Source organism: Actinomadura geliboluensis (assembly GCF_005889745.1).
GTDB lineage: Bacteria > Actinomycetota > Actinomycetes > Streptosporangiales > Streptosporangiaceae > Spirillospora > Spirillospora geliboluensis.
This window is the reverse complement of sequence record NZ_VCKZ01000022.1, coordinates 1-41,186: the sequence shown is the minus strand read 5'-3', so window position 1 is coordinate 41,186 and position 41,186 is coordinate 1. Positions and strand designations below refer to the sequence as shown.

The 41,186-nt window shown below is 73.1% G+C and carries 25 protein-coding genes; 21 read left to right on the top strand and 4 right to left on the bottom strand.

Features of this window, described 5'->3' with window-relative positions:
• From ETD96_RS47470 to ETD96_RS05650, 6 genes are all read left to right on the top strand, one after another.
• Window positions 1–5,047 (top strand): type I polyketide synthase (locus ETD96_RS47470; RefSeq protein ID WP_138635133.1); only part of this gene is annotated, 5,047 nt, incomplete at its 5' end.
• Window positions 5,047–11,523, top strand: a complete 6,477-nt coding sequence (locus ETD96_RS05670; protein ID WP_205719119.1) for a type I polyketide synthase — start codon at window positions 5,047–5,049, stop codon at window positions 11,521–11,523. The genes ETD96_RS47470 and ETD96_RS05670, both read left to right, overlap by 1 nt.
• A gap of 1 nt (window position 11,524) precedes the next feature.
• Complete coding sequence (locus ETD96_RS05665) at window positions 11,525–14,653, top strand: type I polyketide synthase (RefSeq protein ID WP_138635127.1); 3,129 nt, start codon at window positions 11,525–11,527, stop codon at window positions 14,651–14,653.
• Window positions 14,654–14,791: 138 nt separating this feature from the next.
• Complete coding sequence (locus tag ETD96_RS05660; protein ID WP_138635124.1) at window positions 14,792–17,968, top strand: non-ribosomal peptide synthetase; 3,177 nt, start codon at window positions 14,792–14,794, stop codon at window positions 17,966–17,968.
• 43 nt (window positions 17,969–18,011) lie between these two features.
• Window positions 18,012–19,352 (top strand): lysine N(6)-hydroxylase/L-ornithine N(5)-oxygenase family protein, encoded by a 1,341-nt coding sequence (locus tag ETD96_RS05655; protein ID WP_138635121.1) that lies wholly within the window; start codon window positions 18,012–18,014, stop codon window positions 19,350–19,352.
• Window positions 19,306–20,067: a thioesterase II family protein gene (locus ETD96_RS05650; protein WP_138635118.1), complete on the top strand. Its 762-nt coding sequence runs from the start codon at window positions 19,306–19,308 to the stop codon at window positions 20,065–20,067. The genes ETD96_RS05655 and ETD96_RS05650 overlap by 47 nt, the downstream gene beginning before the upstream one ends.
• Window positions 20,068–20,081: 14 nt before the next feature.
• Here the strand turns inward: ETD96_RS05650 and ETD96_RS05645 are convergent, their stop codons facing one another.
• Complete coding sequence (locus ETD96_RS05645) at window positions 20,082–21,566, bottom strand: FAD-dependent monooxygenase (protein WP_240807273.1); 1,485 nt, start codon at window positions 21,564–21,566, stop codon at window positions 20,082–20,084.
• 410 nt (window positions 21,567–21,976) lie between these two features.
• Here ETD96_RS05645 and ETD96_RS05640 point away from each other — a divergent pair, with 410 nt between their 5' ends.
• From ETD96_RS05640 to ETD96_RS05575, 14 genes are all read left to right on the top strand, one after another.
• The gene (locus ETD96_RS05640; RefSeq protein ID WP_138635115.1) at window positions 21,977–22,333 is read left to right on the top strand and encodes a hypothetical protein; all 357 of its coding nucleotides are present in this window, start codon (window positions 21,977–21,979) and stop codon (window positions 22,331–22,333) included.
• A 794-nt stretch (window positions 22,334–23,127) separates the two neighbouring features.
• Window positions 23,128–24,261, top strand: coding sequence for an Ldh family oxidoreductase (locus ETD96_RS05635; protein ID WP_138635110.1), 1,134 nt, complete (start codon window positions 23,128–23,130; stop codon window positions 24,259–24,261).
• A complete protein-coding gene (locus ETD96_RS05630; protein ID WP_138635107.1) occupies window positions 24,258–24,986 on the top strand; it encodes an SDR family NAD(P)-dependent oxidoreductase in 729 nt (242 codons plus the stop codon). The genes ETD96_RS05635 and ETD96_RS05630 overlap by 4 nt, the downstream gene beginning before the upstream one ends.
• Window positions 24,987–24,993: 7 nt before the next feature.
• Window positions 24,994–26,610, top strand: a complete 1,617-nt coding sequence (locus ETD96_RS05625; RefSeq protein ID WP_138635104.1) for an FAD-dependent monooxygenase — start codon at window positions 24,994–24,996, stop codon at window positions 26,608–26,610.
• 3 nt (window positions 26,611–26,613) lie between these two features.
• Complete coding sequence (locus ETD96_RS05620) at window positions 26,614–26,967, top strand: cupin domain-containing protein (RefSeq protein ID WP_138635101.1); 354 nt, start codon at window positions 26,614–26,616, stop codon at window positions 26,965–26,967.
• Window positions 26,960–27,475, top strand: coding sequence for a cupin domain-containing protein (locus ETD96_RS05615; protein WP_205719118.1), 516 nt, complete (start codon window positions 26,960–26,962; stop codon window positions 27,473–27,475). The genes ETD96_RS05620 and ETD96_RS05615 overlap by 8 nt, the downstream gene beginning before the upstream one ends.
• Window positions 27,476–27,544: 69 nt before the next feature.
• On the top strand, window positions 27,545–27,952 hold the full coding sequence (locus ETD96_RS05610; RefSeq protein WP_138635098.1) for a RidA family protein: 408 nt from the start codon (window positions 27,545–27,547) through the stop codon (window positions 27,950–27,952).
• A 1-nt stretch (window position 27,953) separates the two neighbouring features.
• A complete protein-coding gene (locus tag ETD96_RS05605; RefSeq protein WP_138635095.1) occupies window positions 27,954–28,838 on the top strand; it encodes a fumarylacetoacetate hydrolase family protein in 885 nt (294 codons plus the stop codon).
• 54 nt (window positions 28,839–28,892) lie between these two features.
• A complete protein-coding gene (locus ETD96_RS05600; protein ID WP_138635092.1) occupies window positions 28,893–29,867 on the top strand; it encodes an amidohydrolase family protein in 975 nt (324 codons plus the stop codon).
• Window positions 29,868–29,944: 77 nt separating this feature from the next.
• Complete coding sequence (locus tag ETD96_RS05595; RefSeq protein ID WP_138635089.1) at window positions 29,945–30,949, top strand: ABC transporter substrate-binding protein; 1,005 nt, start codon at window positions 29,945–29,947, stop codon at window positions 30,947–30,949.
• 9 nt (window positions 30,950–30,958) lie between these two features.
• Window positions 30,959–31,735, top strand: a complete 777-nt coding sequence (locus ETD96_RS05590) for an ABC transporter ATP-binding protein (RefSeq protein WP_138635086.1) — start codon at window positions 30,959–30,961, stop codon at window positions 31,733–31,735.
• A complete protein-coding gene (locus ETD96_RS05585; protein ID WP_138635083.1) occupies window positions 31,732–32,547 on the top strand; it encodes an ABC transporter permease in 816 nt (271 codons plus the stop codon). Before ETD96_RS05590 ends, ETD96_RS05585 begins: the two co-directional genes overlap by 4 nt.
• Complete coding sequence (locus ETD96_RS05580) at window positions 32,544–33,242, top strand: GntR family transcriptional regulator (RefSeq protein ID WP_205719117.1); 699 nt, start codon at window positions 32,544–32,546, stop codon at window positions 33,240–33,242. Before ETD96_RS05585 ends, ETD96_RS05580 begins: the two co-directional genes overlap by 4 nt.
• Window positions 33,243–33,476: 234 nt before the next feature.
• Entirely contained in the window at window positions 33,477–34,724 is a 1,248-nt protein-coding gene (locus tag ETD96_RS05575; RefSeq protein WP_138635080.1) for a metal-dependent hydrolase family protein, read from the top strand.
• A gap of 5 nt (window positions 34,725–34,729) precedes the next feature.
• Here the strand turns inward: ETD96_RS05575 and panB are convergent, their stop codons facing one another.
• Both panB and ETD96_RS05565 read right to left on the bottom strand, forming a co-directional pair.
• Window positions 34,730–35,602, bottom strand: coding sequence for a 3-methyl-2-oxobutanoate hydroxymethyltransferase (panB, locus tag ETD96_RS05570; RefSeq protein ID WP_138635077.1), 873 nt, complete (start codon window positions 35,600–35,602; stop codon window positions 34,730–34,732).
• A gap of 107 nt (window positions 35,603–35,709) precedes the next feature.
• Window positions 35,710–36,654: a LysR family transcriptional regulator gene (locus ETD96_RS05565; RefSeq protein WP_138635074.1), complete on the bottom strand. Its 945-nt coding sequence runs from the start codon at window positions 36,652–36,654 to the stop codon at window positions 35,710–35,712.
• A 115-nt stretch (window positions 36,655–36,769) separates the two neighbouring features.
• Here ETD96_RS05565 and dnaE point away from each other — a divergent pair, with 115 nt between their 5' ends.
• The gene (gene dnaE / locus ETD96_RS05560; protein WP_274704590.1) at window positions 36,770–40,318 is read left to right on the top strand and encodes a DNA polymerase III subunit alpha; all 3,549 of its coding nucleotides are present in this window, start codon (window positions 36,770–36,772) and stop codon (window positions 40,316–40,318) included.
• 256 nt (window positions 40,319–40,574) lie between these two features.
• On the opposite strand, the gene ETD96_RS05555 is transcribed toward dnaE, so the two are convergent.
• Window positions 40,575–40,874, bottom strand: coding sequence for a hypothetical protein (locus tag ETD96_RS05555; protein ID WP_138635071.1), 300 nt, complete (start codon window positions 40,872–40,874; stop codon window positions 40,575–40,577).
• Between the last annotated feature and the right edge of the window lie 312 nt (window positions 40,875–41,186).

The following is a 41,186-nucleotide window of genomic DNA, read 5'->3' as shown; positions in this document are numbered from 1 at the left end:
CAGGGCGCCCGCCTCCCCGGCCGCGACGGTCACCGCCGCCGCCGACGAGCCCATCGCCATCGTGGCCATCGGCTGCCGCTACCCGGGCGGCGTGTACTCCGCGGACGACCTGTGGACGCTGGTGGCGAGCGGGACGGACGCCGTCGCGGAGTTTCCGGCCACCCGCGGCTGGGACGTCGAGAAGCTCTACGACCCCGAGCCGGGCAAGCCCGGCAAGTCCTACACGCGCCACGGCGCGTTCCTCTACGACGCCGACGCCTTCGACCCCGCCTTCTTCGGCATCAGCCCCCGCGAAGCCCTCGCCATGGACCCCCAGCAGCGCCTCCTGCTGGAGGTCGCGTGGGAGACGATCGAACGCGCCGGCATCGACCCGGCCGCCCTCCACTCCACCCCCACCGGCGTCTTCGCCGGCGTCATGTACGGCGACTACCGCACCCGCCTCAGCGCCGTCCCCGACGACCTGCAGGGCTACATCGGCAACGGCAGCGCGGGCAGCGTCGCCTCCGGCCGGGTCGCGTACGCCCTCGGGCTGGAGGGCCCGGCGGTGACGGTCGACACCGCCTGCTCCTCCTCGCTGGTGGCCGTCCACCTGGCCGCGCAGTCGCTGCGCTCCGGGGAGTGCACGCTGGCGCTGGCCGGCGGTGTCACCGTCATGGCGACGCCCGACATCTTCACCGAGTTCAGCAAGCAGCGCGGCCTGGCCGCCGACGGGCGGTGCAAGGCGTTCGCGTCCGCCGCCGACGGCACCGGCTGGGGGGAGGGCGTCGGCCTCCTGCTGCTGGAACGCCTCTCCGACGCGCGGAAGAACGGCCACCGGGTGCTGGCGGTCGTGAGCGGTTCGGCGGTCAACCAGGACGGTGCGTCCAACGGCCTGGCCGCCCCGAACGGTCCTTCGCAGGAGCGCGTCATCCGGCAGGCCCTGGCCGGCGCCCGCCTCACCCCCGGCGAGATCGACGCGGTCGAGGCGCACGGCACCGGCACCATGCTCGGCGACCCGATCGAGGCGCAGGCGCTGATCGCCGCCTACGGCCGCGACCGCGCCGGGGACCGGCCCCTGTGGCTCGGCTCGCTGAAGTCGAACATCGGCCACACCCAGGCCGCGGCGGGCGTGGGCGGCATCATCAAGATGGTGATGGCCCTGCGCCACGCGGTCCTGCCGAAGACGCTGCACGTGGACGAGCCGACCCCGCAGGTGGACTGGAGCGCGGGCGCCGTGGAACTGCTGACGGAGGCCCGCCCGTGGCCGGACACGGGACGTCCGCGCCGCGTCGGGATCTCGTCGTTCGGCGCCAGCGGCACCAACGCGCACCTCATCGTCGAACAGGCCCCGGAGGACGAGGACCCTGCGACCCCGGGTCTGCCGGAGCCCGTGGTGGCGACGGACGGGACGCTGCCCTGGCCGGTGTCGGCGAAGTCGCCGGCTGCGCTCGCCGACCAGGCGCGGCGGCTGCTGGACCACCTCGACCGCAGTCCGGAGGCGACGCCCGCCGAGATCGGGCACGCGCTGGCCGCGGGACGTTCGGTGTTCGAGCACCGGGCGGTGGTGATCGGCCGGGGGCCCGCCGACTTCCGGGACGGTCTCGCCGCGCTCGCCGCCGGGACGCCCTCCGCCCGCGTGGTCACCGGCACGGCGCCGCCCCGGCCCGGCAGGACCGCCTTCGTCTTCCCCGGGCAGGGCTCCCAGTGGCTCGGCATGGGCGTGGAGCTGATGCGCACTTCGCCGGTGTTCGCCGAACATCTGACTGCGTGTGCGGAGGCGCTGGAGCCGTTCACCGGCTGGAACCTGATCGACGTGCTCGGCCAGGTGGAGGGTGCCCCGAGCCTGGATCGGGTCGACGTCGTCCAGCCCGCCCTGTGGGCGATGATGATCTCCCTGGCGCGCATGTGGGAGCACCTGGGCGTCACGCCGGACGCCGTGGTGGGCCACTCGCAAGGCGAAATCGCCGCCGCCCACATCGCCGGCGCGCTGTCGCTTGAGGACGCGGCACGGCTCGTCGCTCTCCGCAGCAAGGCTCTGCTCAAGATTCGCGGCGACGGCCGGATGCTGACCGTCCTCGCACCCGCCGACCGGGTGCGGGAGATGCTGGCCGACCTGGACGGCGGCCTCGCGGTCGCGGCCGTGAACGGCCCGGCGACCGTCACCGTGTCGGGCTCCGCGGCGGCGGTGGCCGAGTTCAACACCGCGCTGTCCGCCGCCCGGATGATGCGCTGGGAAGTGCCGGGAGTGGACTTCGCCGCCCACTCCTCGCACGTGGAGGGCCTGCGCGACGAGCTGCTGGAACTGCTCGCGCCCGTCCGGCCGCGCCCGGCCGCCGTCGCGTTCTACTCCACCGTCGCCGGCCGCGCCGGCGGGCCGCTGGCCGACACCACCGCGATGGACGCCGGCTACTGGTACGAGAACCTGGCGGCCACCGTCGACTTCCAGGCGGCTGCCCGCGCCCTGCTCGACGACGGGCACACCGTCTTCGTCGAGGTCAGCCCCCACCCCGTGCTCACCAGCGCCTTGCAGGAGACCTCCGAGGACCACGAGGGCAGCGGCGAGGTCGCCATCACCGGCACCCTGCGCAGGGAGGACGGCACGTGGCAGCGCCTGCTGACCTCCCTGGCCACGGTCCAGGTCCACGCCGCCGCTCCGCGCTGGGCGGATTTCTATCCGGCCGCCCCGCCTGCCCGCGCCGACCTGCCCACCTACCCCTTCCAGCACCAGAACTACTGGCTGCTGGACCCCGGCAGGCCCGGCACCGACCGCCCGACCGGCGCTTCCGCCGACCCCGCCGAGGCCGAGTTCTGGGAAGCCGTCGAACGCGAGGACGTGGACGCCGTGATCGGCACGCTGGGCCTGGACGACCCGCCCGGCGAACGCGACGCCGCGGACCCCGCCGTGCCCGCGGTGCTGTCGGCCCTGTCGTCCTGGCGGCGCCGTCGGCGGGAGCAGGCGGTCATGGAGAGCTGGCGCTACCGCACGACGTGGAAGCCGCTGCCCGGTATCGGGACCGCCGGGGCGCCGGGCCTGGAGGGAAGCGCCTGGCTCGTGGTCGTCCCCGAGGCGGTGGCTCCAGCCCCGCTCGCGGACACGGTGCTCGACGCGCTGCGGCGCCGCCGGGCCGAGGTGGTCCGCGTGGACGTCGCACCGGCCGACCTGCGGGACCGCGCCGCGCTCGGCGACCGGCTCGCCGCCGCGCTCGCCGAGAGCGGGGTCGCCGGCCGCCTCTCCGGTGCGCTGTCGCTCCTCGCCCTCGCGGATGACGGCCTGGCCGCCGCACATGAGCCGGTCTCCGACGGCCTCATGGGCACGGTCGCCCTGGTGCAGGCGCTGGAGGACGCGGGCGTCGAGGCCCGGCTGTGGTGCCTGACGAGCGAGGCGGTGACCACCGGGAACGCCGACGCGGTCGCGAACCCGCTGCAGGCCCAGATCTGGGGTCTCGGCGGGGTGGCGGCGCTGGAACGCCCGGAGCGGTGGGGCGGTCTCGTGGACGTGCCCGCCCGGCTGGACGGCCGCACCGCCGAACTGCTGGCGGGGGTCCTCGCCGACGTCGGCCGAGCGGAGGGCACCGGCGGCGCGGGCGGAGGCCATGGCGAGGACCAGGTGGCGGTGCGTGCTTCGGGAGCGTTCGGCCGGCGCCTGGCGCGGGCACCGCTGGGCGACGCACCGGCGCGGGACTGGCGTCCACGGGGCACGGTCCTGGTGACCGGCGGCGCGGGCGCGGTCGGATCGCACGTCTGCCGCTGGCTCGCCCGCGCCGGAGCACCGCATCTCCTCCTGGTCGGCAGGCGCGGCACGGACACGCCGGGGATCGCGGAGCTGACGGCGGAACTGGCGGAGCTCGGCACGCGCGTGACCGTGGCCGCGGCCGACGCCGCGGACCGGGACGCGTTGCGGGAGGTGCTGGCCTCGGTTCCGGAGGAGCACCCGCTGACGGCGGTGTTCCACGGCGCCGGAGTGCTGGAGGACGGGCTGGTCGAGTCCGCCACCGCGGACCGGCTGGAGCGGGTCCTGCGGCCCAAGGTGGCCGCCGCCGCGGCGCTGCACGAACTCACCGCCGGGCTGGACCTGGAGGCGTTCGTCCTGTTCTCCTCGGCCGCCGGCGTCCTCGGCAGCGGCGGGCAGGGCGGATACGCCGCCGCGAACGCCTTCCTCGACGCGCTGGCCCAGGGGCGGCGGGCGGCCGGACTGCCCGCGACCGCCGTGGCCTGGGGCTCGTGGGGCGGCGGCGGCCTGGTGACCGGCGAGGTGGAGGAGCGCCTGCGCAGGCGGGGCCTGCCCCCGATGGAGCCCGAGACCGCACTGGCGGCGCTGGCCGCCGCGCTGGACCGGGAGGAGCCGCAGGTGACGGTGGCCCGCGTGGAGTGGGCGGACTTCGCGCCCGCGTTCACCGCGGGACGTCCCAGCAGGCTCATCGCTGACATCCCCGACCTCGCCGCGCCCACGGCCGGGCACGCCGCCGGCGGTGACGCGGACGGCGCGGCGGACGGCGACCTGGTCGCCCGGCTGAAGGAGCTGCCGGACGGGAAGCTGGAGAACGCCCTGCTGGACACCGTCCGCGCGCATGCGGCGGCGGTCCTCGGACTGCACGGCCCGGACGCGATCGGTGCCGAGCGGGCGTTCAACCTCGTCGGATTCGACTCGCTGACCGCCGTGGAGCTGCGGAACCGGCTGCGGCGCGCGACCGGCCTGCGGCTGCCCGTCACGCTGCTGTTCGACTACCCGACGCCGGTCGCCGCGGCGCGGTACCTGCGGGCGGAACTGTTCCCCGAGCGGGCGGCCCGCAACGGCGGCGCCGCACCCGGCGGGACGGGCGCGGACATGGACGACGCCGGGCTGCGGAACCTGATGCTGTCGATCCCGCCCGCGCGGCTCCGCGAGGCCGGGCTGCTGGAGCCGCTGCTGACCCTGGCGGGCCGCCCGGCGCCCGGCGGCGCCGAACCGGGCGGCGCGGATCCCGGGCCGGAGAACGGCGGCGGTCCGTCGCTGGACGAGATGGGCGTGGACGACCTGGTGCGCATGGCGATGAAGAACGACGAACCCGACGAGACGCGGAGGTCATGATGGCCGAACCGAACGATGCCGTCGTCGAGGCGTTGCGCGCGTCTCTGAAGGAGACCGAGCGGCTGCGCCGGCTGACCGCCGAGCTGTCCGCGGCGCAGCGCGAGCCGATCGCGATCATCGGCATGAGCTGCCGCTACCCGGGCGGCGTGCGCTCGCCGGAGGAGCTGTGGGAGCTGGTCGCCGCGGGGCGGGACGCCATCGCGGAGTTCCCGCGGAACCGCGGCTGGGACGTCGACGAGCTGTACTCGCCGGAGCCGGGCGTCCAGGGCAAGTCGTACGTGCGCGAGGGCGGCTTCGTGTACGACGCGGACGAGTTCGACCCGGGCTTCTTCGAGATCAGCCCGCGCGAGGCGATGGCGGTCGACCCGCAGCAGCGGCTCCTGCTGGAGACGTCGTGGGAGGCGATCGAGCGGGCCGGCATCGACCCGACGGCGCTGCGCGGCAGCCGCACGGGCGTCTTCGTGGGGATCGCGCACCAGGACTACGGGCTGCCGATCCACGAGGCGCCGGAAGCGCTCGAAGGCTACCTGGGGACGGGCACCTCGACCGCGGTCGCCTCCGGGCGCATCTCCTACGTGTGGGGGTTCGAAGGGCCGGCCGTCACGGTCGACACGGCGTGCTCGTCGTCGCTGGTGACCCTGCACCTGGCGGTCCGGGCGCTGCGCGGCGGCGAGTGCTCGCTGGCGCTGGCGGGCGGCGTGACGGTCATGGCGCAGCCGGGCGCGTTCATCGAGTTCAGCCGGCAGCGCGGGCTGGCCCCGGACGGCCGCTGCAAACCGTTCGCGTCCGCCGCCGACGGCACGGCCTGGGGCGAGGGCGCGGGCCTGCTGCTCCTGGAACGCCTCTCCGACGCGCGGCGGAACGGCCACCGGGTGCTGGCGGTCGTTCGCGGTTCGGCGGTCAACCAGGACGGCGCGTCCAACGGCCTGACCGCGCCGAACGGCCCCTCCCAGCAGCGCGTCATCCGGCAGGCCCTGGCGGACGCGCGGCTGGCGGGCGACCAGGTGGACGCCGTCGAGGCGCACGGCACGGGCACCGCGCTGGGCGACCCGATCGAGGCGCAGGCGCTGATCGCCGTCTACGGCGGGGACCGGCCCCGGGACCGGCCGCTGTGGGTGGGGGCGGTGAAGTCCAACCTCGGCCACCCGCAGTGCGCGGCGGGTGCGGCCGGTGTCATCAAGATGGTCATGGCCATGCGGCACGGCGTCCTGCCCAAGACGCTGCACATGGACGAGCCGACCCGGCACGTGGACTGGTCGGCGGGCGCGGTGGAGCCGCTCGCGGAGGCGCGGCCGTGGCCGGAGACCGGCGACCGGCCGCGCCGGGCCGGGGTGTCGTCGTTCGGTGTGAGCGGCACCAACGCGCACGTGATCATCGAGCAGGCGCCCGAGGAGGAGGCGGCGGAGGCCGAGCCCGCCGCCGGACCCCTTCCGGGCGGGCTGGTGCCGTGGGCCGTGTCGGCGCGTTCGGAGAAGGCGCTGCGGGCGCAGGCGGAGAGGCTCCGCGATTTCGCCGCCGCCGACCCGGGCCTGGACCTCGCGGACACCGGCTGGTCGCTGGTCTCGGGAAGGGCGCGGCTCGAACATCGCGCGGTGGTGCTGGGACGCGACCGGGACGAGCTGCTCAGCGGGCTGGCTGCGTTGAGCGAAGGCGGCGAGTCCGCCACTGTGCTGCGCGGCATCGCAGGAAAGCCCGGTGACTCCGCGTTCATGTTCCCGGGGCAGGGGGCGCGGTGGGCGGGCGCGGCGGGACGGCTGTACGAGGCGTTCCCCGCCTTCGCGGAGAGCCTCGACGAGACCTGCGGGCACTTCGACGCGCACCTGCCCTTCGCCCTCCGGCCCCTGCTGCTCGCCGATGATCCCGCGGACCGCGAGCGGACCGACGTCGCGCAGCCCGCATTGTTCGCGCTGCAGGTCGCCCTCTACCGGCTCCTGACGCGGTACGTGCCGTGCCCGGACTATCTGATCGGGCACTCCGTGGGCGAGATCGCGGCTGCGCACGTTTCCGGAGTCCTCGACCTGGACTCCGCGACGAGGCTCGCGGCCGCTCGCGGCCGGGTCATGCAGACGGTCGGCGAGCGCGGCGCCATGCTGGCCGTCCGCGCCTCGGAGACCGACGTCCTCTCCGTGCTCGGCGAGTACGAGCGCGTCGGCCTCGCCGCCGTCAACGGTCCGGAGTCGGTCGTCGTCTCGGGCCTCCGCGACGAAGTGCGCGACCTCAAGGAGCGGCTTGCCGCCGGGGGCACGGCGGTGAAGCCGCTCGACGTCGACCACGCGTTCCACTCGCCGCTGATGGACCCGATCCTGGACGAGTTCGCTGGGGCGATCGGCGATTTGCCTGCGGGCGAGATGGCGATCCCAGTCGTCTCGACCCGGCTGGGCCGCGCGGCCGAGCCCCGGGAGCTGGCGTCCGCCGAGCACTGGGTGCGGCACGTCCGCGAACCCGTGCGCTTCCACGACGCGGTGGAGCACGCCCGCGCGGCCGGCGCGCGCGTCTTCCTCGAACTGGGCCCGGGATCGACGCTCGCGAGCATCACCAAGGAGTCCTTTGACACCGCGGGCGTGGACGACGCGCTCGTCCTGTCGGCGTCGCGGCGGGACCGGGGGGCGGTGGAGGCGCTGATCACCGCGCTGGCCCGGCTGCACGCCGGGGGCGGCGCCGTGGACTGGGACGCGCTGTTCGGCGCGCGCCGCCGGGTGGACCTCCCGACGTACGCGTTCGAGAGGGAGCGGTACTGGCTGGACGCCTCGGCGGCCACCGGTCCGGCGGACACGGCGTCCGCCGGTCTCGCGGCCCCGGGGCACCCGCTGCTCGGCGCGATGGTGGACCATCCCGGCACCGGCGAGGTGGTGTTCACGGGCAGGTGGTCGCTGGAGGCCCATGACTGGCTGGCCGACCACGCCGTGTTCGGCGCGGTCGTCGTACCGGCCACGGCCTACCTGGACCTGGCGCTGTCGGTGGGCGACGCCGTGGGATGCCCCGCGATCGAGGAACTCTCCCTGGAGGTCCCCCTGATCGTCCCCGACGAGGGCGACGTGCAGGTACGGGTCGTGGCCGGGGCGGCGGACGAGACGCAGCACCGCACCCTGGAGGTGTACTCCCGCCCCGCTGGCGACAGCCCGACGATGGGCGGCTGGACCCGGCACGCCACGGGCCGCCTGGCACCGACGGCCGCCGCGCCGCCGGACGACGCCCCGCCACCCGCTGCGTGGCCGCCCGCCGGGGCGGTGCGCGTCGACGTCGGCGGTCTCTACGAGAACCTCGCGGACACGGGGTTCGACTACGGCCCCGCGTTCCGCGGGCTGCGCGAAGTGTGGTGGCACGGCGACGACCTCCACGTCCTGGCGACGCTGCCCGAACCGGCGGACGGCGGCCCGCCGAGCAGCGGATACGCGCTGCACCCGGCGCTGATCGACGCGGCGCTGCACGCGGTGGCGGTCAGCGGCGCCGTCGACCCGGACGGCGGCCGGGGCTGGATGCCGTTCTCGTGGGCCGGGGTGGAACCGATCCGGGAGTGCGGCAGCACCGCGCGGGTCAGGATCACCCCGGCGGGCGAGGGCGCCGTGTCCGTGGTGATCGCCGACGAGCAGGGCCGGGAGGCCGCGCGCGTCGCCGCCCTGACGTTCCGGCCGGCGGGCGCCGAGCAGCTGCGCTCGGCACGGGCCGCCCACGAACGATCGCTGTACGAGCTGCGATGGCGGCCGCTCCAGCGTGGCGAGGGGGACACCCGGCACGGGCGGTGGGGGGTTCTCGGAGCGAAGGACGGCCTGGCCGCCCGGCTCGTCGGGGCGAGCGACGAGAACGTCCCGCTCCACGAGTCCATGGACGACGCCCTCGCGGCCGAGCCCGTCCGGCACCTCGTCCTCTGCCTGGACGACCTCCTCACCGCCGGCCCGGACGTGCTCACCGAGGTCGCAGACGCGGACACGCGCGTGCTCGGCTGGATCCGGCGGTTCCTCGCCGAGGAGCGGTTCGGCGGATCCACGCTGGTGTTCCTCACCCGCCTCGCCGTCGGCACCGGGAGCGGGGAGCGCGTCGAGAGCCTCCCCGGCGCGTCCGTGTGGGGCCTGGTCCGGTCCGCCCAGGCCGAGCACCCCGGCAGGTTCCGGCTGGTGGACGTCGACGACGAGGAGGCGTCCTTCGCGCTTCTCCCGGGCGTCCCGGCCATCGGTGAGGACCAGCTGGCCCTGCGCGGCGGCGCGCACCTCGTGCCGCGCATGGCGCCGGCCTCGCTCCCGGACCACCGGCTCGCGGCTCCGGCGGCCGGCGCGCACCGGCTGGGCATCCCGGACAGGGGGACGCTGGAGAACCTGACCTGGGTTCCCTGCCCGGAGGTGGAGGCGCCCCTGGCGAGCGGCCAGGTCCGCGTCGCGGTGCACGCCGCGGGGCTCAACTTCCGGGACGTCACGATCGCCCTCGGACTGGTGGACAGAACGGCCTTCGACGCCGAGATCGGAAGCGAGGGCGCCGGGGTGGTCCTGGACGTCGCGGACGACGTCACCGGGCTGGCACCGGGCGACCGCGTGACGGGCGCGCTCCACGGCGCCTTCGGCCGGGTCGCGGTGGCGGACCACCGTCTGCTCACGCCCTTCCCCGACAACTGGAGCCACGCCGAGGCGGCGTCCGTGCCGACCGCCTTCCTGACCGCCTACTACGCGCTCTTCCACGTGATCAAGCTCCAGAAGGGGCGGCGGATCCTCATCCACGCCGCGGCGAGCGGCGTCGGGATGGCCGCCGTCCAACTGGCGCAGCACGCCGGGGCCGAGGTCTACGCGACCGCGAGCCCGGCCAAGTGGCCCGCCCTGCGCGCCCTGGGACTGGACGACGAGCACCTGGCGTCGTCGCGGGACCTGGCGTTCGCGGACGCGTTCCTGGAGGCCACGGGCGGGCGCGGGGTGGACGTCGTCCTCAACTCCCTCGCGCACGCGTTCGTCGACGCCTCCCTCCGGCTGCTCCCCGAGGGCGGGCACTTCCTCGAAATGGGCAAGACCGACATCCGCGATCCCCGGCGCGTGGCGGCCGACCACCCCGGCGTCGACTACCGCGCCTTCGACGTCTACGGATCGGCGGGCCCCGAGCTGCTCCAGGAGATGACCCGCGCGGTCATGGACCTGTTCGCCGCCGGGAGCCTGCGCCTCAACCCGGTCTCGGTCCGGGACGTCCGCGACGCGCGCAAGGCGTTCCGCGAGATGAGTCAGGGCCGCCACGTCGGCAAGCTGGTCCTCGACGTGGGCGGCGGCTTCGGCGGCGGGACCGTGCTGGTCACGGGCGGGACCGGGGGAGTGGGCTCGCTCGTCGCCCGGCACCTCGCCGCCGAGCACGGCGTGCGGAGCCTGGTGCTCGCGAGCCGCCGGGGGACGGCGGCCGGCGGCGTCCGCGAGCTCGTCGCGGACCTGGAGGCGGCGGGCGCGGCCGTCACGGTCGTGGCCTGCGACGTCGCGGACCGGGCCGCCGTCGCCGATCTGATCGCGGACATGCCGGCGCGGTATCCGCTCACGGCGGTCGTCCACGCGGCGGGCGCGGTCGCGGACGGCACGGTCGAGTCGCTGACCGCCGAGGACGTCGACCACGTGCTGCGCGCCAAGGTCGGCGGCGCGATCAACCTGCACGAGCTGACCAGGGGCCACGCTCTGTCGGCGTTCATCCTGTTCTCCGCCCTCGCGGGCGCGCTCGGGGCGGGCGGCCAGGCGAACTACGCCGCGGCCAACACCTTCCTGGACGGCCTGGCGGCGCGGCGCAGGGCGTCCGGCCTGGCCGGCGCCTCGCTGAGCTGGGGCTGGTGGGAGCGGCGCGGCGGCATGACCGCCGGCTTGGACGAGGCCCGCCTCGCACGCCTGCGGCGGCTGGGCGCCGTCGAGATGCCCGCGTCCGAGGCGCTGGCGCTGTTCGACGCGGCGTGCGACCACGGCGGGCCCCTGCTCATCCCGGCCCGGGTGGACCTCGGCGCGCTGCGCAGCGCGGCCCGCGGCGAGCTGCCTCCCGTCCTGCGCGACCTGGTCCACGGCGGCCGCCCGTCCCGCGGCCGGACGGGCCAGAGCGGCGACGGCCCGCGCGGCCTGACCGCCCGGCTGGCCGCACTGGCGGACGGCGAGGCGGAGGCGGCCCTCCTCGACTGGGTCCGCGAGCAGACCGCCATCGTGCTCGGCCACACCTCCGGCACGAGCGTCGACGCGGACCGGGCGTTCACCCACCTCGGGTTCGACTCGCTGACCTCCGTCGAGCTGTGCAACCGCGTCGCGTCCTCGACCGGGCTGCGCCTCCCGTCCACCCTCGTGTTCAGCTACCCGACGCCCCGCGAGCTGGGCCGGCACATCCTCGGCCTGCTGCGCCCCGCCTCCGCCGCGCCCGGCGCGGGACCGTCCGGCGGCGCGGAGGCCGGCGAGCGGGCACCGGGCCCGGACGCGCGCGCGGGCGGACTCGCGGACCTGGACCTGGAAGGGCTCCTCGATCTGGCGCTGGACGAGAAGGGGAAGTGACATGGACGATGCCGCGGACCGGACGCCGGCGGACGGCGCGGACCGGGTCGAGCGGGCGCTCCGCGCCCTGCTGGAGGAGCGGGACCGCCTCCGGCGGGAGAACGAGGACCTGAAGGCCGGGCGCGGCGAGCCGATCGCCGTGGTGGCGATGGCGTGCCGCTTCCCCGGCGGCGTGTCGACGCCCGAGGGGCTGTGGGAGGCGGTCCGCGGCGGCCGGGACCTGGTGGAGGAGTTCCCCCGGGACCGGGGCTGGCGGGACGTGTTCGACGAGGACCCCGGCGCGCTCGGCACCTCCAGCACCCGGCACGGGGGCTTCCTCGCCGGCGTGGCGGACTTCGACGCCGAGTTCTTCGGCATCAGTCCGCGGGAGGCGCTCGCGATGGACCCGCAGCAGCGCCTGCTGCTGGAGGCGTCGTGGGAGGTCTTCGAACGGGCGGGAATCGTCCCCGCCGACGTGCGCGGCACCGGCGCCGGCGTCTTCTCCGGGGTGAGCTCCCCCGAGTACGGGCTGCGCTTCCTGGAGGTGGACCAGCACGAGCTGGAGGGCCACCTGTCGCTCGGGAGCGCGCTGAGCGTCGCGTCCGGCCGGGTCGCGTACCAGCTCGGGCTGACCGGCCCGGCGATGACCGTGGACACGGCGTGCTCGTCGTCGCTGGTGGCCCTGCACCTGGCGGTGCGGTCGCTGCGGTCCGGGGAGTGCTCGCTCGCGCTGGCGGGCGGGGCGGCGGTGATGACCACCCCCGCCGTGTTCGTGGAGTTCTCCCGGCAGCGCGGCCTGGCGCCCGACGGCCGGTGCAAGGCGTTCGCGGACGCCGCCGACGGGACCGGCTGGTCCGAGGGCGTCGGCGTGCTGCTGCTGGAGCGGCTGTCGGACGCCCAACGCAACGGCCACCCGGTACTGGCCGTCCTGCGCGGTTCGGCGGTGAACCAGGACGGGGCCAGCAACGGGCTGACCGCGCCCAGCGGCCGCGCCCAGGAGGAGGTGATCCGCAAGGCGCTGGCGGACGCGGGGATCGCGGCGTCCGAGGTGGACCTGGTCGAGGCCCACGGCACCGGGACGGTGCTGGGCGACCCCATCGAGGCCCACGCCCTGCTGATGACGTACGGCCAGGGTCGGGCCGAGGACAGGCCGCTCTGGCTGGGGTCCCTGAAGTCGAACCTCGGCCACGCCCAGGCCGCCGCCGGGGTCGCCGGTGTCATCAAGGCCGTGATGGCTCTGCGCCACGGCTACCTGCCGAAGACCCTGCACCTGGACGCGCCTTCGCGGCACGTGGACTGGTCCTGCGGCGCGGTGGAACTGCTGGTGGACGGGCGCGAATGGGAGCGGGGCGACGGTCCGCGCAGAGCCGGGGTGTCGTCGTTCGGGTTCAGTGGCACCAACGCGCACGTGATCCTGGAAGAGGCGCCGCCGACGGGCAAGGCGGCCGAGCCCATCCCGGGCCCGGCCCTCGCCGGTGGACTGGTGCCGTGGGCGGTGTCGGGAAAGAACCCGGCGGCGCTGGCACGGCAGGCGGCCGCGCTCCGCGATTTCGTCACCTCCCCAGCCGGTGCGCAGGCGGACGCCGCGGACATCGGCTGGTCGCTGGTGTCGAGCCGGTCGGCGTTCGCCCACCGCGCGGTCGTGCTGGGCCGCGATCGCGACGAGCTGCTGAGCGGCCTCGCCTCGCTGAGCGAGGGCGCGGAGCCCGCCGGGGTGGTCCGCGGTGTCGCCGGGGAACTCGGGGGAGTCGTCTTCATGTTCCCGGGCCAAGGCTCGCAGTGGGCCGGCATGGGCCGGCGGCTGTACGACGCCTACCCCGTCTTCGCGCGCGCCCTCGACGAGTGCGCGGCCGCGCTCGACGAATGGGTCGGCTGGTCGCTGCTCGCCGTGATCCGGGGCGAGGCCGGGGCGCCGCCCCTGGAACGGGTGGACGTGGTCCAGCCCGCGCTGTTCTCGGTGATGGTGTCCATGGCCGCCCTGTGGCGGTCATGGGGCGTGGAACCGGCCGCGGTGGTGGGGCACAGCCAAGGTGAGATCGCCGCCGCCCACGTCTGCGGCGCGCTGTCGCTGCGGGACGCCGCCAAGGTGGTCGCGCTCCGCAGCAGGGCGCTGGTGGACCTCGCGGGCCACGGCGGGATGGCGTCGGTCGTGGAGTCCGCGGACGCCGTGGCGGAGCAGCTCGCCCCGTGGAGCGGCCGGCTGGGCCTCGCCGCCGTCAACGGGCCCCGCTCGGTGGTGGTGTCCGGAGCGCTGGATGCCCTCGACGAATTCCTTGAGAAGATGAACGCCGAAGGTGTCCGGGCCAGGCGGATATCGGTCGATTACGCCTCCCATTCCCCCGAGGTGGCCCGGGTTCGCGAACAAGTGGTCGGGCCGCTTGCTGATGTGCGGCCTCGAACGTCGGAACTGCCTTTCTATTCGACCCTGTACGGTGAGGTCATCGACACCGTCGAGCTGGACGGCGACTACTGGTACACCAACCTCCGTGAAAAGGTGCTCTTCGAATCGTCCGTCCGCAGGCTGGCCGACGACGGTTACCGCGTCTTCATCGAGATGAGCCCGCACCCCGTCCTGACCGTTCCGGTGCAGGAAATGGTCGACGAGGTGGACAGCGCGGTCGTCCTGTCGTCGTCCCGCCGCGACCGCGGGGAGGTCGAGGCCATGGCCGACTCGCTGGCCCAGCTGTACGTGCGGGGCGGGACCGTGGACTGGGCCGCCCTGTTCGGGACGCGCAGGCGGACCGACCTCCCGACCTACGCGTTCCAACGGCGGCGCTACTGGCTGAACTCCTCGCACACGGCGGTGGCGATGGAGATCCCCGCGGACGCGCCGGCCGAAGAGGACGAGCAGGTCACCCCGCTGCCCGAGAGGGTCGCGGCCCTCCCCGAGGGCGTCGCGGAGGCGCTCGTCCTGGACCACGTCCTGGAGAAGATCGCCACCGTCCTCGGGCATGCCCCCGGCGAGAGCGTCGACCCCGACCGGGAGTTCAAGGACCTCGGCTTCGACTCGCTGCTGGCGATGGACCTGAGCAGGCGCCTGGCCGCCTCGACGGGGGTCAGGCTGAAGCCGACGCTGGTGCTGCGGCACCCGTCACCGCGGCTGATCGCCGGGCACATCGCGGCCGTGATGCTCGACCGCCGTCCCGCCTGACCCCGCGGTGTCCCGCCGGCGGGACACCGCACGCCCGGCGCCGGCATCGTGTTGACCGGCCGATCCACGTCCGTGAAAGTGGATATGAATTGGTGGTTCGCTCCGGTTCGCGGTCCCATTGTTGGGGAGTTGATGTCCATGCGCTCGTTCGATGCGTCGGCTGCGCATAAAGGGTTGTGGCTGGCGCAGAAAATGATGCCCGACACGCTCAACCACGCCCTGTCCATGTGGGAGGTGGACGGCGAACTGGACGTCGCCCTCATGGAATCCGCATTCCTGCGCGTGATGGAGGAAGCGGAGGTGCTGCGCGTCAACTTCGTCGACAACGGCGACGGCGACCTGCGCATCGTGCCGCGCGGCCTGGGGGAGTGGCGGCCGTTCTTCCTGGACGCCGGCGGCGAGGACGAACCCGACCGGGCGGCGCGCGAGGCGCTGTCCGGCATGCTGGCGCAGCCGTTCGACCTGGAGCGGGACCTGCTGTTCCGGCTGGGCGTGGTCAGGCTCGCGCAGGCCCGCTTCCTGGTGGTCCTCGCCTACCACCACCTCATCTCGGACGGCTACGGCGTGGGCGGCCTGCTGTCGCGGCGCCTCGCCGAGGTGTACACGGCGCTGGCGCGCGGCGCGGAGGTGAGCGAACCGCCCCACCCCTGGGACGCCGAGTCGTACGCGGCCGAGGCGTCGGAGTACCTCGCCTCCCAGCGGTTCACCGACGACATGGAGTTCTGGCGCGACTACCTGAAGGACGCGCCCCCGCCCGCACAGGTGCCGCGCCTCGCCGTGCCGGACCCGGACGCGGAACCCGGACCGTGGAGTCCCGCCGACCGCTGGTCGGAGCTGGCCGGCGCCCTCGGCATGGTGAGCCGGACGGTGGCCGTCCCCCGCGCCGAGGCGGACGCGTGGGGCGAGGCCGCCGAGTCCATGGGCGTCTGGACGTCGTCGTTGCTGACCGCCGGCGCGGCGGTGTTCCTCCGGCACCGCTGCGACCACCCGGAGTTCCTCCTCTCGGTGGCGATGGGCAACCGGACCGGGGCCGCGGGCAGGACGCCCGGGCTGGCGGTGAACGTGGTGCCGATCCGCGTGCGGGTCCCGCTCACCGCGACCTTCGCCGAGACCGCCGAGGCGGTGCTCGACGAGACGTACGAGGTCTTCGGCCGGGCCGCCTGCCACTACTCCGACATCCAGCGCGCGAGCGGGACCGTCCTCAGCGGCCGCGGCGGCTTCGGCGCCGTCATGAACGTCGTCGACTTCACGGGCGAACTCGATTTCGGCGGCGGCCCGGCGCGCTACACCGGCGGCACGAACGGGGTCTTCGACGAGCTGTCGATCAGCGTCTGCACCGACGGGACCGACGGAAGCGACCTGTACTTCCGGCTCGACGCCCCCGCCGGCCTGTACACCGCGGCGGAGCTGCGCCTCATCGGCGCCGACCTCGTCGCGTACGTCCGGGCCGCGGCCGCCGACCCGAAGCTGCCCGTCGGCGCGCTGGACGTGGTGAGCGGCGCCGACCGGGACCGGGTGCTGGCCGCGCCGAACGACACGGACGCCCCGCTGCCCGGCCTGACCGTCCCGGAGCTGTTCGCCCGCCAGGCGGCGCGGACCCCCGACGCCGCTGCGGTGGTGTCCGGGGACGGCGCGCTCTCGTACCGCGAGCTGGACGAGCGGTCGAGCCGCCTGGCCGGGGCGCTGCGCCACCGGGGCGTCGGGGCCGAGACGGTCGTGGCGGTGGCGATGCCCCGCTCGGCGGACCTGGTCGTCGCCCTGCTGGGCGTGGCGAAGGCGGGCGGAGCCTACCTGCCCGTCGACCCCGCGTCCCCGGCGGAGCACATCGCGTCGGTTCTCGGCGGGTCGGCGCAGGTGCTCCTCACGAGCGAGGCGCCGCCCGCCGACCTGGACGTCCCGACGATCCTCTTCGGCGACCTCGACTCGGACACCGCCGATGGCGCGCGAGCCGTCCGCCCGGACAACCTCCTGGCCGTCACGCACGGTTCGACCGGCGCGGCGGAGGTCGCCCTGACGCACCGGAACATGGAGCGGTTCGCGATGGACCGCCGGTGGCGGGACGGCGGCGCCGGCACCGTGCTGTGGCACGCGCCGCACACCTTCGACGCGTTCGCCCTCGAAGTCTGGGCGCCGCTCCTCAACGGCGGGCGGGTGGTCGTGGCCCCGCCGGGAGAGCTGGACCTCGACGCGCTCGCCGCCGTGCGGGCCGCGCACGAGATCTCGGTGATGTGGTCGCCCGCGGACCTGCTCGCGTCGATCGCCGCGGAGCGCCCCGACGGCCTCGCCGGGATGCGCGAGGTGTGGACCTGCGGCGACCGCGTGTCCGCCGCCGCGCTGCGGCGGGTGCGGGACGCGTGCCCGGAGCTGGCGATCGTCCACGGCCACGGACCGGGGGAGACGGGCGGCTTCGCCGCGTGCCACCGCCTCCCGGCCGGCGAGCCGTCGCTCGGCATGACGCTGATCGGCCGCCCCATGGACAACACCTCCCTCTACGTCCTGGGGCCGGGCCTTGCACCCGTCCCCGCCGGCGTGGCCGGAGAGCTGTACGCGGCCGGGCCCGGCGTGGCGCGCGGCCTCCACGGCCGGCCGGGGACGACCGCCGAGCGCTTCGTGCCCTGCCCGTTCGGCCCGCCCGGCGCCGTCATGCACCGGACCGGGGACCGGGCGCGGTGGGGCGCCGACGGCCGCCTCGAACACCTGGGCCGGGTCGGCGCCCGCGCGCGGATCCGCGGCGTCCCCGTCGAACCGGCCGAGGTGGAGGCGGTCCTGGCCGACTACCCCGGCCTGGCGAGGGCGGCGGTGGCCGTCCGCGAGGACGGCTCGGGGCAGCGGCGGCTCGTGGCGTACGCGGTCCCGCTGGCGCCGCAGGCCGGCCTCTCCGAGGAGGAGCTGCGCAGGTTCGCCGCGGGACGGCTGCCGGAGTCCCTCATGCCGTCGGCGTTCCTGGTCGTGGACCGCCTCCCGGCGACAGCGGGCGGCTGGGTGGACAGGGCGTCGCTTCCCGAGCCCGCGTCCGGCGAGGGGAAGTACCGCGCACCGCGCAACGCCGTCGAGGAGGCCCTGGCCAGGGCCTTCGCCGAGGCGCTCGAGCTGGAGCGGGTCGGCGTCGACGACGACTTCTTCGACCTCGGCGGCAACTCGCTGCGCGCGATCAGGCTCGCCGCCCTGATCCGGGACGAGCTGAACCAGGAGGTGTCCATCCGCACGCTGTTCGTGGCGCGCACCGTGACCGGGCTGTCCGGCATGTGGCAGGACCTCGCCCGGTCCAGCAGGCCGGCCCTGCGCAGGAGGACGAAGGACGGCGAACTCCTCTGAGCGCCGGAAGGAACGCGGATCCATGGCAGCGGGAGAATTCACCATGAACGGTCGTGACAACGAGATCTACGACGTGGTCGGCATCGGATTCGGTCCGTCCAACCTGTCGCTCGCCATCGCCATGGAGGAGTACCGGGCGGACGGCGCGCGGGACGGGATGAGGGCCCTCTTCCTCGAACGGCAGCCGTCCTTCGGCTGGCACCGCAGCATGCTGCTGCCCTCGGCGACCATGCAGATCTCCTTCCTCAAGGACCTGGTCACCTTCCGCAACCCGACGTCGAGCTTCAGCTTCATCGCGTACCTGCACGCCTCGGGGCGGCTCCCGCGGTTCGTCAACAACCAGGACTTCTTCCCGACGCGCGAGGAGTTCCACCGGTACCTGGAATGGGCGCAGGCGCGGGTCGCCGACCGCATCGCCTACGGCGCGGAGGTGACGTCGGTCGGGCTGCCGCCGGGCGCCGTCCCGGAGACCTCGGACCGGCTGCGCCTCGAAGTCGCGGACGGCCGCGTCGTCGAGGCGCGGAACGTCGTGATCTCCACCGGCCTGGTCCCGAGCATGCCGGACGGTGCCGTCCGCGACGAGCGGGTGTGGCACAGCTCGGAGTTCCTGGAGAAGTACCGCCGGGCGGACCCCGCGCAACTGCGCCGGGTGGCGGTGGTCGGCGCGGGCCAGAGCGCCGCCGAGATCGCCAGGTTCCTGTACGACGAGCTCCCGCACGCCCAGGTCTGGGCCGTCATCCCGTCCTACGGCTACTCGGTCGCGGACGACACCCCGTTCGCCAACCAGGTCTTCGACCCCGGCGCCGTCGACGACTACTACTACGCCACCGAGCAGACGCGCGAGGCGTTCTGGCGGTACCACCGCAACACCAACTACTCGGTCGTCGACGGCGACGTCATCCGGGACCTGTACCGCAGGGCGTACGAGGACGAGGTCCGCGGGGCCCGGCGCCTGGAGTTCCGCAACCTCACCCGGGTCACCGGCGTGAAGCGGTCCGGCGCCGAGACCCGCGTCTCGCTGCAGACGGGCTCCGACGGCGAGGTGCGCGAGATCGACTTCGACGCGCTCGTCTGCGCGACCGGCTACGACGCGATGGAGCCGGCGCACCTCCTCGGCGACCTCGACCGCCACTGCCTGCGCGACGAGTCCGGCCGCTACCGGGTCGAGCGCGACTACCGCATCGCGACCGACCCCGGGATGCGCTGCGGCATCTACCTCCAGGGCGGCACCGAGCACAGCCACGGCCTGAGCTCGTCGCTGCTGTCGAACATCGCCGTACGGAGCGGGGAGATCGCCGACTCGATCGCCGCCCGGCGGGAGGAAGGGGAGTTCCAGGATGAGGAGTCCGGCAGAAGAGCGGTGGGTACGCCCCTTCCGCGATGACGACGGCTGCGCGACGAAGCTCGTCTGCCTCCCGCACGCCGGCGGCTGGGCGAGCGCGTACCGCGCCTGGCCCCGGGGGCTGCCCTCGGACGTCGGCGTCCTCGCCGTCGTGTACCCGGGCCGCGAGGACCGCTGCCGCGAGCCGTTCGCGACCGCGCTGGAGACCCTCGCCGACGACATCGCCGACGCCCTCGGCGGGCTCTCCGGGCACCGGCTGGTGCTCTTCGGCCACAGCATGGGCGCCTCGGTCGCGCACGAGGTGGCGCTGCGCCTGCACAAGCGCGGGCGCCCGCCCGCGGCCCTGTGCGTGTCCGGCAGGCGCCCGCCCCACGCCCTGGACGGCCGGCGGACGTTCTCCGGCACGGACGAGAAGATCATCAGGGATCTCGGGCGCTTCGACGCGAGCAGCGCCGAGGTCTTCGCCGACCCCGACCTCCGGGAGATGCTGCTCCCCGCCATCCGCGCGGACTACCGGCTGGTCGACGCGTACCCGGGCGGCCACCGGCCCCCGCTCGACTGCCCCGTGTACGCCTACACCGGTGCCGACGATCCCGAAGTGGCCCCGGAGCAGATGCGCGCCTGGGCGGACGTGACGCACGGCGCGTTCCGGCTGCGGGTGCTGCCCGGCGGCCACTTCTACCTGAAGACCGAGGAGTCCGCCCTGCTCGCCGACCTGACCTCGGTGATCGAGACGGCGGCCGCCGGGAGGTCGTGACGGCCGCCGCCGAGTCACCCGAACCAGGTGGCCAGCGCGGTCCGGAGGGACGCCGTGTCGGGCGTCCCCTCGGCGGCCCAGGCGACATGGCCGTCCGGCCGGATGAGGACCGCGGACGGAGCGGCGACCTCACCGGCGCCCGGCACGGGCCAGTGGTCGTCCTCGCTCCGCGCCTCCACGACGTCGACGCGATCGGCCCAGTCCTCCGCCACGGCGGTGTTCCCGCGCAGATCGAGCAGCACCGGACGGGCGCCGTGCAGCAACTCGTACACCCGGACTGGGCCGTCGGCCGTCTTCAGGTCGGCGTCCGGGACCCGGCGGCCCGCGAGCGGATGGTCGCACTCGACCGGGTACCGGATGTCCAGCCCGGTGAGCATGCCGCACAGGTACCGGTTGACGTCGTCGAACACGATCAGGGACGCGAAGACGTCGCGCAGCGCGTCGGTCTGCGGACCGGGAAGGGCCAGCGCCGACTGCGCCCGCGTGTTGTGCAGGACGGCCTCTCCGACGGGATGGCGCTCGGTGTGGTAGGTGTCCAGCAGGCTCTCCGGCGCCCGTCCCCGCGCCACGGCGCCGAGCTTCCAGCCCAGGTTGACCGCGTCCTGCATGCCGAGGTTCAGCCCCTGCCCGCCGAGCGGGAAGTGGATGTGCGCGGCGTCGCCCGCCAGCAGCACCCGGCCCCGCCGGTACCGGTCGGCCTGCCGCGCGGCGTCGGTGAACCGTGAGATCCAGCGCGGGTTGCGCATGCCGTAGTCCGTGCCCGCGACCCTGAGCAGCGACTCGCGGAGCCGGTCGAACGTCACCGGCCCGCGATCGGCGACCCGCGCGTAGTCGGACGTGATCAGCCGGTACCACCCGGGCTCGAAGGCGATCACCGAGTAGCCGCCGTCCGGCGTGCGCCGCCCCCAGATGTAGTCCTCGGTCAGCTCGGGGAGCTCGACGTCCCCGATCAGCGCGTTCATCGTCGCCGGCGTCCCCGGGAACCCGAAGCCCGCCAGCTTGCGCACCGCGCTGCGTCCCCCGTCGCAGCCGACGAGGTAGCGGCCGCGGACCGTCTCGTCCCCGGCCTGGACCGTCACGCCCTCCGCGTCCTGCTCGACCCCCGTCACCTCGGACGACCACCGCACCCGGACACCGAGCCTCGCGGCCCAGTCCTCCAGCAGCATCTCGATGGTGGACTGCAGGATCATCAGCGGCAGCGGATGCCTGGACTCGAACTCGTCGAAGTTGAGCCAGAGCCCGGAGAAGTGCCCTACCCCCTGGATCTCCCCGAGCGCGAGGAAGGAGTCCAGGACCCCGCGCTGGTCCAGCACCTCCAGGGTCCGCGAGTGCATCCCGCCGGCCCGGGACTCGCCCGTCCGCTCCGCGAGCCGTTCGAGCAGCACCACGTCGGCGCCCGCCAGCCGCAGCTCGCAGGCGAGCATCAAGCCCGTCGGCCCCGCACCCGCGATCACGACGTCCGCGTCCATCCCGGCGTGTCCCACGTCGTCTCCCGTCACTCGCCGCACAGTCCCTTCACGCTCACCGAAGAGAGATCCGCCGACAAGGCGCCGCACGACCGGGAGGGCGCCCCCGGCCTACCCCTTGTCCCGCCGGCGAGACAAGCCCTCAGACCGCGGGTGGTCCTGCCCGCGTCCGGGCACGGCTACGGCCGGCGCGGTCCGTTCCGGCCCCCTGGGGCTTTGAGGCTTTCGCTGAAATTCCCACTGCCGGGCTGTCGTGCCTTAAGAAGAAATTCTCACGGGCGCCGCTCACTTGATGGTTTTGAAAACTTCGTCAGAGCAGGTTTAAACCCGCTTTGGGGTGGCCGTTGGACGGGGCCTGGGAACGGGCCTCAAAACGGGGCCTTGACAGACGATCATGGCAGGGTGATGATCAACTCACCCCCGATCCCCTGAAGGGAGCCCGAATGCAAAAGGTGGGCAATCGAGTCATGTCCATGGCGGCCGCGGTCATCACGGCGGCTGTGGCGCCTGTCGTGGTCGCCATTCCGAGCGCGTCGGCGAGCGAGACGGATGTCCGGCCCATGGCCTCCTGCTCGGACTGGACGCCGCACATCCGGCGGGTCATCGTCGGCTCGGCGGCCGTGCACACCAGCTATTCGGGGTCGTCCCCGGTGATAGCCAAGTGGAAATCCAAGACGCTTTTCCGCGTCGACAAGCGATGCGTGAACGACGCCGGCAACCTGTGGTGGCACTCGGACTGCTGCACCGGCGTCAAGGGCTGGATCTGGAACGACTACACAGAGTTCGCCCACTACAACTAGCGGAGCTCGCCCGGCGATCCGCAGGGCTTCCCGCCCCCCAGTTCCCAGCCCCCCGCGAGTCGATCACCCTTTCGCGCGAATCCGGCAGACATGGCGTCTGGCCCTTCGCGCGAAAGGGCACTTCGGTCTTTGCGTAAGTCCCTGTGCATGGACGATGTGGTGGGGATCGCTCGTTTTCTCCGAAGTTGATGCCCATTGAATATGGCAAAGTTCCCGGATGTGCGAGTTGCTCTCGAATTCGGTTGCTGGGCTCACTTGTGACTGTGCGACGCTCGGTGCTGGACCGGCCTCGCCGTGGCGTCACTCTCCTGCGTTGATTATTGAGTTCTGCTGACTGCGCGTCTACCAAGCCCCGCTGCATGTATCAAGCGCCACACCCGCCCCCTCGAATTGCTCTTCGAGGGGGACTTTTGGCGTGTCGTCGCCTCATTCCCTGGCACTGATCTCGCCGTCTTCGACATGGCCCCAACTTGCGCGGTGAAGGGCTGTTGCTCTCCGTGGATGCGCAGGTTCCCGTGCGGCCGCTCTGAGCGGCATCGGTGGTGAACCTGGCCCGCCGGCTGCGCGGCCACCTCGCGTGGGCTCGCTGAGACCTCGCCGGAGTCTCCGGTGACCAGGCGCGTCCCAACGCGGCCTTGAAGACGCCGGGCGGCCCCCACCTCGTAGGCCCGGCGCCGGGCGACGGGGGCCAGGACCCCCTGACCTGCACTCCGCTCACACGACCTTCGTTCTGATAGTTGACATTTGATATGAGATATCGGCAAGCTTCGGGTCCGTGAGGGGTGGAGTGATACATGAGTGATTCGAGCCAGCGGGGCCGCGGGGAGCGCGTGCCCGTCGACGGGCTGCGGCGCACGGTCGGCGCGGTCTTCCGCGCCGTCGGGTTCAGCGAGGCCGCGTCGTCGACGGTGGCCGAGGCCCTGGTCGACGCCGACATGCGCGGCGTGGCCTCGCACGGGAGCATGCTCGTCCCGATGTACGTCGACCGGGTGCGGGCCGGTTCCGTCAGCCGCAGGGAGCGGGCGGAGGTCCTCGTGGATCTCGGTGCGATGGCCGTCCTGGACGCGGGGCACGCGCTCGGCCAGCTCACGGGGGACCAGGCGATGGGGATCGCCGTCGCCAAGGCGAAGAGCTTCGGCGTCGGGGTGGTGGCGGTCCGCAACGCCTTCCACTTCGGGGGCGCGTTCCGCTACGTCGAGGCGGCGGCGCGGGAAGGCTGCGTCGGGCTGGCCGCGGCGAACACCCGGCCGCTGATGCCCGCCGTCGGCGGGGCGGCTCCCGTCGTCGGCAACAACCCGCTCGCGGTGGGCGTGCCGATGCCCGACGGGCCTCCCGTCGTGCTGGACATGGCGCTGTCCGAGGCGGCGCTCGGCAAGATCCGCATCGCGGCGGCGGAGGGCCGGGAGATCCCGTCCACCTGGGCCTCGGACGCGGACGGCCGGCCCACCACCGACCCCCGCGCGGCCCTGGGCGGCATGCTGCTGCCCGCCGCCGGGCACAAGGGCTTCGCGCTGGCGCTGGTCGTCGACGTTCTCACCGGCGTGCTGTCCGGCGGAGGGTTCGGCCAGGCCGTGCAGGGGCTCTACAGCGACGTCACCGTCCCCAACAACTGCGCCCACTTCTTCCTGGCCGTGGACGTGGCGGCGTTCGGCGATCCGGCGGACTTCGCGGAGCGGATGAGCCGGCTGGCCGCCGAGGTCACCGGCTCTCCCACCGCGCCCGGCGTGGAGCGGCTGTACCTGCCCGGCCAGATCGAGGCGGAGAACCACCGGGCCGCCCTCGCCGGCGGCGTCCGGGTCGAGGGCAGCGTCCTGGAGGCGCTGCGCCGCACCGCGGACGAGGTCGGCGCCGTCCTGCCCGACTCGCTGGCCCTGGCCGGAGCCGGCGGCGACGTGCCGGCCCGCGCGACGGGAGGCACCACGGCATGAAGGCCAGCTTCGATGCGACCGGGCAGGTCGTCATCGTCACCGGAGGCGCCAACGGGATCGGCGCGGCCCTCGCGCGCGGCGTCGGCGCCGCGGGCGGGACCGCCGTGGTCTTCGACATCGCGCACGCGGCCGACCTGGACGCGGCCCCGGGGGTCGAGCAGGTCGCCGTCGACGTGGCCGACCGCGACGCGGTCTTCGCGGCCGTCGACCAGACCCTCGCCCGGCACGGCCGCGTCGACGGCCTCGTGGCGGGCGCGGCCGTCCAGCCCCGCGCCGCGGTGGCCGGCATGGCGGCCGACGAGTGGCGCCGGGTCCTCGGCGTGAACCTCGACGGCGTCGTCTGGTGCTGCCAGGCGGTGCTGCCCTCGATGGCCGAGCGCCGGTCCGGGTCGATCGTGGTCTTCAGCTCCGGGCTGGCGCACATGGGACGGGCCGAGGCGTCCGCCTACGCGGCCAGCAAGGGCGCGCTGGTCTCCTTCGCCAAGTCGCTGGCCGCCGAGGTGGCCGAGCACCGGATCCGGGTGAACGTCCTCGCCCCCGGCGTCATCGACACCCCGCAGTTCCAGGCCGCCAACCCGGCGGGCGGCGAGCGGGAGCACTGGGCGCGCACCACGGGGATCGGCACCCCCGAGGACGTCGTCGGCCCCCTGCTCTTCCTGCTGTCCGACGCGGCGACCATGACCGGCTCGCAGCTCACCCGCGACCGCGCCTACCCGAAGGAGTGACCTCCCCATGACCGAGACGACGACGCCCGAGGGGGAGATCCTCCCCGTCGCGGTCGTGGGCGCCGGGCCCATCGGCCTGATCACCGCCCTCGGGCTGACGCGCTACGGCGTTCCGGTGGCCGTGTTCGAGGAGGACGACCGGCTCTCGCTGGACACCAAGGCGGGCACCGTCCTCACCCGGACCCTGGAGGTCCTGCACCGGTACGGCGCGCTGCCGGAGGTGCTGCGCGCCTCGCTGCGGATCGACGAGATCGGCGAGATCGACCGGGTCACCAACGAGCCGACGCTGAGCGTCCGCACGGGCGAGCTCACCGAGGACACCCGGTTCCCGTTCGTCATCAACATCCCGCAGCACCACCTCGAACCGGTGCTGCGCGACAGCTTCACCGGACGCGAGCACGGCTCCCTGCACATGGGGCACCGGCTGACCGCGTTCAAGCAGCACGACGACCACGTCGAGCTGACGTTCGACACCGCGCAGGGCGAGCGGCACGTCAAGGCCCGCTACCTGCTGGCCTGCGACGGCGGACGCTCGCAGGTGCGCGAGCAGCTCGGCATCACGGTGGAGGGGCGCACGCTCGACGAGCGCTACATGCTCGTCGACCTCAAGGCGGACCTGGACGTCGCCAACCCGCGCGACTACCCCTACCTCGCCTACTTCTCCGACCCGTCGGAGTGGATGATCCTCGTCCGCCAGCCGCACTGCTGGCGCTTCCTCTACCCGCTGGCCAAGGGGGCGGGGGAGCCGACGCACGAGGAGCTGCGCGACAAGGCGCTGCGGTTCATCGGCGAGGTCGAGGGCATCGAGGTGCTCGGCACGAACGTCTACACGGTCCACCACCGGGTGGCGGAGCAGTGGCGCGACGGCCGCGTGTTCCTGATGGGCGACGCCGCGCACCTGATCACGCCGATGTGGGCGCTCGGCCTCAACACCGGGGTGCTGGACGCCTCCAACCTGCCGTGGCGGCTCGCCTGGGTGCTGCGCGGCTGGGCCGACGACTCGCTGCTCGGCGGGTACGAGGTGGAGCAGGCGCCGGTCGCGGTCAAGGGCTCGGGCCAGATGGCCGAGGCCGCCCGCTCCTACATGAGCCGGCAGGGCCGGGCCGTCGACGCGATGACCGACGGGAACTGGGGCAACGCGTTCACCCGCGGCCTGCTGGGCGTCCGGCTCGACGTCGACGACACCGGCGACTGGTCGATGGTGAGGACGGGCTCGGCGCCGCCGCCGGTGCGCACCGGCGACCGCGCGCCCGACCTGCCGCTGTTCGGCCCGGAGGGCCCCGTCCACCTGCACGACCTGGCCGCCGAGTCCTTCGTGGCGCTGTACTTCACCGACACCAGGCGGCGGCCGCGGATCCCCACCGAGACGGGCCCGGCGCTGCGCCGCTTCGCGGTGTCCCGCTGGGACGCGCCGCACGACTCGGGCCTGCGCGACCTGGCCCTGTTCGACCCCGGCGACCGGGTGCGCCGCCGGTTCGGCGTGGACGGCGACACCGTCGTGCTGATCCGGCCGGACGCCCATGTCGCCGCGATCCTTCCGTTCGACCCCGCCGCGGACGAGGACCCGGCGGCGGCCGTCTACCAGCGCATCTGCGGACGCGCTCCGATCACCGCACAGGAGTAGGGCATGACCGATGGCAAGACCGCGACCGGACCCGACGGGCGCCCCGTGGAGCTCGGCCCCGTCGGCCAGGAGATCGTGTTCGAGAACGAGCAGATCCGGGTCTGGGAGATCGAGCTGGAGCCGGGCGACGCGCAGCCCTGGCACCACCACCAGAACCCGTACGTGGTGATCGCGCTGGAGGCGGCCGACAACCGCATCGACTCGATCAAGGGCGGCGACCCGCGCCTGGTGCACGAGCCGGTCGGCGGCGTCGTCTACCGCGAGCCCGGCGAGATCCACATGCTCACCAACCGGGGCGAGAGCCGCTACCGCTGCCGTCTCGTCGAACTCAAGTGCCTGGGAGAGAACCTTGTCTGAGCAGCCGTGCCCTCCGGGCGTCCCCGAGGAGGAGTGGGAGAACAACCTCTCCGAGCCCGCCGCCTACAGCGGTGAGGCTCCGGACCGCTCCCGCGAGCAGGACGTGACGGGCCCCGAAGGCGAGGCCATGGGCCGGTTCAGGGAGATCCTCCTCAACACCGGCGACCTCGACTGGATCGACAAGACCCTCGCCGGCCTGTCGCAGAAGATGCTGTGGCGCGACGACGAGACGGGGGCGTCGATCGCCCTGGTCCGCTTCAAGAAGGGCGCGGGCATCCCGTCCCGGCACTCGCACGCCTCGAACCAGTTCATGTTCTGCCTGCAAGGCCGCTACACCTACGTGCCGACCGGGCTGACCCTCACGTCCGGGTCCTTCTACTGGAACCCCAAGGGCAGCCTGCACGGGCCCACGCTCGCCGAAGAGGACACCGTCCTGCTCGAGGTCTACGACGGCCCCCACTACCCGACCCAGCCCGACTGGTACGACAGCGCGGCCGACGCCCGCTGACGTCCGAGGCTGATCCGACCCCCGGCGGCGGCACCGACCCGCCGCTCACCCGACACCAGAGGAGGGCCCATGCCCAAGCAAGAGATCAGGACCGCCGAGCTGGCTCCGCCCAACGGCCACTTCGCGCAGGCGACCATGGCCGAGGCCCGCGGCCGCCTGGTCTTCATCTCCGGGATGACCGCCCGCAACAAGGACGGCGGCGTCACCGGCGTGGGCGACGTCTCCGCCCAGACGCACCAGGTGTGCCAGAACCTCAAGGCCGCGGTCGAGGCCGCCGGAGGCACCCTCGACGACATCGCCCGGGTCGACGTCTACGTCCGCAACATGGAGGACTTCGCCGCGATCCACGAGGTCCGCCGGCAGTACTTCACCGGGGTGTCGCCCGCGTCGACGCTGGTCGAGGTGGCGAAGTTCGTCAACAAGGACTACCTCATCGAGATCAACGCGATCGCCGTGGTCGCGGACGGGGACGGCTGACATGCGGCTGGCCGCGATCCGCTTCGAGGGCGGGATCCGCACCGCCGTCGTGGAGGGCGACCACGCCGCGGTGCTGCCCGCCACGGCGCCCACCCCCGACGACGTCGTGCGCGGCGGCGCCGAGGCCCGCGAGGCCGTCTCCGCCGCGGCGCAGGTCGCGCCGCGGACGCCGCTGGACGACCTGGACCTGCTCGCGCCGCTGCGCCGGTTCAACCGCGACGTGCTGTGCACCGGGTGGAACTACTGGGACCACTTCGAGGAGTCCAAGGGCAAGCGGGAGGGGCAGGACCCCAAGGAACGCCCGTCCCACCCGACCTTCTTCACCAAGGGGCCCGACACGGTGATCGGCCCGCGCGACGCCATCGCGTGGGACCCGGACCTGTCCCAGAAGTGGGACTACGAGGCGGAGGTGGCGCTGGTCATCGGCCGCGACGGCAGGTCGATCCCGGAGGAGCGGGCGCTCGACCACGTGGCGGGCTACCTCGTCGCCAACGACGTCTCGCAGCGCGACCTGCAGCGGGCGCACGGCGGCCAGTGGCTGAAGGGCAAGAGCATCGACCGCACGATGCCGCTCGGGCCGTGGCTCACCACCGCCGACGAGGTCCCCGACCCGCATGACCTGGCGATCACCTTCGACCTGAACGGCAGGCGGCTGCAGCAGGCGAGCACGGCGCAGACCGCGTTCTCCTTCGCCCGCATCATCGCCGAGCTCAGCTGGGGGATGACGCTGCGCGCCGGGGACGTCGTGCTGACCGGCACGCCCAGCGGCATCGGCAACGCGCGCGAGCCGCAGATCTTCCTCGCCGAGGGCGACGAGCTGGTCACCCGCGTCGAGGGGCTCGGGGAGCTGCGCAACCGCGTCGCCCGCGTATCCCTCACGTCCTGACCGTCCCGGCACCACCCAGTCCGACGACCACTCCGAAGGAGGCCGGCCTCACCGATGGGCGGCATCGATCTGCACACCCACCTCGCGCCCGTGCTGAGCGAGTCCGAGATCGCCGGGCTGCCCGGCGTCTCGCTCGACGGCGGACGCCTCGCGGTGGACGGCTCGCACGGCGGCCCGCCGCGGCTCGACCGGCCGGACGCCCTGGAGGCGTGGCTCGGTGAGCGGTCCCTGGACGCCGCGGTGGTCTCCGCGCCGCCGCCGTTCTTCCGCCAGCACCTGCCCGGCGACGAGGCCGCGCGCTGGGTACGGGCGCTGAACGGCGGCATGCGGCGGGCCGTGGCGGGGCGGCCGGCCCTGCTGCCGATGGCCTACCTCCCGCTGGAGCACCCCGAGGTCGCGGTGGCGGAACTCGGCCGCCTCCTGGCCGAGGACGGCTGGGCCGGGTTCGCCGCCTCGGCCGGCGGGCGGTCGGTCAGCCTGGCCGACCCGTCGCTGGAGCCGCTGTGGCGGCGCCTGTCGGACGACGGCCGGCCGGTCATGCTGCACCCGGGGCACAGCCCCGACGACCGGCTGGGCGAGTTCTACCTCGCCAACCTGCTGGGCAACCCGTCCGAGACCGCCGTCGCGGTCGCGCAGCTGCTCTTCGGCGAGGTCGTCGACCGGCACCCGGGGCTGCGGTTCCTCCTGGTGCACGGCGGCGGCTGCGTGCCCGCGGTCCTCGGACGCTGGCAGCGGGGCGCGGACACCGACCGGCCGGGCGTGCCCGCGCTCGCCCGGCCGCTGCGCGAGGCGCTCCGCGGCAACTTCTATGCGGATTGCCTGACGCACGATCCCGACGTCGTCGATCTCGCGGTGCGCGTGTTCGGCGCGGACCGCGTGGTCCTCGGGAGCGACTGGCCCTTCCCCATGGGCAGCGACGACCCCGTCGCGCTGCTGTCGCACCGCGACGCCGGCTTCGTCCGGCAGGTCGGTGAGGACAACGCCAGGTCCCTTCTAGGAAAGCCCGGACACACGGCGGCGGAGATCTAACCGCAGTCATGAGTGCGCAATGTGCTCGTCGGCGTCATCGGCTCGGCCGCGCCGGAGAGCACGGATAAGGAGTAGCAATGAAGGTCACCTGGTTCGCCAGGAGCGTCGCGGTCGGCGGCGTCGTGCTCATGGCCGCCGCGTGCGGCGGTGGAGGCGACGGCGAGTCCGGCGGCTCCACCGACACCGTCCACTACCTGACGTCGTTCAACACCTTCGGCCGTGACGCCTTCGCCTACGTCGCGGAGGAGAAGGGGTACTTCAAGGAGGCGGGCCTCGACGTCGACATCAAGCCGGGGAGCGGCACGGTCGACGTCATGAAGCTGCTCGCCGGCGGCCGCGCCGACTTCGGCGCCGGCGACTTCACCACCGCGCTGATCACCATCGCCAAGCAGAAGCTGCCGGTGACCGCGGTCGGCATGGTGCACCAGAAGTCGCTGGCCGCGGTCGTCGCGCTCGAGGGCGGCGGCATCGCGACGCCGAAAGACCTGGAGGGCAAGACCATCGGCGACCAGCCGGGGTCCACCAACCAGGTGACGTTCCCGGTCTACGCCAAGGCGGCCGGGATCGACGCGGGCAAGGTCAAGTTCGTCCCGTCCGCACCGCCCGCCCTGCCGCAGCTGCTCGCGACCGGCAAGGTCGACGCGATCGGGCAGTTCGTCGTGGGCCGGCCGCTCGTCGAGAAGGCGGCGCAGGGCAAGAAGGCCGTCATCCTGCCGTACGGCGACGTCCTGCCCGACCTGTACGGCAACGCGCTGCTGGCGTCCAGCAAGGTCGCCAAGGAGAAGCCCGAGCTGGTGAAGAAGTTCTCCGCCGCGCTGTTCAAGGGCCTGCAGTACTCCATCGCCCACCCGGAGGAGACCGGCGAGATCCTCAAGAAGCGCCAGCCGACCCAGGACGCGGCCGTCGCCGCCGCGGAGGTCCGCGCGATGGCGCCCTACGTGGCGCCGCAGGGGGCCACGGTCGGCGCGGTCGACAAGGCCCGGGTCGAGGAGAACATCCGGCTGCTCGGCGAGGCCGGCGCGATCTCCGCGAAGCCGGCCACCGACCAGGTCGTCGACTTCGGCGCGGCGGCACAGGGCTGAGGAGGGGACGTGATCGAGCTCAAGCACGTCTCGCAGGTCTTCGCCGGACGCAAAGGCGAGGTCCACGCGCTGGACGACATCAATCTCGAGGTCCGCCGCAACGAGTTCGTGACCCTGGTCGGCCGCTCCGGCTGCGGCAAGTCGACCATGCTGCGGCTGATCGCCGGGCTGCTGCGCCCGACGTCCGGGACCGTGACGGTCGCGGGCGAACCGGTGACCGGGCCCAGGCAGGACGTCAGCTTCATGTTCCAGCGCTCGGCGCTGCTGCCGTGGCGCAGCGTCCTGGACAACATCATGCTGCCGGTGGAGATCCTGCGCCTGGACAAGCGGGCCATGCGCGAGCGCGCGCACGAACTGCTGCACCTGGCCGGGCTCGCCGGTTTCGAGAAGCGGCTGCCGCACGAACTGTCGGGCGGCATGCAGCAGCGCGTCTCGCTGTGCCGCTCGCTGATCCAGAACCCGAAGGTCCTGCTCATGGACGAGCCGTTCTCCGCGCTCGACGCGCTGACCCGCGAAGAGCTGTCCATCGAACTGCAGCGCATCAAGATGGAGCAGGAGACGACCATCATCTTCGTCACCCACTCCATCGAGGAGGCCGTGCTGCTCGCCGACCGGGTCGTGGTGCTCAGCCCCCGGCCCGGGCGGCTCCGCAAGATCGTCGACGTGGACATCCCGCGGCCGCGCACGCTCGGGCGCAACGCGCACGCGGACCGGGTCGCCGAGGTCAGCGCGGAACTGCACGAGCTGCTGATGCCGACGCCCGCCGCCGCCGAGGGGGCCTCATGACCGCCGCGTCCACCGGCCGGCGCCACGTCCGCCGGACCCGTCCCGCCCTCCGGCTCAACGGGCGCGCGGCCGACTGGGGCCTGCCCGTCCTGGGGCTGGTCGCCGTGGTCGCCCTCTGGTGGCTGGCGACGATCGTCTTCTCGATCGAGAAGCTGCTGGTGCCCTCGCCGAAGGACGTGTTCGACTCCTTCACGGCCCAGTCCGGGTACCTGCTGGAGCAGACCTGGGTGACCCTGCTGGAGACGGTCGAGGGCTTCGCGGTCGCGGTCGTCGTCGGCATCCCCATCGCGATGCTGATCGCCGGCTCGCGGCTGCTGGAGAAGATGATCTACCCCTTGCTGCTGGCGGTGAACGCGGTGCCGAAAATCGCGATCGCCCCGATCCTGGTGGTCTGGATGGGCTTCGGGCAGCTCCCGAAGGTCGTCATGGTCTTCCTGCTATGCTTTTTCCCCGTCGTGATCTCCACCGCCGTCGGGCTGAAATCCACCCCATCCGAGCTGACCGAGCTGGTCCGCTCATACGATGCAGGTCACATGCAGGCATTCTTCAAGGTCCGGTTCCCCTACGCGCTGCCGCAGGTGATGGTCGGTCTCAAAACGGCGATCTCGCTGGCGGTCATCGGGGCGGTCATCGCCGAATTCGTCGGCGCCGACTCCGGGCTCGGCTTCGTCATCGTGCAATCCGGCTCGAGCGCGGACACCCCGCTGGCCTTCGCCGCGATGGTGCTGCTCGGCATCATCAGCATCGTCCTCTTCTACGGGCTCGTCGCGCTGGAGAAGGTCCTTCTCCCCTGGGCAGAGGCGAACCAGTGAGCACGAGCGGACGCGGCATATTCGAACTCTCCCCGGACAATCCCGGCTCGCGGCGCACCCTCGCCGACACGGCCGCCGCCGAACTCCACCGGATGATCCTGGCCGGCGAACTGCCGGCCGGGTCGCCGCTGCGGCTCACCGATCTCGCCGGGCAGCTCGACATGAGCCCGATGCCGGTGCGCGACGCGATGCGCCGGCTGGAGGCGCTGGGCCTGGTGGAGATCATCCCCCACAAGGGGGCCAAGGTCCGCGAGCTCAGCGAGGCCGACCTCCGCGACACCTACGAGGTCCGCGTCGAGCTGGAGTCCCTCGCGGTGGGACGGGCGGCCCTGCATTTCGACGCGGAGGCGGCCGCCCGCGCGGAGCGCGCACTCGAAGAGCACGAGTCGCTGCTGGCCAATGGCGATGTGGAGGGCGCACGGCGCGCGCACACCGAATTCCACTTCACCATTTACCACGCGTCCGGTTCGCGCTGGCTTCCCAGGGCCATCGAGCCGGTGTGGCAGAACAACGAACGGTACCGATTCGCCTCCAAACCGGACGCGGAGCGGCGCCGTCTCAGCCACGCGGAGCACCGCGCCATCCTCGACGCGTGCATCGCGGGAGACCCCGACCGCGCCACCGCGGCCCTGCGCGACCATTTGGAAGGGGCCATGCGGAGGATCCTCGCGGGCATGACCCGCCCGACCTCCTGACCGCGCGACGACCGATGGGTTCCCGCCCGCCGACCCGGCCGGGCGGGAACCCGCCGGCCTCCGAGAGCCCGGCGAGCAGGCCGGCCCGGCCACGACCGGCAGCGCCGGGCCGTCGCGCCCGTGCATGGAGCGACGCCGCCCGCCGCGTGCGATTTTGAGCGTTGTTTGCCGGTGCCGGAGCGTTGCGGCGATGGCTCCGGGCAGGCACCACGCAACCGTGGTGGGAGGTATCGAATGCCGTCGACCCTGCTCAGCGGCGCGAAGGTGTGGGACGGCCTCGCCGACGAGCCGGCGGGCCCGCAGGACGTGCTGGTGCAGGACGACCGGATCCGGCAGATCGCGGCGGGCATCGAGGCGCCGCCGGGCGCCGAGGTGGTCGATCTGGGCGGGCACACCCTGACGCCGGGCTTCATGGACTGCCACACCCACGTCACCATCACGCCCGACATCATGTCCGTGTTCACCGGGTCGCCCACGGCGATGGCGCTGCGGTCGCTCTCGGTCCTGCGGACCCTGCTGATGAACGGGTTCACCACCGTCCGGGATCTGATGTGCGCCGATGTCGGCTACGGCATCGTCGACCTGCGCGACGCGGTCGAAGCGGGCTGGATCACCGGTCCGCGCATGCGGGTGGCCCCGCACCTGATCTCGGCGCGCGGCGGGCACGGCGACTTCAGCACGGTGCTGGCCGGCCAGTTCCAGGGAACCCCGCCGCCGTTGGAGCTGGCGTCGGCGGACGGCTGCGACGAGATCCGCACCCGCGTGCGGCAGGAGGTCCGCGCGGGCGCCGACTGGGTCAAGTTCGCCGCGACCGGCGGGTTCTCCAGCCCCGGGGACGATCCGGGGCGGACGACCTACTCCGAGGAGGAGATGACCGCCCTGGTCGCGGCGGCGGCCGACCTCGGCGTCCCGGCCACGCCGCACTGCTACGGCGACGAGGGCGCGCGGCGGGCGGTGCGGGCGGGCGTCCGCAGCATCGAGCACGCCAACCTGGCCTCGGCGGAGACGCTGAAGATGATCGAGGACGCCGGCGTCTTCGTGGTCCCGACCCAGTACACGATCATCACCGACGCGCGGAACGCCTTCAACGAGGGGCACTGGAGGGGCGCGCCGGCCTTCAAGCCCCGCAAGTTCCAGGCGTACCAGCAGGCGCTGCTCGACAGCGCCGAGAACCTCGCCGCGAGCGAGATCCGGATCGCCTTCGGGACCGACGCCGGCATGTTCCCGCACGGCGACAACTGGCGGGAGTTCCCGATGATGGTGTCCAACGGCATCCCGCCCGCCCGCGCGCTGAAGGCCGCCACCAGCGTCGCCGCCGACCTCCTCGGACTCGACGACCTCGGCGTCCTCGCCGAGGGCAAGATCGCCGACATCGTCGCCATGCCCGGCGACCCGTTCACCGACATCCAGGCCACCGGGCAGGTCGACTTCGTCATGAAGGCGGGCGAGGTCTACAAGCGCCCCGGCAGTGCGCCGGGTTAGGCGCGTTAACGGTACGTGTGCTCCGGAGCGGGGAAGGCGCCGGTGGCGACTTCATCGGCGTAGGCCCGCGCGACGTCGCCGAGGCTCCGGCGGACATTGGCGTACCGCTTTACGAAGCGCGGCGTGCGTCCCTCGGTCATCCCGGCGGCGTCGGTCCACACCAACACCTGGGCGTCGCAGTCCGGGCCTGCGCCGATGCCGACCGTCGGGATGTCCAGAGCCGCGGTGACCTCGGCGGCCAGCGCTCCCGGTACCGCCTCCAGGACGACCGCGAACGCGCCGGCGTCCCGCACCGCCTTCGCGTCCCGGAGCAGTTGCCGCGCCGCCGTCTCGCCGCGTCCCTGGACCCGGTGACCGAGCATGTTCACCGACTGGGGCGTCAGCCCCACGTGCCCCATGACGGGAATGCCCGCGCCCACCATCAGCGCGATCTGCGCCGCGCTGCGCTCCCCGCCCTCCAGCTTGACCGCGCCGACCCCGGCCTCCTTGACGAGGCGCGTCGCGCTGCGCAGGGCCTGGGCGGCGTCGCGCTGGTAGCTGCCGAACGGCAGGTCGCCGATGACCAGCGCGCGCCGGGTACCGCGCACGACGGCCGCCGCGAGGAAGAGGACCTCCTCCAGGGTGACCGGGACGGTCGAGTCGTATCCCAGGTGGTTGTCGCCCATCGTGTCGCCGACCAGGAGGACGTTGATCCCCGCCTGGTCGAAGGCCGACGCGGTCATGGCGTCGTAGGCGGTGAGCATGGACCACTTCTCGCCCCGCCGCTTGGCGGCGGCGAGGTCCCGTACCGTCACCCGGCCGGTGGGCGTCCCCGAGTACTGCGAGGTGCCGGTCCCGTCCGGCTCCGCCGGTTCGAGGGCAGGCCAAAGACGCGTCATGACGACTCCGTTCACCATCTCGAGGCGCCCTGGCGGCGTCCCCGGACTCCCGGTCATCGTGACACGGCCCCCGGGGCCTGTACAGTCACGCGATTGACCCCGCAGAGTCAGGCGCTCGGCCGGGTCGCGAAGAGGTGCTGGTCGGGGGCGGGGAGCCATTGGCGGTCCGGGTCGAAGGGCTCGAACTCGGCGCGGACATGGCGGGTGAGCAGGTCCAGGGCCGGGTGCCGGCCGTCGCGGGGGTAGAGCAGCGACCAGGGGTAGACCGGGGTGGGATCGACCAGCGGGATCCTGACGGTGTCCGGATGCCACTGGAGCCGCGACCGCTCGCCGACGATGCTCGCGAGCGCGCCGGCGGCGACCTCTCCGACGAAGTGCTCGTAGCCGAAGTCGGGCCCGGTGGTGTCGATCCGGACGTCGAACGCGGCGCCGAGAAAGCGGTGGTACTCGGCCCACTCGCTCCCTTCTGCGTTGCCGGGCATCCACACGGTGGTGCCGGCGAGCCGGGCCGTCTCCACCTGCCGCAGCCCGGCCAGCGGGTGGTCGCGGCCGACCAGGAGCTGCGCCGGCTCCAGGTAGGCCGGCAGGCACGCCAGTCCGGCCTCCAGGGTGCCGGTGACCCGGCAGAAGGCCGCGTCCACCGATCCGCGGGTGAGCGCGCCGCGCGCGGACCGGAGCCCGTTCGAGGTGATGATCTCGATGTCGACGTCCGCACGGGCGTCGTAGAACGCGCGGACGAGGTCGATGGCGGCCGTCCGGGTGTCCAGCACGTCGACGCGGAGCGCGCGGCGCCGGCCGCGCAGCGCCGCCACCGCCTGGTCGGCGGTGCCGACCAGGGCCCGCGCGTGGGGGAGGAGGATCCGGCCGTCGTCGGTGAGCTCGGCGCCGGTGTGGGAGCGGGCGAACAGCCGCGCGCCGAGGGCGGCTTCAAGGGCGGCGATGCGCTTGGAGACGGCCTGCTGGCTGATGCCGAGCCTCACCGCGGCCTCGCTGAAGTACCGGTCCTCGGTGACCGCGACGAAGGCCCGCACCGCGGCCAGGTCCAGGTCCACCGCACCTGCGCGCACAACTGATGGTTGTGCCGATGCGGCGTGTTGATTGTTGGACACTGCTGCTCGCTCTCCGGTCGAATGCTCGGGTTCCCGGCCGAACCTACAACCGAAGGGCGTGGTCGCCGTGCGGTCGTTCGTGCATCTCCACGTGCACACCGAGTACAGCATGCTGGACGGCGCCGCCAAGATCGGCCCGCTGATGGACGAGGTCGCGCGGCGGCGGATGCCCGCGGTGGCGATGAGCGACCACGGCAACGTGCACGGCGCCTACGAGTTCTTCCACGCGGCGGCCGCCGCCGGCGTCAAGCCGATCATCGGGACCGAGGCGTACGTCGCGCCGGCGTCGCGGTTCCACAGGCAGGCGGTGTACTGGAGCGACGACCTCGCGCTGCGCCGGTCCGACGACGAGACCGGCGAGGGCGGCGACGTGTCCGGCCGCGGCCTGTACACGCACATGACGATGTGGGCGGCGGACGCCGGCGGGCTGCGGAACCTGTTCCGGCTCCAGTCGCGGGCGTGGCTGGAAGGGCACGTCCAGAAGTACCCGCGGATGGACGACGAACTGCTCGCCGAGCACGGCGCGGGCATCATCGCCACGACCGGCTGCCCGTCCGGCGCGGTGCAGACCCGGCTCCGCCTCGGCCAGTACGACCGGGCCGTCGAGGCGGCCGCGCGCTACCGCGACATCTTCGGCAGGGACAACTACTTCCTGGAGCTGATGGACCACGGCCTGGCCATCGAGCGGCGCGTCCGCGACGACCTGCTGAGGCTGGGCGAGCAGCTGAAGCTGCCGCCCCTGGCCACCAACGACTCGCACTACGTGACCGAGGAGCAGGCGGCGGCGCACGACGCGCTGCTGTGCATCGGCACGGGGAAGCAGCTCGCCGACCAGAACCGGTTCCGGTTCTCCGGGTCGGGCTACTTCGTCAAGAGCGCCGCGCAGATGCGGGAGCTGTGGGACCGCGAGGTCCCCGGCGCGTGCGACAACACGCTGCTGATCGCCGAGCGCGTGGGCGACTACGGCGAGGTCTTCGCCCACCGCGACCTGATGCCCCAGTTCCCTGTCCCCGACGGGGAGAGCGAATCGTCGTGGCTGCGCAAGGAGGCCCTGGCCGGCGCGCGGCGCCGCTACGGCGGCGACCCGCCGCGGGACGTCCTCGACCGCATCGACTACGAGCTGTCGGTGATCGACGGGATGGGGTTCCCGGGGTACTTCCTGGTGGTCGCCGACATCTGCCGGCACGCCCGCGCCGAGGGGATCGGCCTCGGCCCGGGCCGCGGGTCGGCGACCGGGTCGATGGTGGCGTACTGCACGGGCATCACCGAGCTGGACCCGATCGAGCACGGGCTGATCTTCGAGCGGTTCCTCAACCCCGAGCGCGTCACGATGCCCGACGTCGACCTCGACCTCGACGACCGCCGCCGCGACGAGATGATCGACTACGTCACCGCGAAGTACGGCGGCGACCGGGTGTGCCAGATCGTCACGTTCGGCACCATCAAGGCGAAGGCCGCGGTGAAGGACGCCGGCCGGGTGCTGGGCTACCCCTACGCCCTCGGCGACCGGATCACCAAGGCGTTCCCGGCCGCCGCCGGCGGCAAGGAGATCCCGCTGTCGGCCATCCACGACCCCGCCCATCCCCGCCACGGCGAGGCCACCGAACTGCGGAAGATGTACACCGAGGACCCCGACGTCCGCCGGGTCATCGACACCGCGATGGGCGTGGAGGGCCTGACCCGCGGCACCGGCGTCCACGCCGCCGGGGTGATCCTGTCGTCCGAGCCGCTGATCGACGTCCTGCCCCTGGTCAAGCCCAAGCAGGACGGCCCGGTCATCACCGGGTTCCCCTTCACCCAGGCCGAGGAGATGGGCCTGCTGAAGATGGACTTCCTCGGGCTGCGCAACCTCACCGTCATCAACGACGCGATCGCCGGCGTGAAGGCCAACAAGGGGATCGACATCGACATCCTCACGGTCCCGCTCGACGACGCCCGGACCTACGAACTGCTCGCCCGCGGCGACACCCTCGGCGTCTTCCAGCTCGACGGCGGCGGGATGCGCACCCTGCTGCGGCTGATGCGCCCCACCGAGTTCACCGACATCGCGGCGGTCTCCGCCCTGTACCGGCCGGGGCCGATGGAGATGAACGCCCACACCAACTACGCGCTGCGCAAGACCGGCAGGCAGAAGGTCGAGCCGATCCACCCCGAGCTCGAGGACGCGCTGGAGCCGATCCTGGGCGACACCTACCACCTGGTGGTCTTCCAGGAGCAGGTCATGGCGATCGCCCAGCAGCTCGCCGGGTACTCCCTCGGCGCCGCCGACATGCTGCGCCGCGCGATGGGCAAGAAGAAGAAGGAGGTCCTGGACGCCGAATGGGGCAGGTTCTCCGCCGGCATGCGGGACCGCGGCTTCTCCGACGAGGCGGTCAAGGCCGTCTGGGACGTGCTGGTTCCCTTCTCCGGATACGGCTTCAACAAGTCCCACACCGCCGGATACGGCGTCGTGTCGTACTGGACGGCCTACCTCAAGGCCAACCATCCCGCCGAATACCTCGCCGCTCTCCTCACCTCGGTCGGTGACGACAAGGACAAGATGGCGGTGTACCTGGCCGACTGCCGCCGCCTGGGGATCAAGGTGCTGCCGCCCGACGTCAACCAGAGCGAACTGGACTTCACCGCCGTCGGGCACGACATCCGCTTCGGCCTGGGCGCGATCCGCAACGTCGGCGCGGGCGTCGTGGACGCCATCGTCGGCACCCGCCGGGAAGGCGGTGCCTACGGCGGCTTCAACGACTTCCTGGCCAGGGTCCCGCAGAGCGTCTGCAACAAGCGGGTCATCGAGTCGCTGGCCAAGGCGGGCGCCTTCGACGGCCTCGGCCACCGCCGCAAGGGCCTGGTCATGGTCCACGAGCAGGCCGTCGACGCGGTCATCGACCTGAAACGCAACGCCGCCCGCGGCCAGGACTCGCTCTTCGGCGCGTCCACGGAGGCCGCCGAGACCCTCACGGTCGAGGTCCCCGAGGAGGAATGGGACAGCGGCACCCTGCTGGCCTTCGAACGCGAGATGCTCGGGCTGTACGTGTCGTCCCATCCCCTGGACGGCGCCGAACCGATCCTTGAGGCCAACCGCGACACCACGATCGCCGACCTGCTGGCCTCAGCCCGCGCCGACGCGTCCGTGCGGGTGGCGGGGATCATCTCCGGCCTGCAGCGCAAGGTCACCAAGCAGGGCAACCCGTGGGCGATCGTCACCCTCGAAGACCACGACGCCGCCGTGGAATGCCTCATCTTCCCCAAGACCTACACGCTGTACGGGCAGACCCTTGCCGAGGACCGGGTGATCTCCGTGCGCGGCCGGACGAACGTCCGCGACGAGGTGCTCAGCGTCTACGGGGAGGACATCGTCACCCTCGACCTCTCCCAGGCGGCCACCGAACCGCCCGTCGTCATCCACGTCCATGAGGACCGCCTGAACCCCCGGCTCGTCCAGGAGCTCAAGCAGGCCCTCACGGCCCACCCCGGGCGCACGCCCGTCCACCTCTTCCTGCACCGCCACGGGCCCAAGAGCGTCCTGTTCGACCTGCGCCCCTTCCAGGTCGCACCGGGGCCGGCCTTCTACGGTGACATCAAGGCTCTGCTCGGCCCCGGGTCTCACACCTAGCCGAGGCGAAGTGAGTTGCTGAGTCGGCGGCCGGCCTCCGACCGGTCCCTGGGCGGTCGGAGGCGGCTTTGCTCGAACCGGCAGAGTCAGAACTCGGCTCGTGCAGGCCGCGAAAGGCGCTGCAAAAGCCGCGTCGACTCTCTTTTCTTTGTTCGTCTCGCGTGCGGTAATTCTCACGCAGGGAGCTGAAAAGCCGCAGTTATGGCGACGGCGTGTGCTTTACTCCGGGGCTGTCCGCGCCGGAAAGAACGCCCGTTCAGCAGGCGATGACCGACCAGGTCTCGGGGTGGTCGTCGGTCGGGATGATCCAGCCGACGGTCTTGCCGGCATAGACGGTCTTGCAGCTCCCCAGACTGCCGTAGAGAGCGCTGAAGGGCTTGCGCTTCTGCGTCCCGCTCGTGCAGTTGTGGTAGTGCAGCGACAGCGTGCCGTCGCCCTGCCTGGCGTAGGAGACTCCGCACGGGAACGTCGGGTCGGCGTGGGCGGGGGAGGTGGCCACGAGGCCGGCGGCCGCGGTCAGCCCCGTGACCAGCACGGAAGCGGTCGTCTTCTTCATCGCTCTTCCTTTCGCCGGCGGGATGGGGACGGCGGCGGCGTTGCTCAATTGCCGGGGCGGTCGATTGAGTAACCCGCCGAGTGGCGATTGAGTCATCGTATTTCCGTGGCCGTCCCTTCTGTGGGAACGTTTTAGCAATGTAACACCCTCGCTCATCCGTGATTAGATCAACTACGCCGGAAAGTCGCCATTAAGCCTTTCCAACTTGATCACTGCTGGTCACATGATGTTCTGCGGCGGGCCTACCGGAGTGGACGTCGTACCACGCGGCCGGGCGCCTTCCTCGGGGAGGGCGGTGACCTGGGTGAGGCC

What these genes read in the sequence shown, in the direction of transcription:
- ETD96_RS05670 (WP_205719119.1), top strand. Translation starts at nt 5,047, where the DNA reads ATGGCCGAACCGAACGATGCCGTCGTCGAGGCGTTGCGCGCGTCTCTG.
- ETD96_RS05635 (WP_138635110.1), top strand. Translation starts at nt 23,128, where the DNA reads ATGAGTGATTCGAGCCAGCGGGGCCGCGGGGAGCGCGTGCCCGTCGAC.
- ETD96_RS05605 (WP_138635095.1), top strand. Translation starts at nt 27,954, where the DNA reads ATGCGGCTGGCCGCGATCCGCTTCGAGGGCGGGATCCGCACCGCCGTC.
- ETD96_RS05655 (WP_138635121.1), top strand. Translation starts at nt 18,012, where the DNA reads ATGAACGGTCGTGACAACGAGATCTACGACGTGGTCGGCATCGGATTC.
- ETD96_RS05585 (WP_138635083.1), top strand. Translation starts at nt 31,732, where the DNA reads ATGACCGCCGCGTCCACCGGCCGGCGCCACGTCCGCCGGACCCGTCCC.
- ETD96_RS05660 (WP_138635124.1), top strand. Translation starts at nt 14,792, where the DNA reads ATGCGCTCGTTCGATGCGTCGGCTGCGCATAAAGGGTTGTGGCTGGCG.
- ETD96_RS05610 (WP_138635098.1), top strand. Translation starts at nt 27,545, where the DNA reads ATGCCCAAGCAAGAGATCAGGACCGCCGAGCTGGCTCCGCCCAACGGC.
- ETD96_RS05630 (WP_138635107.1), top strand. Translation starts at nt 24,258, where the DNA reads ATGAAGGCCAGCTTCGATGCGACCGGGCAGGTCGTCATCGTCACCGGA.
- ETD96_RS05575 (WP_138635080.1), top strand. Translation starts at nt 33,477, where the DNA reads ATGCCGTCGACCCTGCTCAGCGGCGCGAAGGTGTGGGACGGCCTCGCC.
- ETD96_RS05665 (WP_138635127.1), top strand. Translation starts at nt 11,525, where the DNA reads ATGGACGATGCCGCGGACCGGACGCCGGCGGACGGCGCGGACCGGGTC.
- ETD96_RS05625 (WP_138635104.1), top strand. Translation starts at nt 24,994, where the DNA reads ATGACCGAGACGACGACGCCCGAGGGGGAGATCCTCCCCGTCGCGGTC.
- ETD96_RS05640 (WP_138635115.1), top strand. Translation starts at nt 21,977, where the DNA reads ATGCAAAAGGTGGGCAATCGAGTCATGTCCATGGCGGCCGCGGTCATC.
- ETD96_RS05620 (WP_138635101.1), top strand. Translation starts at nt 26,614, where the DNA reads ATGACCGATGGCAAGACCGCGACCGGACCCGACGGGCGCCCCGTGGAG.
- ETD96_RS05650 (WP_138635118.1), top strand. Translation starts at nt 19,306, where the DNA reads ATGAGGAGTCCGGCAGAAGAGCGGTGGGTACGCCCCTTCCGCGATGAC.
- panB (WP_138635077.1), bottom strand. Translation starts at nt 35,602, where the DNA reads ATGACGCGTCTTTGGCCTGCCCTCGAACCGGCGGAGCCGGACGGGACC.
- ETD96_RS05600 (WP_138635092.1), top strand. Translation starts at nt 28,893, where the DNA reads ATGGGCGGCATCGATCTGCACACCCACCTCGCGCCCGTGCTGAGCGAG.
- ETD96_RS05555 (WP_138635071.1), bottom strand. Translation starts at nt 40,874, where the DNA reads ATGAAGAAGACGACCGCTTCCGTGCTGGTCACGGGGCTGACCGCGGCC.
- ETD96_RS05595 (WP_138635089.1), top strand. Translation starts at nt 29,945, where the DNA reads ATGAAGGTCACCTGGTTCGCCAGGAGCGTCGCGGTCGGCGGCGTCGTG.